This window comes from Martinezella sp. CNPSo 3732, assembly GCF_057784515.1.
Window position 1 is genome coordinate 55,067 of sequence record NZ_JBXSOO010000002.1, and the last position, 55,998, is coordinate 111,064.

The following is a 55,998-nucleotide window of genomic DNA, read 5'->3' on the forward strand; positions in this document are numbered from 1 at the left end:
GGAGAAGACGATGCCGGTGCCATCGAGCGCGAAGCAGGCGTGGTTGGCCGTGTGGCCGGGCGTCAGCAGCGCCGTCATCGTCCAACCGTCTCCGGAGACGCTTTGGCCATCGGCAAGAACGATATCCGGCTGAAACTCCATGTCGGAGCTTTCGGCAAAGGGATTGACCTCGCCCTGATGGAGTGGGCGCGCGGCCCGATGCGGCCCTTCGCCGACGGTCAGCGCCCCCGTCGCCTCCTTCAGCCGCTTCGCCAGCGGCGAGTGATCGCGATGGGTGTGGCTGACAAAAATATGGGTGACCTCGCGCCCCTTCAGCGCCGCCATAAGGGCGGCGAAATGTTCCTCGTTCTCCGGGCCGGGATCGATGACGGCGACGGAGGAGGTGCCGACGATGTAGCTATTGGTTCCGTGGAAGGTGAAGGCGCTCGGATTGTTGACCGTCATCCGCTCGATGCCGGGCGCGACGGGGACGGCGCGGCCATAGGCGGGTTCGAAGGCAAGGTCGAAGTCAGGCGTGCTCATGATTGCTTGTATTCGATTTCGATAAAGGACATCGGCTCGGTGCCGGCATTGACGACATTGTGTTCGACACCCGCTTCGCGCCGATAGGCGGCACCCTTGGCGATATCGACACGCCTGATGCCGCCGGGCTCCTCCAGCAGAAACTGGCAATCCGTCATCGGCACCACCACATAGCCAAGGCCGTGGACATGATGCCCGGTATCGGCGCCGGGCTCGAAATCCCAGCGCGTGATGCGGCAGACGGCATCATCGAGAAGCACGGTGGGCACGGCCGGCGGGCGGGCGCGAAACTGGCTCATCAAGCCTCCTCATTTCGAATGCAGTGCAGCAAGACCTATCATAGCCGCCCGAAAAGCACACAGAAATATGCGTCCGCGCATCACTTAGTCATTGTAGCGGCAAGCGACCTTTGCTAATCAGACGCCGATTTGGCTGGCATGACAGCCATTTTCTCTGTTGGGGCGTCGCCAAGCGGTAAGGCACCGGTTTTTGGTACCGGCATTCCCAGGTTCGAATCCTGGCGCCCCAGCCACACACCCTAATCCTAGAGTCCACCAACGCTCTGCTCCTTGGCGGCAACAATATCTTTGCTGCGTTGGAGATATTGCCCTGCGAAGTTCTCGGCTGGCAGCATCGTTATTTCATCCCTTAAATCTTGTTTGACCTTTCTCCTTCATTCTGACCGCCATCATCTCGATACAGGCGACCATGAACCACACTTCTCCCGAATTGCTGCTTTCCATCGTTGCCCCCTGCCACAATGAGGAGGAGGGGCTTGGCGAATTTTACCGGAGAGCGGTGGTGACGGCGCGGGGGATTGCCGGTGAGGCCTTCGAGATCATCCTGGTGGATGACGGGTCGACCGACGGTACCTGGGAGGTCATCACCGCGCTCGCGGCTGAGACGCCGCAGGTGCTTGGTGTACGCCTCATGCGCAATCACGGTCACCAGCTTGCGGCAACCGCCGGTCTTGCCGCCTCGCGCGGCGAGCGGGTGCTGCTGATCGATGCCGATCTTCAGGACCCGCCGGAATTGTTGCTCATGATGATGCCGATCATGGATCGCGGCGCGGATGTCGTCTATGGCCAGCGCATGCGCCGGCAGGGGGAAAGCTGGTTCAAGCTCGCCTCCGCCTCGCTCTTTTATCGGCTGCTGTCGAGGCTCGCCTCGGTGGCGATCCCGCGCGATGTCGGCGACTTCAGGCTGATGCGCCGCCGCGTTGTCGACATCCTGCTGGCGATGCCGGAGCGGGATCGCTTCATCCGCGGCATGGTGAGCTGGATCGGCGGCCGCCAAGTGGCGCTGCCCTATGAGCGCGATGCGCGCTTTGCCGGCACCACCAAATATCCGCTGCGCAAGATGATCAATTTCGCGCTCGACGCCATCACCAGCTTCTCCACCGTGCCGCTGCGCATCAGCACCTGGCTCGGCCTTGCCAGCGCCGGCTGCGCCGCCTTGCTGCTCGTCTACACGCTTATCCGCTGGTTTGCCGGCGAGACCATTGTCGGCTGGTCGAGCATCATGGCGGCGATCACCGCCTTCAGCGCTATCCAGCTCATTTGCATCGGCATTATCGGCGAATATGTCGGCCGCCTGGTGCAGGAGAACAAACGGCGCCCGATGTTCATGATCGAAAGCCTGCTACAGGGCGGCCGTTCGCTCGAGATTCCGAGCGACTTCTCCGATCTGGACGCGGCGGGCAAACGGCATGCGCTCAAACGCGCCTTGAGCGGCTCCGGCGAGACGGCTGATGGCGCGGAGCAGGTGAGGGCGATCCGCTGATGCCGCAGCCATCAGCAAGCGCGCCATCACCGGAAGATGCGGCTGTTTCCGCGACCGCGCGCGAAACAGCCGATACGGATGCCGCCATCGCCAAGCAGAAACCGGGTCTGGCGATTGCAGCCTTTCTGATCCTGGTCGCGATTTTCGTCGCCGTCTTCAAGTTTCCGCCGATCCTCGACTATCCCAACCATTATGCGCGCATGTGGCTGCTGGCCGGCGGCATCAACACGCCGCCCTTTCATGAGATCTATGCGATCGACTGGAACAGGACGTTCACCAATGTCGGCATCGATCTCGCCGCCTATTGGCTGGGGCCGCTGATCGGCGTTTCGCTGCTGGCGCGCAGCCTTCTTTTCCTGGCGATCGTGCTGCCACCGCTCGGAGCGATCGCCCTGCACAGGCGTTTGTATGGCGGCGGCTATTACTGGCAGATCGGCATATTGTATTTCGCCTGGTGCGCGACGCTGATTGGCGGCTTCGTCAATTTTCAGATTGGGCTCGGCATGGCGCTGTTCTTCGCGACCGCCGACCACGCTTTGCAGTCCCGCAATGCTGCCGCATTGTTCGGCTGGCGTCTGCTGGCGGGTCTGCTACTGACCGTCACGCATCTTTTCTCGCTTGGCTTCTATATGGCGCTCGTCTGCGGTCTCGAGTTCTCGTCGACGACGGCGGCATTGAAGTCGCCCCGCGATTTCCTGCGCCTGTGCGGCAGGCTCATTGCCGCAATGCTGGCTTGCACTCTGCCCGCGATCTGTCTTTTCCTTTACCAGCCTGTCTTACCCGGCGCCGGCAACAGTATCGATGCAGCCTGGAACGATACGCCGCTCCTGATCTTCGCCAATTTGGCGTCGGCGTTTTGGAGCTACATGCTATCGGCGGATATGCTGCTCCTGATCCCCTTCGTGCTTATCGCCATCAATGCCGTTTGCACCCGCCGGCTGCGTCTGCATGCGGGTCTGGCCGTCACCGTCATTGGCTTGCTGATCCTCTCCTGCCTTTCCCCGCGCCATGTTCTGGGAACGGGTTGGATCAGCTGGCGCTTCCCCATCATGGCAGCGCTTGCGGCCATGGTCATGGTGTGTCCTTTGCCAAGCCTGCCTCGGCGCCAAGCGGTTCTCCTGGCCGCGGTACTGGTAGCCGTCGCACTCGGCAGAACAATCTGGATCGGAGCCAACTGGTGGCATGGCGAGGCCGATGTCGTCGACATCCGTACCGTGCTTGCAAATGTTCCGGAGGGAGCGGCAATTTTGCCGATGGCTCATAAACCCGCGAATATGCCAACAGACATAAGCGCACGATATTATGCCTGGAACGAGGATACATTCCGGCACCTGCCGACCCTCGCGATCCCTTACGCCCATGCCTTCGTACCGACGGTTTTCACCGCTGCCGGCAAGCAGCCGCTGACCGTCATGCCGCCATGGCGGGATATCGCCGTGCCGGAGGGCAATCTCGTCTCCTCCGGCCTGCTGAATTGTCCCGCAGAGCTAAAGGCTTTCATCGAGGTAGCGCCGTATCTCGTCGATTGGCGGCGCCGCTTCGATTTCCTTTTGATTGTCAATGCCGATATGCCCGATCAATACAGCGACAAGCTTCCCGATGGCCTGAGGCTCGTTGCCGACACACGGTTTGCCAAACTCTATGCGATCGACAAAGCGTTTATGCCCGCAGCCGATGGTTCGTCATCGCAGGGCTGCTCGCCTCCGCCAAAGACCTGAAGCGCGCTGCGGCCTTTAAGATCCGCTTCGAGCGCTTCAGGTCCTTGATTGCGTAGCTTGTTCGCGGATTTCATAAACGCAACAGGCGGCCTTCGCAGACCGCCCGCTGGCATTATTTGGTGATGAAGCTTAGCTGTCAGCTCGCCTTTTCCGGCGGTGCGAGAAGCTCGGCGCAGTAGGACGGGCCATTGACGCCGGGCTGGTCGCCGAGGATTTTAACCGAGCGGATTTCGTAGCTCTGGTTGGTGACGATGTCGGCCTTGCAGCTCAGGGAGCGCTTGCCGCTCTTCTTGCCGTCCTTGGTGACGATGGTCACGTTCTTGTAGCCGCCGCGCCAAGTATAGACGCGATTACCGCTTTCGTCGCGGTCGGAGAGCGGCGGGCCGTAAGCCGCGAAGAAGCGGCCTGCAGACTGGCCCTGCCAGCGATCCTGAACGGGGTTCTTGGCAAGCAGCGGAAGGGCCGCTGTCGTTGTTGTCGTCGTGGTGCTGCAACCGGCCAGCGCCAGCAACAGTCCAGCCGCGGTGATCATGCGGATATTCATCGTGTCGTCCTTGAGCTTCTGTCACGCATAAGGTTGCGGAAAAGCCGCTGTCCCACGACGTTTCCACCTGTCCCGCATAGGGCTTTAGCGCCAAAGCCGGCAAAAGAAAATTCCCATCCGCGTGTACAAACGGGATTTTACTTGATCTGTTGCGCCTTTTGCACGCTGGCATTTTCGACAGTTGTTTCCTGCCGATTTTACAGGCAGTTGAGGCTGTAATTTTTTCGTCAAAAATCAAAAGGTTTTTTGAAATTGGTGCTTGTGCATCAAAAATGGCTGGTCTATAGAAGCGCCGCTGGTCACGGAGTGTAGCGCAGTCTGGTAGCGCACCACGTTCGGGACGTGGGGGTCGAGTGTTCGAATCACTCCACTCCGACCAGCTTAAAATATTGATCTTTTTCCCGAAAAGCCTCCCACTGAAAATGCCATTTGACGGATTTGCGCACGGCTCGGCCGTGTTTCGCCGATATGCGATAGCGGCGTTTCCGTCTCAATGTGTCAGTTGCTCAAGGCTGAGTATTTGTGGCTTGCAGAAGCCGTTCTGACACCGCTAAGCCATTCGCGATCCGCATCGACCAAGATCTAAACCCGCTTCAAACATGCTTTTATAAAACCGGCTCTTTTTGTCGCCCGAAGCACCATATACAAGGAAGAGGGACGTGCATCCGACTCAGGCGAGGGTTCGGCTGGCAGGTGCTGAAGCGGAGTAATGGAATGGATCTTGTTGACGGGGTGGCCAGATTGGCTGGGGAGACGATCATGGGGCGGCGGCAGCCTAGCGGCGCTTTGCGAGGTCATGCCGTAGGGAAGAGATCGGGGATCGCAGCCGGCTTTAGTGTCCTGGCGTTGAGCGCCGCATTTCTTCTAGGCTCCAGCAGCAATGCTCTGCGTGCTGCCGATTGTGGCAATGTCGCCGGACCCGGGCTCGACTGGAGCGGCTGCAGCAAGACCAATATCATGCTGCAGAGCAGCGATCTTCACGCTGCTAACCTTGCAGGCGCGCATTTCGACAGCACCGATTTGAGCGACACCAACCTGACCTCGGCCAATCTCGAAAAGGCTACCCTCGTGCGTGCCTGGCTGAAGAATGCCAAGGCCGATGGCGCCAACTTCGCCAAGATCGAGGCGTATCGTTCCGATTTCAGCAACGCCTCTGCCAATGGCGCTTCGTTTGCCAATGCCGAATTGCAGCGGGCCGAATTTGCCGGCGCACAGCTTAACAATGCCGATTTCCAGAAGGCGGAGCTCGGCCGCGCCGATTTCGACAAGGCCGTGCTGACAGGGGCGAATTTCGCCTTTGCCAATCTCTCGCGCGCGACTCTGAATGGCGCGGTGATGGATGGCTCGACCTCCTTTAGCGGCGCCTTCATGTATCTGACGCGCATCGAGGGTCTCGATCTGTCGAAGGCTAGCGGTCTGCAGCAGGCGCAGATCAATTTGGCTTGCGGGGACAATACGACCATATTGCCGTCCTGGTTGAAGGCGCCCTCCAGCTGGCCTTGCCCGCCGGATGAGAAGGACTGATAGCCTTTTCGCGCCAGAACTTCGAAAGAGCAAACCCATGTTCGTAGAAAAAGCGATCCAGCACGACAGCAAGCCCGAATTTTATCGCGAGCTGGCCGATCAGTTGAAAGCCTTGCTTGATGGCGAGCACGATCCGATCGCCAACGCGGCAAATACCTCCGCGCTGATCTTCCAGATGCTGCCGGACCTCAATTGGGCGGGTTTCTATTTCCTTCAGCGGGAAGACGAGCTCGTGCTGGGGCCATTCCGGGGCAAGCCGGCCTGTGTCCGCATTGCTGTGGGTCGCGGCGTCTGCGGGACGGCGGTCGAAAGGGCGCAGTCGATCCTCGTCGAGGATGTGCATGCCTTTCCCGGGCACATAGCCTGCGATGCCGCCTCGCGATCGGAGTTGGTCGTGCCGCTCTTTCGCGATGGAAAGGTCTTCGGCGTCATCGATCTCGACAGCCCGCTTCCCGGCCGTTTCGATGGTGACGATCAGGCTGGCATCGAGGCGCTCGCAGCGATTTATGCCGCCTCGGCCGAGGCGAATGGGTAGGGTACGGCGTCACGCAGTCGTGATCGATATGGCAAATCGATCACGCGATGCCTATATTGGCTCTGCAACCATTCCCTCAGCGCTGATCGAGCAACATTCGGCCCTTTCGAGCCCTCATCGAGGACGTCAGGCCAAGCTCGGAAGGTGCGCCAAGGGGCAAGGAGAACAACAATGGGCAAATACAGCAAGACGGCAGAGGCCATCGCCAAGCTTACCCCTGAGCAGTATCGCGTGACGCAGCAGAGCGGCACGGAACGTCCCGGCTCCGGTGAATATCTCTATAACAAGCAGCCCGGCATCTATGTCGATATCGTCTCCGGCGAGCCACTTTTTGCCTCCGCCGATAAGTTCGATTCCGGCTGCGGTTGGCCGAGCTTCACCAAACCGATCGAACCCGCCAATGTCAGCGAACTGACAGATGTGTCGCACGGCATGGTGCGCACTGAAGTGCGTTCCGCCAATGGCGACAGCCATCTCGGCCATGTCTTCCCGGACGGACCGATCGATCGCGGCGGACTACGCTATTGCATCAATTCCGCCTCGCTCCGCTTCGTGCCGCGTGACCGCATGGAGGCGGAGGGCTATGGTGCCTATATCGATCAAGTGGAGGATGTAAGATGACAACGGAACGTGCAGTTCTCGCCGGCGGTTGCTTCTGGGGCATGCAGGATCTCATCCGCCGTTACAACGGCGTCATCTCGACGCGCGTCGGCTATAGCGGCGGCGATGTTCGCAATGCCACTTACCGCAACCATGGCACCCATGCCGAGGCGATCGAGATCATCTTCGATCCGCAGAAGATCAGCTATCGCGATCTGCTGGAATTCTTCTTCCAGATCCACGATCCCTCTACGCGCAACCGCCAGGGCAACGATGTCGGTTTAAGCTATCGCTCGGCGATCTTCTATACCAGCGAAGAGCAGAAGCAGGTCGCCTTGGATACGATCGCCGATGTCGACGCTTCCGGCCTGTGGCCCGGCAAGGTCGTGACCGAGGTCGCCCCCGTCGGCGATTTCTGGCAGGCTGAACCGGAGCACCAGGATTATCTGGAGCGCTATCCGAACGGCTATACCTGTCACTTCGTCCGGCCCGGCTGGAAACTGCCCCGCCGGCAGGCCGACGCAGCGCAGCGCGCCGCCTCATGATGAAGGGATCGGCCGGCGCTGACCGGCTGAACCTCTATCTCGGCACATGGGAGGTGAAGCGGCGGATCCTCGATCGCTTCAACCACTCTCTCGTCACTTTCGAAGGGCAGGCGTTCGTCACGCCTGTCCAGTTCGAGGAACATGGCGATACGCGAAGCGATCACGCGACGCTCAGAAGCAGCCGCACCTATCGGCTCGATGATACGCGCGACGAGCTCGTCGTGCGTTTCCCCAATCTTTCGGAATTCATTCGCATCGGTGAAGGCGCCTCGCAGCGCATCACCCATCACTGCGGTCCCGATCTTTATCGGGGCCGTCTGTTCTTTCGCTCGCCGGATACTTGGGCGGAGATGTGGCGTGTGCGCGGGCCGAGAAAAAACTATCTGAGCCTCGCGCACTACCGACGTATTTAACCTGAACCCATTCTCCTGAATAAGAGACGGTGTTAGCGTGCCTGGCGCCGTGCCCAAACGGCCTTTGCCAGATCTTCCAGCGTACGGACCGATGTCGGCCAGTCGATGCAGCCATCGGTGATGCTCTGGCCATAGACCAGCGGCTTGCCCGGCACGAGATCCTGGCGGCCGGCCACCAGATTGCTCTCCATCATCATGCCCTTGATCCGCTGGTCGCCTGTCGAGACCTGCTCGGCGACTGATGTGACGACGAGCGGCTGGTTTTCCGGGTTCTTGCTGCTGTTGGCGTGGCTGGCGTCGATGATGATGCGCGGCTCAAGACCCACCTTGAGGGACTGTTCCGCCGTCGACTGCACGCTAGCGGCGTCATAATTGGGCTCTCTGCCGCCGCGCAGGATGATGTGGCAATCCTCGTTGCCGCGGGTCGAGGCGATAGCAGCAAGACCCTCCTTGGTCACGGCCGGGAAGTGATGCGGCTGCGACGCCGCGATAATCGCGTCGAGCGCGATCCGCACGTCGCCATTCGTGCCGTTCTTGAACCCGACAGGGCAGGAGAGGCCGGATGCCAGCTGCCTATGCACCTGGCTTTCCGTCGTCCTCGCTCCGATCGCGCCCCAGCTCACTAGGTCGGAAATATATTGCGGCGTGATCGTGTCGAGATACTCGCAGCCAGCCGGCAGGCCGATCTCGTTGACATCGAACAGGAGCTTGCGGGCAATGCGCAGACCTTCCTCGATGCGATAGCTGCCGTCGAGATGCGGATCGTTGATCAGGCCCTTCCAGCCGACGGTCGTGCGCGGTTTCTCGAAATAGACCCGCATGATGATTTCGAGATCGTCGGCGAAGCGGTCGCGCTGTTCCTTGAGGAGTGCTGCATATTCGTGGGCCGCAGCCGGATCATGGATGGAGCAGGGGCCGATCACGACGATCAGCCGGTCGTCCTCGCCGTGTAGGATGTTGTGAACGGCATTGCGGGCGCCGCTAACGGTCGCCGTCACGGCCTCGTCGCGGGGAATTTCATCTATGATCCGAGAGGGCGGCGTCAGCGCCGTGATCTCGACAATGCGCAGGTCGTCAGTGGAATTCAACACGGTATCGGTTCCTTTTGGGGTCATACCGTGGCGACAAAAAAGCCGCCAGGTAGAACCAGCGGCTGTTCGGGTCTTGCTGTCGTGTCTTTTCTAACTACGCACAGGCCCGCCTCCGCTGAGAGCAGCGGTACGAATAAAATCGTGCGGAATATGCGTGAGCGAAAGACATAGGCTGTCTCTACGATAAAAAATGCCTGGTGTCGATGAGGAAGATTGAGTTTCAGACGGCGCTGCGGAAACGCCATTAGGCAGCCAACTATCTATCTGCCGGGCTTCCGTTCCTGTTTCACCCAAGTTTCTCCCTGAGCCAGCCCTCAGAAAAATGACGAACCCCTGGCTCGGAAGGATCGGCCCGACTTCGCTGGAAGTAAGGCCGATCCCCATCCGATCAGGGGTCAAGTCAGATCAGATCTCGTAACCGCGATTAGAAGCTACGCTGGAAGCGGAGAACGCCAGCCCACTGGTCCTGATTGATGGAGTCCCAGTTGGTGTAGGAAACTTCCGGCGTGATCTGGAGGTTCTTGACCGGGTTCCAGCGGACGTTTGCGGTGGCTGCGAAGATCTTCGAGTCGGTGTAGGCAACCTGAGCGTTCGCCTGCAGCTTTGCGTTGATCGGAACAGTGACGCCGCCCCAGACAGCCCAGTCGCCCCAGCCGATACCCTTGGCAGAGCCGGCGCCGTTGGCGTTTGCGTACTTGTTCAGCTTGTCGCCATCGGTGTTCCAGCCGCCCATCAAGAAGGCCTTGAAGACGCCGAAGTCGGCATCGACGCGAGCCTTGATAGCGCCTTCTTCAACGATGGAGTCATAACCACCGACGATCTTGAAGCCGAAGTTGCCAGCCTTGTAGCCAGCACCGGCAACGACGTCAGGCAGGTAGTGGTTGGTGCTGTTTTCGCCGTTGGCGCCCGTGGCGCCCGAACCGGAGTTGCTGTCTTCAACCGAGATCACAGCCGTGAAGCCGTTGCCGGCGTCATAGTTGTAGGTCAACTGGTTGAGTTCGTATGGGCCGTCGTTGACCACGTCGTCGTTGATGACGTTGCCGGCGTAACCGATGTACGAGTTGTACTGGGAGTCAGCCTTACCGACCAGGAAGCCGCCGAGGCTGATGTTGGCGAACAGCAGCTTCGTGGTGGTCGCGCCGCCATCCTGCCAGTCCCAACGGATGACCGTGTTGGTCTTCAGCGGGCCGTATTCGGTGTCGGTCGCGGTGTCGAGGCTCAGATGAGCGCGGGTATGCCAGAGCGTGCCATTGTGGCTGTTCGGGTTGTAGGCATCGTACCACTTGCCTTCGGTACGGACATAACCGCCGATCTTGAGGCAGGTTTCGCTGCCCGGGATGAAGAAGTAGCCAGCGCCATATGCGTCGCAGATGCGGACGTATTCGAGCGGTTCCGGCTCGGCAGCAACGATAGCGTCGGCTGCCTGAGCGCCAGAAACTGCTGCCAGGGCAGCAGCGGAGCCGAGAAGAAGGCTCTTGATGTTCATAAAAACTCCAATCCAATATAGATTGGGCATAGGCAATCGCGCCGAAAATCGACGTGCCTTAACCCTATCCCTGTTTAAAAACCCCGACTCGGGAGAAACGGGCCCCACCCGCTTCTGGTCGCTATTAAAGACGAATTCCTGCAAAGTTATATGATATATTTTTCTCGGGATGACTTTTTCGTGAAATTTAAGTTCAAGTTGCAAGAAAGCAACAGGCGCTAACAAAATGCTAAGTGCTGCATAATATTGGCTACGTAATAGTCATTTTATGGTATAATTTTTTTCTCCATCTTATTCGAATATTATTTGATAATATTTGTTGCGCGTGCTCGGCCAAATGCAATTCCCCTTTGATGGCTTACACCACATCATCACCCTCCCGCGGCAGCCGAGGGGTGCCTGTTCAGGCCATCGCTAGCTCTTTCGGTCGATTAGTATGAGGCTGGCCGCTTCGAGGCTGAAACGATGAGCTTGCTCAAGATAGAGCCGATCATGATGCCCCAGAGCCCGCTGGTCATGCCGACGATGATATCAAGCGGCGATCCATAATTGCCGCTTGCCAACAGATGCGAAACGGAAAGTGCCAGCACGCTGCCGATCATCAGGAGGCAGGTGAAGGAGGGAGACTGCGGGTAGGCGAGACGGGCAAGCATGCCTGCTACGCAAAGCGCAACGGCGCGAAAGATGTCAAACGGATTGCCGAATGTGGCTTGCCAATTGAAATGCGCAAGCGTTACGCCGATAAGCGCCGCAATATAGGTCCAAGCAATAATCTTCAAAAACCGGTCTGATATCATGGGGATATGATATAGCAGCGGCGAATACAAACGCCAGCCTGACGCCGCTGCGAAGATCGTTGGCGCACGAATCCGGTGCGCACATTTTATGTGGTTTCGAAATATTCTGTTGCGGCGCGCTGGGGTTTTCGGCTGTGTTCGGCCTTCGATTCGCCTTCTTGCCGTGCCGCGGGCGGTGAGCGGACTGGCCGCGTTACTTTCCGCCAGTCATTAATGCCACTTAAGCTTTCGATACGCGAAGCGCCTCTTCATCCTCGTCCAATTGCTCCGCATCTTCTTCCGCGGCGGTAGTCGATGATGAGCGGCCCAGGAAGGAAAAGACGACAATGGCCGTTAGGACAGTGATGCCGGTCAGTAGCCAGAGCAGTGTGCTGAAGGCGCCGCCATAGCCCTGGATAAGAGTGCCGTGCCCTATTGCGGGCACATTCGATGCTGCGGCGGCCAGGTTGCCGGTCACGAGCTGCTGCGCGGCCATCGCGGCGTGCTCGCCAGCGGATACGCCGAGGTTCGAGTGAACGAAGGCGGAGAGAATGGCGCTGACGACGGCAAGCGCGACCCCTTCGCCGGCGACGCGAGTGGTGCTGAAGATGCCGGTCGCCATGCCGGCCCGCTCCCTGGGGACGACGCTGACAGCAAGCCCGTCCATCAGGCCCCAAGGCAAGCTGATGCCGACTCCGATCGTCAGCAGCGGACCGATGAGAGCGGCTGGGGCCGAGCCGACGGCAAAATGGCTGAGCCAGAAAAGGCCCGTCGCCGAGATGATGAGGCCGGTGCCGCAGATCGTTGCGGGGCTGAACCAGCGGGTGAGAAGCCCGGCGACGATCGGCAGGATGAGCAGCGGCGCCGAAAGCGCGACCATCATCCGCCCGGCGGCGATCTCGCTCATGCCTTCGATGCCGACGAAACGCACGGGCAGCAGGATCAACAAAACGACAAAGGCGTAAGCAGGTGCTGCCGCGAGCAGCTGCACGCCGACGAAACGCGGATAGCGAAACAAGCTGAGATCCAGCATGGGCCGCTTCACGACCCGCTCGATAATACCGAAGGTGAGAAAGAGCAGTGCGGCGCCGGCCAGCAGGGCGAGAACGAGCGAGTCGCTCCAGCCAGTTTCCGGCGCGCGCAGCACGCCATAGGTGAAGAGTGTCAAGGCTAGCGTGAAGCTCAGTGCGCCCGGCCAATCCAGCCCCGCCGCGTCGGGATCTTTGGATTCGCGCAGAAAGCAGGCGCCGAGGCCAAGTGCGAGCAACGCCAGGGCGACTACGAGGATGAAGATGGACGGCCAGCCGAAGGCATCGATCATCAGGCCGGATGCGATCGGCCCGAAGGCGAGACCGACGCCGAAGCTGGAGCCGACGATGCTGAAGGCCCGCATCCGCGCTGTGCCGTCGAACTCCTGAGCCAGCGATGCCATGCCGCCGGAAAAAGCGGCGGCTGCGCCAAGGCCCTGCAATGCCCGCAATATGTCGAACCAGACGATGTTGCCAGCCAGCGCCAAGCCAGCCGAGAACAGCGCGAAGCAGCCGACGCCGGTCAGGAAGATGCGCCGCCGGCCAAAGCTGTCTGCCAGCGCGCCTGATGCCATCAGGCAGCTGCCGAAGGTCAGCATGAAGGCGTTCGTGACCCAGTTGAGCGCGATCGGACTGCCGCCGAGCGTGCGGCTAATGGCTGGCAGAGCCACGGCGGGGCCGGTGAATGTGAGCGGCATCGCCGCTGCGGCGCAGCAGACGGCGACGAGGACGAAGAATTTCTCGGTCGCACTTGCGACCTTTGTCTGGGGAGAGGTCATGGGATTACCGTTGAGTTTGAGCAAAGGGGAAGCGGCGGGCAATCCTGGGAGTCGCGCTGGCCAAAGGCCGGCGCCCGCGCGCTTCAAATGACCCAAGCAGGATATATTTGCTGTAATCGGATGATAATCGCGCTAGTTATCCATATATACCGGAATAAAACTCTCGAATGGAATGTGCCTATGGATCGTTTGAGCGGCTTGACGGCTTTCGTTCGCACGGCGGATCTCGGCAGTTTTGCCGCCGCCGGACGCGTGCTCGGCCTTTCGGCATCCGCTGTCGGCAAGGCGGTCAGCAATCTGGAGCATCAGCTTGGCGTTCGGCTGCTGCAGCGTTCCACACGGAGCATCCGGTTGACCGAGGAGGGGCGTCTCTTTCATGAACGCTGCCGACGGGTGCTTGACGATCTCGAGGATGCGCAGGCCTCGCTTGCGCAGGCGGTTGCCGTGCCACGCGGGCGGTTGCGCGTCAGTGTGCCGATCGTCAGCTACCACTTCCTCTTGCCCGTCGTCCCGGAATTCGTGGCCCGTTATCCCGAGGTCGAGCTCGACATCGATTTCAACGACCGTATCGTTGACATGATCGAGGAGGGTGTCGATGTTGCGATCCGCAGCGGCGATCTGCCGGACTCTCGGCTGATATCGCGCACCTTGCGGCCGTTTCAGATGTTGCTCTGCGCTGCGCCCAGCTATCTCGAACGCTTCGGTATTCCCGGTTGCCCGCGTGATCTCAACGAGCATCTGGCCGTCAGGTTTCGCTTTCCCAACAGCGGCAAGCTGCAGGATTGGCCGCTGACCATGCCGGAAGGCGAGCCGGAGCTGCGCATGCGGACCGCCTTTTCCTGCAACAATATGGAGGCGGTTCGTGGCGCGACCGTTGCCGGCCTCGGCATCGGTTGCATGCCCGATTTCCTCGTGCGCAGCACGCTTGCGGAAGGAACGCTCAGAACCGTTCTCCACGATTTCATCGACGAGCCCGCCCATTTCCATCTGCTCTGGCCATCCAATCGTCATATGTCGCCCAAGGTTCGGGTTTTCGTGGATTTTCTGAGCGAAAGGCTTTTCGCGAAAAGCTGCGATGTTTTGCCGGCGACGACCGCTGCCTGAGACACAGACCATCGTATCGGCTCGAGTTCCGCTTGCCTGCCGAGCGAGATAATTTCAGAATTGCCCGGGAGGCAGTTGTCGCGGGAGCTCGAGTTTGCGACGGTGTTTGCTCATATGCAGACTTGCCCCACGACGGTCTGCAACCGCTAACTTTGGAAATCACGATGAGCCGCTTCTGGAGCCCTATTGTTCATTCCTTGATCCCCTATGTCGCCGGCGAGCAGCCGGCCACGGGCGGAATAATCAAGCTCAACACCAATGAGAGCCCTTACGGTCCTTCGCCGCTTGCCCTGGAGGCGATCTCGAAGGCTGCATCCGATACGCTGCGGCTCTATCCAGATCCGACAGCGCGAGACTTGCGTGTTACAATCGCCGAAAGTTTCGGGCTCGACAAGGATGAGGTCTTCGTCGGCAATGGATCGGACGAGGTTCTGGCCCACACGTTCCAGGCGCTGCTGAACCATGATGAGCCCTTGCTTTTCCCTGACATCAGCTACAGCTTCTATCCGACCTATTGCCGCCTCTACGGGATCGCCTTCCGGCAGGTTCCGGTCGATGAAGAGATGCGGGTCCGCCTTGACGATTATCGCCAGCCCTGCGGCGCGATCATTCTGCCCAATCCCAACGCACCGACAGGGATCGGCCTGCCTTTGGCTGATATAGAAAGCCTTGTTAAGGATCATCCCGATCAGGTCGTCGTCATCGACGAGGCCTATGTCGATTTCGGCGGCAAGAGCGCGGTTCCACTTGTCCGGACATATCCGAACCTCTTGGTAATCCAGACCCTGTCGAAGTCGCGCGGGCTTGCCGGTCTGCGTGTGGGTTTCGCTGTTGGTCAGAGAGCGCTGATCGAGGCACTGGAAAGGGTCAAGGACAGCTTCAATTCCTATCCTCTCGATCGGCTCGCGCAGGCAGGTGCGGTAGCGGCCTGGAAGGATCGGGACTGGTTCGAACGCCATCGCGCCATGATCATCGCCAGCCGGGAACGGCTGGCCGCCGAACTCGGAGAGCTGGGCTTTTATGTTCTTCCGTCATCCGCCAATTTTGTGTTCGCGCGGCATCCGAACCGGCCGGGTGTGGAACTCGCGGCCGAGCTTCGGAGCAGAAACATTCTGGTAAGACGGTTTTCCGCCGAGCGTATCGACGACTTCCTGCGCATCACGATTGGAACGGATGAGGAGTGCGACCGGCTAGTGGCGGCGCTCGCCGAAATATTGCACTGATCTTACGCTTGGAGCGATTGCTCCACGGCTGATTGGGGCGATTGGGTGAGTAGCCCTCGAAATGAAAAAGGCGGCGGAGCTGAGTCCGCCGCCTTCTGTCATCACATGCGATAGCGATCAGATGTCGCTTGCGGCATTCGCCCAGATTTCCGCGGCCTGCGCGGCGGTGACGCGGCGGACATCCGTTTCATCGCGGCGGCTGGCGAAGAGTTCGCTTGCCATGATCTGCTCGGCGAGATCGGCGGGCAAGGACAGCAGGATGCGCTGGCCATCCTTGTGGATGCCGCCGACATCGGAACGCTTGCCGGTGATCATGCCGCCGGCGACCGTGTTGTTGCTTTCAGGGTCGATCAGGATGAAGGAGCCGGTCGAGCGGTTCTGTTCGTAGGGATCGAAGATGGCGCTCTCGTCGAAGGTCAGGCGAACCTTGCCGATGGCGTTCATCCAGAGTGCCTGCGCCGGAGCCCATGCGCCGGTCTTCAGCTCGAGCTGGGCGATCGGCTGCACCTGCACACGCTGGCGGCGGCTGCCGCTCTTCAGCCAGTAGCGCTTGCCGGGTTCGATGCCTTCCGGCTGCAGCGCGACGATCTGCGCATCGAAGGAGAGGCCGGTCTGCGGCTGGCTATCGATGGCGACGATCATGTCGCCACGCGACACGTCCACCTGGCGGTCGAGAACGAGGGTGATGGCATCGCCTGCGACCGCGGCGTTGCGCACGAGATCGAAGGTGACGATCTTGGAGACATTGGCGACCATGCCCGACGGCAGGATCATGACACTGTCGCCCGGCTTCACCGAACCGCCGGCAACGGTGCCCTGATAGCCGCGGAAGCTCTCACCCGGGCGGGAGACGCGTTGCACCGAAAGGCGGAAGCCGACCGTCTGGGCCGAGCGAACGGTCGCGAGTTCCAGCGTTTCGACCAACGTCGGGCCGGTGTACCACGGCATAGCGGCCTGGCCGGAATAGACGACGTTTTCACCCTTCAATGCCGACATCGGAATGGCGGTGATCTGCTTGACGCCGAGCGACAGTGCGAATTCGCGGAAGTCGTTGGAGATCTTTTCGAAGCCTGCGCGGTCGTAGTTCGTCAGGTCGATCTTGTTGACGGCAAGCACGAACTGCTTGATGCCGAGCAGCGACGCGATCGTCGCATGGCGGCGGGTCTGCTCGAGGATGCCCATGCGCGCATCGACCAGCAATACAGCGAGGTCGGCGGTGGAGGCGCCGGTTGCCATGTTGCGGGTATACTGCTCGTGGCCGGGTGTGTCGGCAACGATGAAGGAGCGCTTGTCGGTCGAGAAGTAGCGATAGGCGACATCGATGGTGATGCCCTGTTCGCGCTCGGCCTGCAGACCGTCGAGCAGCAGCGCGAAGTCGGGCAGGCCGAGATCGTTCTGCTTGCCGGTGGAATCGCGCTGCAGCGTGGCAGCCTGGTCTTCCTTGACCGCCTTGGTATCCCAGAGGAGACGGCCGATCAGCGTGGACTTGCCGTCATCGACGCTGCCGCAGGTAATCAGGCGAAGCGGGCGTGAGTCGCGAAGGGCCTTGGCCGGTTCGGAGGCGGACCCAACAGCAGGCCCAGCAACGGGCATCGTGACGACGTTGGCGTTTGCGGTCATCTCAGAAATATCCTTCACGCTTCTTCTTTTCCATGGAGCCGGACTGGTCGCGGTCGATGGCGCGGCCCTGTCGCTCGGAAACCGTGGCGATTTCCAGCTCTGCAATAATGTCTTCAAGGGTCGTGGCGGTGGAACGGATGGCCCCGGTCAGCGGGAAGCAGCCGAGCGTGCGGAAGCGGATGAGCTCCTCGCGCTTGGCTTCGCCGGGCAAGAGTTCCAGCCTTGGATCTGCCGCCATGATCATCATGCCGTCGCGCTCGACAATGGGACGCTTCGCCGCGAAATAGAGCGGCACGATCGGAATATCCTCGGCCTGGATGTAGCGCCAGATATCCACTTCGGTCCAGTTGGAGAGCGGGAAGACGCGCACGCTTTCGCCCTTGCGGATCTGGCCGTTATAGACGTTCCAGAGTTCCGGGCGCTGGTTGCGCGGATCCCAGCGATGGTCCGGCGTGCGGAAGGAATAGATGCGCTCCTTGGCGCGTGAGGCTTCCTCGTCGCGGCGAGCGCCACCGAAAGCCGCGTCGAACTGGCCGGCATCGAGCGCATGACGCAGCGCTTCCGTCTTCATGATGTCGGTGTAGCGGGCCGAGCCATAGGTGAAAGGCGTGATATTCTCTGCCTTGCCACGCGGGTTGATATGCTCGATGAGGTCGAGATCATACTTCTTCACGATCTCGTCGCGGAAGGTGATCATCTCGGCGAATTTCCAGCCGGTGTTCACATGCAGGAGCGGGAAGGGGACGCGGCCGGGATAGAAGGCTTTGCGCGCCAGATGCAGCAGCACCGACGAATCCTTGCCGATCGAATAGAGCATGACGGGACGCTCGAACTCGGCCGCAACCTCACGGAAGATGTGGATCGCCTCGTTTTCCAGCGCCTTCAGATGCGGATCGAGCGGTGGCTTGGCGCTTTGCGGATGGGAGATTTCCGTATCCGGACGGCTATCAGGCATTTATCACTCCAGAACTTTCAAATGTCCCGACCGAAACTTGGCCGGAAAGAATGGATGCGTTGGTTCCCGGTTGAACAGCGGCGTAGGAAACGCGCTTCGGATCGGTGTCGGGAGCCGGCGGGCGTATTATTGTGCTGGTGCGGCAGCACCTTCTTCGTGGACATGCAGGCCGCATTCGCGTTTTTCATCGTTTTCCCACCACCAGCGGCCGGCCCGCTCGGGCTCGCCCGGCTTGATGGCACGGGTGCAGGGTTCACAGCCGATCGAGGGATAGCCGCGCGCATGCAGCGGGTTCACCGGAACGCTATTGTCGGCGACATACGCGCGGATAGCATCGATGTCCCAATCGGCAAGCGGGTTGATCTTGATCAGGTTGCGCTCGGGATCGAATTCCGCAAAGGGCGTATCGGCGCGATTGGCGGACTGGCCGCGGCGCAGACCGGTGATCCAGATGGTGGCGCCCGAGAGTGCACGCGCAAGCGGCTTCAGCTTGCGCACGCCACAACAGGCATGCCTGGCTTCGACGCTCTCATAGAAGCCGTTCAGACCGTATTTTTCGGCATAGGCATCGATATCGGCCTGTTCCGGCTCGTAGCGGACGATCTTGATATCGTATTGGCTTTCCGTCTCGTCGATCAGAGCGAGCGTTTCCGGGAAGAGGCGGCCGGTCTGCAGGGTCGCCACTTCGATCGGCAGGCGGTGATTGCCGATCTCTGCCGTGATCACCTGATCCTCGATGCCGAGCGACGTCGTGAACACGGCACGGCCACCGAGGCCGGCCACAAGAGACAGGCGGCCGGCAAGATCGAGCGATGCGAGCTGGCTGTTGAGCGTCGCGGCATCTTCAATAAGGGTAATGGCAGTCATGGGAATCCTGTCCTGATGTTGCCGGGAGTATCGCAGTTCGCAACGGCAGCGGACAGAAAAATAGATTTCGAAAGGGAACGCAGGAGAGTAAATATCTCCATGAAGCAGCGCCGATAAGAAAAAGCGACCGCCTCGGCTGTTAACCAAGGCGTTTTGCCGCCGGAAGCGGCCCTTCGGAAGCACCTGATATGGCTGACCATGTTTAAGTGCTTGCTTTAATGTCTATAGAAATAGTAGAGTTACACATAGCTTGTCAAACGGAAATCGGAAGTGATGCCCGAAATGATGCGCTGCGGCGGATTTTGCGCTAAACTATGGGCATAGCGACGAAGAATGATAACAAGTCTGGGTTGCTAACGTTTCCTGGCCGTGCGCCAAGGGTGTGAGTGCTTCGACATTGCCCCGGGGACGAGGGCTGAGAAGTTCTTTAGCGGACCGGCCGAATCGCTCGACCGGACGTATCGCATGTGTGTGTGAAGCGGTTCGAAATGATTACTCAGAAAGCAAAATATGCGCTGCGGGCGCTGTCTGCCTTGGCCCAATCCGAGGCGGGTGAGCCGATGATGATTTCCGACATCGCCGCCCAGCAGAAGATCCCGAAGAAATTCCTCGAACAGATCCTTCTCGACCTGAAGCATCAGGGTGTCGTCATCAGCCGTCGCGGCAAGCAGGGCGGTTATCTCCTGCGCAGACCGGCGGACGAGATCACCTTTGGCGAAATCCTGCGGGTCATCGATGGACCGCTGGCGCCGCTGCCCTGTCTCTCACTGACAGCCTATCGTCGATGCGACGATTGCGACGGTGAGCAGACCTGCGAAATCCGCCACGTCTTTGCCCGGGTGGCAGATGCGACCCGCAAGGTGTTGTTCTCGACGACCATCGCCGATGCCATCGCTCAGCCTGATGGTGCCGAGGTCGCCAGGCTGATGGCATAGGCAGGTCAAGGCGGGAGGCCATACGGGGTGCCTTCCTCCGGAAACCGCGGAGCTTCGGCATTCAGTGGGTGGCGTGTTCCTCGCTGCCTTCCTTTTCCATAGCGCGCCGGGCGCGGATCGCTGCCGCGATGAAGACGCGGGATAGGCCATGATATAAGGGCTCGCGCGACAGCAACCGCGAGGTCACATAGCCGATCATCGATACCGCCATGATCGGGATGACGGCTTGATGGTCGCCGGTCATTTCCAGGATGATGACGAAAGCGGTCATCGGCGCCTGCACCACGCCGGCGAAATAGCCGGCCATGCCGAGGATTGCCGCAAGCGCCACGCCGCCGCCGATCAGCGTGCCGACCGTGCTGCCGAAGCCGGCGCCAACGGCAAGTGAGGGGGCGAAGATGCCGCCGGGAATGCCCGAGATCATCGACAGAAAGCTTGCCAGTAGCTTCTCGACGAAGAAGAGCAGGGGCAGGGCATGTCCTTCCACCGCGCCGCGGGCTTGCTCGTAACCGGTGCCGAAGGTTTGGCCGCCGGAGAGCACGCCGACGGCGGCAACGACAAGACCGCAGAGGCCGGCAAGGATCAGCATGCGTTTCAACGGCTGCGGTTGTGCCCAGCGGCGGATGCGGATACCGGCATAGAGCGCCAATCCACTGAAGGTGGCGCCGAGCGCGCCGCCGCCGACACCGCAGATCAGCATGACGATCCAGTCCCGAAGCATCGTCGGCGCGGCTTCAGCCGTGCCGAAGTAATTGTAGCTGCCGGAAAGGCCGAGTGCGGCAAGGCCGGAAAGAATAACGGCAGTCAGAACCAGACCGTTGGCGCGGGATTCATACGTGCGGCTCATCTCCTCGATGGCAAAGACGATACCAGCAAGCGGCGTGTTGAAGGCGGCAGCGATGCCGGCCGCGGAGCCGGCAAGGATCAGCCCCTTGGCCTGCGCCATGCCGCCGAAGCGTGCAACGGCCAGCATGAAGGACGCACCGACCTGGACCGTCGGCCCCTCGCGGCCGATCGAGGCGCCGCTCAAGAGGCCCAATATGGTCAGCACGATCTTGCCGAAAGCCAGCCTGAGAGAGAGCAGCCTCGTGCGATCCCCTTCATGATGCAGATGTCGCGCGGCAATCGCCTGCGGAATGCCGCTCCCTTGCGAATTGGGAAAGAGCGTCGCTGCAAGATAGGCCGAGAGTACGAAGCCGAGCGGCGTCAGCACGAGCGGCAGCAGCCACATCCACTCGCCCGATTGCGTCACGCCGGTAAAAGCCCGCTGCGCCAGATCGGCGAGCTTGGCGAAGCCGACGCTGATGACGCCGATCGCCAGAGCGCCCGTCCAGAACACCAAACGCGGTCGCCAAAGATTGAAAGAGCCCCAGAAAACACGGGAACGGCGGAGGAGTTTGGATTTGCGGTAGATAGGGGGCATGGGACGTGTGACCGTTATGCTGGCCCGCATGCCTTTGGAGGCATTTTTCCGGGCCGCTCACCTCGTGGGGAGAATTGCGATATCGATCTTTCTTACAGAATTTCCTTTTGCGGCCAAGGCTTAATCCACGTGTTGACCGTTTCGAGCGATCGAATAGAATGTATTGCAATTGCAATGCAAAGGGGCGATGAATGAAATCCGCTTCCATACCTCCTTTGAGGGTTGATCCCGCCTTGCGCGCCGCTGCTGAAAGCGTGCTGAGAGAGGGTGAGACCTTGTCAGCATTTGTGGAAAGCTCGCTGCGTGCGCAGATTGAACACCGCCGAACGAGGGCTGAATTCATCGCTCGCGGCCTTGCTGCGCGGGAGGATGCGAGAAAAACTGGCGTGTATCATAGCGCTGACGACGTGCTGGGAATGCTGAAGGGCAAACTTGAAGCTGCAAAAGCGTCCGGACGAAAATGACCTTTGCGGTGCGTTACTCCCAAGGCGCATTCGATGATCTCGAACGACTCTATGACTATCTCCTGGTGAGAGACATCGAGCTTGCGGAAAAAGCCTATCAGGCGATTGCCAAGGCAACGGAATTTCTGGAGAATTTTCCATTCAGCTGTCGCAAAGCGTCGGCGGACAACGCATTTCTCCGCGAACTCGTCATTCCGTTCGGCTCGTCGGGTTATGTCGCTCTATTCGAGATCGAGGATAGTGAGACAGTGACGATCCTGGCGATCAGGCATCAGCGAGAGGAAGACTACCACTGATGCCTGCCCATCCTACCGATCGCTCGTCTCCCACCGCGGATTGATCCAAGGCTCCTGGTTCGAGCGCGCCAGCTTCGGCTTGCCGAGAATATGATCGGCCGCCTTTTCGCCGGTCATGATCGAAGGTCCGTTCAGATTGCCGTAGGTCACATGCGGGAAGATCGAGCTATCGGCGACGCGCAAGCCGTCGACGCCGATGACGCGGGTATCGGGATCGACCACCGCCATCGGATCGTCCTTCGAGCCCATCTTGCAGGTGCCGCAGGGGTGATAGGCGCTTTCCAGGTGCTCGCGCAGGAAGGCATCGATCTGGTCGTCGGTCTGAATATTCGCTCCTGGCTGGATTTCCGTGCCCCGGTACTCGTCGAAGGCCTTCTGCCCGAAGATCTCGCGGGTGAGGCGAACGCAATGGCGGAATTTCTCCCAGTCTTCCGGATGGCTCATATAGTTGAAGCGGATGACCGGATCGGCCTTCGGGTCGGAGGAGCGCAGCGTCACGTTCCCACGCGATTTCGACAGGTTATAGCCGACATGCACCTGGAAGCCGTGGCTCTTGGCCGCCGCCTTGCCGTCATAGCTGATGGCGACAGGCAGGAAGTGATATTGGATGTCGGGCTGTTTAACGCCGGGCGCCGAGCGCAGGAAAGCGCAGGCTTCGAACTGGTTGGACGTGCCGAGCCCCTTCTTGAAGAGCAGCCACTGTGCGCCGGCAATCCCTTGCATGTACCACGGCAGCCAGGAGTAGAGCGACACCGGCTTCAGGCTCGTCTGCTGGAAATAGAATTCCATATGGTCCTGTAGGTTGGCGCCGACGCCTGGCCTGTCGACCTTCACCTCGATCCCCATGTCGCGTAGATGCTGCCCCGGCCCGATGCCCGAAAGCATCAGCAGCTTCGGCGAATTGAACGAAGAGGCGGAGACGATCACCTCGCGGTTCGCACGGATCACCTCGATCTTGCCGTCACGCTCCACTTCGACGCCGGTCGCGCGGCCGTTTTCGATGACGATCTTGCGGGCGAAGCAGCGGATGAGCGTCACGTTCGGCCGCTTCAGGGCAGGCTTGAGATAGGCAGTCGCCGCGGACCAGCGCCGGCCCATCCAGGTCGTCTGCTCCATCAGGCCGAAGCCTTCCTGCTTGCTGCCGTTGTAATCGTCCGTCGCTTCGAAGCCCGCCTGCTTGCCGGCTTCGATGAAGGCGTGGAAGAGCGGATTGCGGGCATCGCCTCGGCGCACGTGCAGCGGGCCATGCGTGCCGCGCCATCCCTCTTCGCCGCCATGCGAATGTTCCATCCGCTTGAAATAGGGCAGAACGTCGGCATAGGCCCAGCCTTGGGCGCCGAGCTCTTCCCAGCGGTTGAAGTCTTCCGCATGGCCGCGCACATAGACCATGCCGTTGATCGAGGAGGACCCGCCGATCACCTTGCCGCGCGGGGCGGTGATGCGTCGGTTGTTGAGCTGCGGTTCCGGCTCGGAAAGATAGCCCCAATTGTAGCGATCCATGCTCATCGGCCATGCAAGGGCCGCCGGCATCTGGATGAAGGGCCCGAAATCGCTGCCGCCGAATTCCAGAACGATGACCGAATGCTTGCCGTCTTCCGACAGGCGGTAAGCCATGGCGGAGCCGGCTGAGCCTGAGCCGACGATGACGAAATCTGCCTGTTCCATATCCATCTCCTGTGGCCGTCTCGATCCTTCGAGGCGCGCCTTTGGCGAGCACCTCAGGATGAGGCGGATCATCGTCCGTGCTTGCGGTTAACAGCTCTCGCCCTCACCCTGAGGTGCCGCCACAGGCGGCCTCGAAGGGCGAGGTTGAGCCCCGAGGTTGCATCAATAAGGTGCCTGTACCGGCCCCATGCCGACGTAGACCGTCTTCAGTTCCGAATAGTGTTCCAGCGCCGCCAGCGAGTTCTCGCGGCCGAAGCCGGATTGCTTGGAGCCGCCGAAAGGAATTTCGACCGGGCAGAGATTGTAGGTGTTGATCCAGAGCGTGCCGGCCTCCAGCTGGTCGACGACGCGGTGGGCGCGGGTGAGATCAGCCGTGAAGACGCCGCCGGAAAGGCCGAATTCTGTGGTGTTGGCGCGGGCGATCACCTCGGCCTCGTCATCGAAGTCGAGCACGCACATGACCGGCCCGAAAATCTCCTCGCGCGCGATCGTCATATCGTCAGTGACATCGGCAAACACGGTCGGCTGAATGTAATAGCCTTCGCCCGAGACATTGTTCGGGATACCGCCGCCGGTTACGAGCGTTGCGCCTTCGGCCTTGCCCTTTTCGATATAGCCGAGCACCTTCTCGCGCTGCGCCCAGGAGACCATCGGGCCGATCTGCGTTGCCTCGTCCATCGGGTCGCCGATGAGCATGGCGTCTGTGCGGGCCTTCAGGCGCTTCAGGAATTCGGACTTGATCTTGCTGTTGACGAAGACGCGCGTGCCGTTCGAGCAGACCTGGCCGGTCGAATAGAAATTGCCGAGCATCGCGCCACCGATGGCGCTGTCGATATCGGCATCCTCGAAAACGATCAGCGGTGACTTGCCGCCGAGTTCCATGGTGACATGCTTGAGGCTGCCAGCGGCAGAGGCTGCCACCTTACGGCCCGTCGGCACCGAGCCGGTCAGCGATACCTTGGCCACGTCGGGGTGGTTGATGAGCAGCGGTCCGGTTTCGCGGTCGCCCTGGATGACATTGTAAAGACCTTTCGGCAAGCCGGCCTCGATGAGGATTTCGGCAATCTTCAGTGCGCCGAGCGGCGTGTTTTCCGAAGGTTTGAACACCATGGCGTTGCCGGCGACCAGCGCCGGCGCGCCCTTCCAGCAGGCGATCTGCTGCGGGTAGTTCCAGGCGCCGATGCCGACGCACACACCGAGCGGCACACGCTTGGTATAGGCGAAATCGCCGCCGAGCGGGATATAGGAGCCGTTGAGGCCAGCCGCCGCGATGCCGCCGAAAAATTCGAAGCTGTCCGCGCCTGACGTCGGGTCGGCGACAATGGTTTCCTGGATCGGCTTGCCCGTATCCAATGTCTCCAGTTCGGAAAGCTCACGGTTACGTTCGCGCATGATATCGGCCGCCCGCTTCAGGATGCGGCCGCGCGCCGTCGGGCTCATGGCTGCCCATCCCGGCTGCGCCCGCTTGGCACTGGCGATTGCCTTCTCGACGATGGCAGGCGTTGCCGCATGCAGGCGGGCGATCACCTCGCCGGTCGCCGGATAGATGCTTTCGATAAGAGTGCCGTCGGTGTCCTCGACATATTCTCCGTCGATGAAATGCGAGGCTTTCGGTTGTGCGCGCATTATAGAACCCTCAATTCTTCGTAGGACACCATGACATGCTCTTGAAAAGCAGGCCGCTCGGTGAGGTTTTCGTAGTAGCGCTGCAGCCGCGGATGGGCAGGGCGCTGGATGTCGATGTCGAAATAGCGATAGAGAACGTGCCCGAATTGTATGTCGGCCAGCGTCAGATTATCGCCGGCGAGGAAGCGATGCCGTCCGAACTGCGACTCGGCGATGTCTAGCTTCGCACTGAGCACGGCTACAGCCGCAACGATCGCCTTCTCATCGCGCAAGGCAGGGGCGGTCCGCACCGCGCGCCAGAATATCGGTCCGGTGAAATTCAAGGCGATATTGATCTTGGCCCATTCGGCCCATTTGTCGGCCTGGGCGCGATGGCGGGCATCCTTCGGCCAGAAGGCATCCTCGCCATATTGGGCGGCGAGATAGCGCAGGATGGCGCCGGTTTCCCATAGCGGTTCACCATCGCCGTCCCGCAGCACCGGAACCGTGCCGTTCGGGTTCATCGACAGGAATTCAGGCGTGTCGTTGACGCCATAGGTAAAGCCGGCATCGATGCGCTCATAGGTAAGACCCAGCTCGCCGATGCACCACATCAGCGCCTGCACATTGGATGACGATTTGCGGCCCCAGACGGTCAGCATGTTCTCAGCCTTTCAACGCATTGAGATGGGTCGTCAGATAGTCTTCCGTTAGCGCGATCGAGGCCTCGGTGCTGATCGGCGCGGATCTGAGACCCTGCCGTATATAGAGCCCGTCGATCATCGCAGCCGCGCCCTCGGCGATGCGCCCTGCGTCGCCGACTGGGCACAGAGCCTTGAGATTGGCGACGAGATTCGAATGCAGGCGGCGTGCGTAGATGACGAGAAAGCGCCGCGTCTCTTCCGAGCGCTGCGCTTCGGCATAGAAGGCGAGCCAGGCAGCGATCGTTTCCGGTGCGAACTGATCTGCCTGAAAGCTGACGCGGATGACGGCGGAGAGCTTTTCGCGCGGCGTTTTCGCCTCGCGGAGCGCCGTCACTACGCTGTCGCGCAGCCGCTGTAGATGCACGCGGACGGTCTCGATCAGCAGCTGTTCCTTGCTGCCGAAATAGTGATGCGCGAGCGCAGGTGAAACGCCCGCCTGCTTGGCGATTTCGGACATGGTGACGGTTAGCGAGCCGTGATCGCCGATCACGCGCATCGCAGCATCCACCAGCGCCTTGCGGCGCACCGGCTCCATTCCGACTTTCGGCATTGCGTCATCCCCAAGGCTGGAGCCGAATGTATTTTTGATTGACTGATCAATCAATAAAAAAATCACATGGCCAGCCTTGCCTGACGAAAAATCCGCAACCTCTTTCCGCAAAGCGTTTCTGTGCCATACTTCCTCATAGGAGGAGGTGCAGTCATGGTTGATATTCTTGATGAAGTTCCCCCATCCGCGATGCGCGACAAATGGGGTTGGTTTGTCGGACTTGGCATATTGCTGCTGATCTGCGGCGGCATCGCCCTTGGCAATCTATTCATCGCCACGGTGGCTTCGGTCTATTATGTCGGCATGCTGATGCTGATCGGCGGCATCGTGCATCTGGCCCATGCCTTTCAGGTGAGGAGCTGGGAGCATATCCTGTTCTGGGTGTTGAGCGGCCTGCTCTATACGGTTGCCGGTATCCTTGCCTTCGCCAATCCGCTGTTGGCTTCCGAGGCATTGACGCTGTTCCTTGCCATCGCGCTCCTCATCGCCGGCACATTCCGCGTGTGGGTCGGCCGCAAGCTGAAACCGGAGCGCGGCTGGATCTGGATCGTCATCAGCGGTCTTGCGACTGCCGTCGCCGGCATCGCCATCGCTGTCGGCTGGCCCGCCAACAGCCTTTGGATCCTCGGCCTTTTCCTGGCCTTCGATCTGATCTTCCAGGGCTGGACGGTGGTGGTCTTCGGCCTCGTGCTCAGGCGGTAGTGCATCTCCCAAAAGGGGTAACGCACTGCTACTTTTTGACAAGAAGCGTGAGCGGCGTTACTCTTTGCGCCTCTGCCGTATCAGGCAGAACGGCGTTGCGTTGATGTAACGGCAGTATCTTCGTCTGGAAGTCCGCATGTCTAGCGACATGCCGAAGGAACTGGTCGAAGCCGCGGAACATGGTTCCAGACAAATTTCCGCCAGATAACGTCAAGGGAGGAATATCATGCCGATGGTAACGGTTTCCATCTCTCCGCTTCAGGCTGCCGGCATCCGGGCAGCGGTCGACACCGGGACTTACGCCTCGAGCAGCGAAGTCGTGCGGGAAGCTCTTCGCATGTGGGATGCGGCGCGCAAGCGTGGTGACATTTGCGAGGTGCCGCGTGCCGCCAACGATGGCGGCGAGACGGCAAAGAACGGCCGCTGCGTCGCCGATATGTTTGCCGATTACGAGGCAGAGCGGCACTCGAGCAATCAGCACTGAATCCCACTCGTCACGGCAGCCCTCGGCTGCCGTGTGCCGGGTATGCGTCTCGGCGAATGGTTAATATTGCTTTACCATTCATGAAACTTTCACATAGGGGAAAGGTTTCGTTGACGCTTTATGGCGCAATCTTGGGTCGAAAACGCGGTAAATCCAAAGTTTTACTTAAATAAATTAGATTAGAATTCGCAAGTGGAGATGGGCATGTCCCTGCCTGCCGCAGTCGAGCCCGGCGTATTGCGCCGATATGCCAGCGACCAGATCGTCACTCTCGCCAAACTCGTCATCGAAAACGCGTTCCAGCCAATCGTGGAGGCCGGTACGGGCGCCGTTTTCGGCTATGAATCCCTGATGCGAGGCCAGGAACGCATCGGTTTCGACAGCCCGGTCGATATGCTCGACGAAGCCGAACGCAGCGGCCAGCTTCTCGGGCTGGAGCAGATAGTCACGAGCCGCGCGCTGGCGAAGTTTGCCACTCTGCCCAATATCGCTGCCACGACGCTTTTCCTCAATCTGGATGTCCGGCTGATTGCGCAAGGCACCACCCTGGTCGACAGCCTGCTACAGCATATGAGAAAGGCCGGTATCGCCCCTTCCTCCATCTGCTTCGAATTCTCCGAACGTTTCGACAATACCATTGTGCCGGAGTTTTCGGCGCTGGTTGCCAAGATGCGCAATGCCGGCTTCAAGCTCGCGATCGACGATTTCGGTGTTGGCCATGGCGAGATGAAGTTGCTGTCCGATTATCCGGTCGACTATCTCAAGATCGACCGGCATTTCATCGTCGATATCGACCGCAGCGCCCGCAAGCGCCATATCCTGAGGAACCTCGTCAATATCGCCCATGTCCTCGGGACTCGCGTCATCGCCGAGGGCATCGAGACTGAGGCGGAGTTCGTGACCTGCCGCGAATTCGGCGTCGACCTCGTCCAGGGCTGGTTCATCGCCCGTCCGACGGTCTTGGTCAACGAACTGAAGCAGAGCTTTCCGCATCTGCAGGATCTCGGTAAGGCCGCCCGCAACAGCCAGTCGCTCGATGAAATCCTCATCCGCAAGCAGATTGAGGTGCTACCGACCATCCGTGAAACCGACAGTATCGACAGCGTTTTCGAACTCTTCCGCCGCAATCCGCGCCGGGCTTATTTCCCGGTCGTCAATGCCAATGATGAGCCGCGTGGGATCATCCACGAATACCAGCTGAAGGAATATATCTATCAGCCCTTCGGCCGCGACCTTTTGAAGAACAAGGTCTACAAGCGTTCGATCTCGCATTTCGTCGAGATGGCGCCGATCGTCGGGCTCGATTCCGATGCCGACACGCTGATGACGATCTTCGCCAACATGGAAAGCAGCGATTGCCTGATCGTCACCGAAGGCACGCATTATGCCGGCATCGTCTCTGCCGCCTCGCTCATCAAGGTCATCAACGAAAAGCAGCTGAAGATCGCCCAGGACCAGAATCCGCTGACCGGCCTGCCGGGCAACAGGGCGATCCATGATTTCATGCAGAGCGCCGGCCGTGATGGCGATGACGTCAGGCATTTCTGCTATTGCGACTTCGACAATTTCAAGCCGTTCAACGATGCCTATGGCTTCCATCTCGGCGACCATGCCATTTCGCTGTTCGCCGCATTGATGCGGCGCTATTTCTTTGCCGAGCGCCATTTCCTCGGCCATGTCGGCGGCGATGACTTCTTCATCGGCGTCAGCGGCTGGAGCACACAGGAGCTGCGCGAGGTTCTGGACCGGCTGCTTGCCGATTTCCATGCGGATGTTCTCGAACTATATTCCGCGGAGGATCGTGCTGCAGGCCGCATTCGCGGCCACGACCGCAGTGGTGCCGAGGCGGAATTCCCGTTGATGCGATGCTCGATCGGCATCCTGCAACTGCCGGAGGGGCTGGTGATCGACAACATCAACCGGGTCAGCACCTCCATCGCGGGTATCAAGGCGAAGGCAAAGGACAGCGCCATGGGCGTGGCATTCCTCGGCTTGGCCGAGACGAATTGACGCCCTCCGGCACTCGGTCCTTTTCAAGCGCTTTGCGCTAAACTATCTCCACTGCTTTGCTGGGAGAGGAGATTGCGCCATGCCCTTGCCGTCTGAAATGCGTTTCGTGGATTTGCCGTCCTTTGGCGGGCCTGAAGTCATGACCATCGCCCGAAAGCCTCTTCCGGTGTTGAAGCCAGGCGAGATCCTGGTCCGCGTCGAGGCCGCCGGCGTCAACCGGCCGGATGTGGCGCAACGGCAGGGGACCTATCCGCCGCCGAAGGAAGCAAGCCCGATCCTCGGCCTCGAAATATCAGGCGAGGTCGTCGACGTCGCGCCCGGCGTGACGGAATTTGCCATCGGCAACAAGGTCTGCGGTCTCGCCAATGGCGGCGGCTACGCCGAATATTGCGTGCTTCCCGCCGGCCAGGCGCTGCGCTTCCCGAACGGTTATGACACCGTCCGCGCGGCCGCCGTCCCCGAGACCTTCTTCACCGTATGGGCCAATCTCTTCCAGATGGCCGGCCTCACCGAAGGCGAAAGCGTGCTGATCCACGGCGGCTCCAGCGGCATCGGCACGACGGCGATCCAGCTCGCCCACGCTTTCGGTGCGACCGTTTATGCCACGGCTGGGTCGAAGGAAAAGTGCGAGGCCTGCGAGAAGCTCGGCGCCAGGCGGGCGATCAATTATAAAGACGAGGATTTCGCCGAGGTCATCAAGGCCGAAACGGAACATGGCGTCGATATCATCCTCGACATGATCGGCGCCGCCTATCTGGAGAAGAACCTCGCCTCGCTTGCCCGCGACGGCTGCCTCTCCATCATTGCCTTCCTTGGCGGCGCGGTGGCGGAGAAGGCCAACCTTGCGCCGATCATGGTCAAACGGCTGACCGTGACCGGATCGACCATGCGTCCACGCACGGCTGAGGAAAAGCGAGCCATCCGCGACGATCTTCTCGCCCAGGTCTGGCCGTTGCTCGACCAGGGCACCGTCGCTCCGGTCATTTATCAGACCTTCTCTTTCGACGACGTGGTCGAGGCGCATCGCTTGATGGAAACGAGCGATCACATCGGCAAGATCATGCTGAAGCTGGCTTGATCGTGAAGGACAGGATGACCGCGATCAGGCCGGGTATCGCCATCAGCGCATAGAGCCATGTCGCTGCAGAGAGGCCGCCGCTGATACCGCCAGGATGGGTCAGGCCCGCGCCATTGACGATGACGCCTGCGAGCGCTGCACCGAATGCGCCGCCCAGCGACTGCGTCATCGAGATCGCCGCCGAAGCCTTGTCCTGTTCGGCTCTGCGGGCGATGCCGATGATCCTGGTCACAAGATGCGCCCATCCTAAGCCGACGCCGAAGCCCATCAGGAACATGGCGATCACAGCCGGCGCGAATTCCGCGAGGTCGGAGAAAGGCATCGTGGTCGCCAGAAACGGGATCAGCGATGCCGTGGCCGCCGTTTCCAGAATGCAGCCGACAATGATGGCGACGGCCGCTGGCCTGCCCGAGAAAGAATTGCTGAAGAAGGCCGCGATGGTCCAGCCGAGCGCTACCAGCGCCACGAGATAGCCCGAGACCAGCGGCGTCACGCCATGGAGCGTCTGCAGGAAGTAGGGGATATAGATGTCGCTCGTCAGCACCAGCATCATCGTGAAGATCGTCAGATAGAGCCGCGCGATGGGATTGCTGAGCATGACGGCGCCATAGGGTAGCAGCCGCACTTCGCTCTTGCGCTCGATCAGCACCATTGTTGCGACGAGCACGATCGAAGCTGCGATCAGCACCGTCTTGTAGGATCCATGTTCGATCGTACCAGCGATGCTGACGAACAGGACGGCAATCAACAGAAGCCCGATCTGGGCGAGCGGCGTCCTCGTATCGATCCGGTCATCCGCAACATCGGGCAGCAGCCGGCGCGAGGAAAGCGCCATGACGACGGTCAGCGGCACGAGAATGATGAATGCCTCGCGCCATGCGCCTCCGGCGGCAAAGAGGCCGCCGAGCGTCGGCCCGAGCACGGTCGCCACACCCCAGATGGCGGCGTAGAGGGTAGAGGCCTTGCGCCACAATATCTCCGGATAGACGAAACGGATGAAGGCATAGGCAAGGCCGGAGAGCATGCCGGCCCCATAGCCCTGGATCGCGCGGCCCGCAAGCAATACGGGCATCATCGGCGCGATAGCGCAGGCCAGGCTGCCGATGCCGAAAATAAGCGCCGCCCCGACATACACCGTGCGCAGGCCCATGCCCCTCGGCCGGGTCGCGACCGTGATCGAGCCGAGCACGCCGGCGGCGACGAAGAGCGTCGTCATCCATGAGAATAGTTCGAGGCCGCCGATATCCCGCACGATTGAGGGAGCGATCGTGGCGGTGATGTAGCATTCGACGGCATAAAGCGTAACGCCGCCGCCCAGCATCAGCGTCGCAGGCAGACGTTTTGGTGAGAATAATGTGAAGACGGAGGAGGACGGAATGGGGGCGGTGGTTTCGATGCTGGACATCGGACGATCCTCGGTATTTTCCCTAGCGGTTGATTATTTTCCAAGTTATAATTTGGAAAATTACATCCTTGCCGAATTAAAACAAGAGAAAACTTGGAAAAATGCGTCAGTCACCTGCCAATCGAATCCTGATCCTGTTGAAAACCGACGGGCCGCAGCTGGCTGCAGCCGTCGGCGATGCGCTCGGCATATCGTCGGAGGCGGCACGCCAGCAGTTGACGAAGATGGCTGAAGATGGGTTGGTCGAGCCGGTGGCGGAAACTGCCGCCGGCCGGGGCAGGCCGCGCCAGTTCTGGCATCTGACGGCGGCCGGCAACAGGCAATTTCCCGATGGCCATGCCGATCTGACCGCCATCCTCCTTGCGACCATGGCCAGTCAACTGGGGCAGGGTGCCGTCGATGCGGTCATCTCGGCGCGCGAAACGGAGACGCTTCGACGTTACCGGAGCGAGATCGACCTTTCGGCCGATCTGCCGTCGCGCGTCGCAAACCTCGCCGCAATCCGCACGCGGGAAGGCTATATGGCCGATCACTGGCAGGACAAGGATGGCTCGCTGGTGCTGGTGGAGAACCATTGCCCCATCTGTGCTGCGGCATCTGCCTGTGCTGGCTTCTGCCGATCGGAGCTGGAGACTTTCCGCATGGTGCTCGGCGCTGCCGTCGAACGGGAGGAGCATATCCTGCTCGGTGCCCGACGTTGCGCTTACAGGATCCGCGACGCAGCCTGAGAGATCGCATTTTGATGCTGGCCGCCGGCATAGGCGATTGGCAATCCACTGGGCAGCGGCTATCACTGGCCGTCTAGCAAATCAAAGGCCGCGTCTCCTCATGTCCAATCCCGTCTGCGTCGAAGTCACCCGTGGCAATCTGGTCGAGAGCCGCCATCGCGGTTCCGTCGTTGTGGTCGATGGCGATGGCAAGCTGGTCTTTTCGGTCGGTGATATAGAAAGCGGCGTCTTTCCGCGCTCTGCCTGCAAGGCGATGCAGGCGCTGCCATTGGTCGAAAGCGGTGCGGCAGACACCTATGGCTTCGGCAACAAGGAATTGGCGTTCGCCTGCTCCTCGCACAATGGCGAGGATGAGCATGTGGCGCTCGCCGCCTCCATGCTGGCGCGCGCCGGCCGCGATGTCGGCACGCTCGAGTGCGGCGCGCATTGGTCTTTCGATCAGAAGACATTGATTCATCAGGCCCGCACGCTCGACAAGCCGACGGCGCTGCACAACAACTGTTCGGGCAAGCATGCCGGCTTCATCTGCGCCTGCTGCCATCAGGACATCGATCCCCAGGGCTATGTCGGATATGACCATCCGCTGCAGCAGCGGATCCGCGACACGATGCAGAGCCTGACCGGCGCTATTCTGGCGCACGACAATTGCGGCACGGACGGCTGCTCGATCCCGACCTATGCCGTGCCGCTGAAGGGACTGGCGCATGGCTTTGCCAAAATGGCGACGGGCGTTGGGCTGGAGCCGCTGCGCGCCAAGGCATCACGCCGGTTGTTCGAGGCCTGCATGGCCGAGCCCTTTTACGTTGCCGGCACCGATCGCGCCTGTACCAAGCTGATGCAGATCGCTCCCGGCCGCATCTTCGCTAAGACCGGCGCCGAGGGCGTGTTCTGCGCTGCAATCCCCGAGCAGGGTATCGCCATCGCGCTCAAATGCGATGACGGCACCACTCGCGCAGCGGAGGTCATGGTGGCCGCAACATTGGCCCGCTTCTTCGAGAAGGACGGCGCTGTTCATGCCGGACTGATGGCAATGGCCGACCGATCCTTCAAGAATTGGAACGGCATCCATGTCGGCGACATCAGGCCGGCAGCGGCGTTGAGGGCTTAGAGGATGCGCTCCGTTCAGCTGCTCGGTTGCCGGGCGGCCACATGCTGCCGCACAACCTTATATTCCTGCCAGATGAGAACCATGACCACGAGGTCGAAGATAGTGAGGATGATGAGCCCGATGCCATGCGTGTCGGTAAAACGGTAAAGCTGGTAGACGATGAAAAGCCCCAACGCGACCAGCGATGCCGGATAGGCCCACATCTTGCCCCGGAGCAGGCCGATGACCAGCAGCACCTTCACCAGCCCATGGCTCAAGAGGTAATAGGCATAGAAATTCTTCGTACCGACCGAGAAATCCTGCGCCCAAGTGAGCAGGTGCGTCGCGATGAAATCATTGGGGTCGTTGAGCAGCTCGGGCTGCGTGATCCGGTTCGCCAGCCGAAGGATCGAGTCGGTGCTGACGAGCGCCAGCACTATGCCACCAAGACATTCGATCAAGGCATGCGCGCCCTTCAATAGCACGCTGATTTCGAAGAGCTGATGAATGCGTCGTTCGTTCATGGGCGATCGTAACCTCTGGGGCTTATTCAGGTAGGCTTGATCGGGGATGACAACAAGGCTTACCGATCTCCGGCCGTCGGTCATGCCAGGAAGATCGGCACGTCCATATCAAGATAGGGTGCCAGACTTTCCTCCAAAACATCGGAGGGCACAATCACGCCGGAGACGCCCGTTATTGGCAGGATCTGGCATGGCGAGGCGGCGTCGAGCTTCTCGACCGTCGCCAGCACATAGGTTTCTGCCGAGCATTGCGCGATATGCCGCTTGATGGCCGCTTCCTCGAAATCGCCGGTCGAAAAGCCGCGGGCGGGATGGATGGCGGTGACGCCAAGAAAGAAGATGTCGGCTCTTATCGATGCGATGGCAGCCATGGCGACGGCACCCGTTGCCACCATCGAATGCTTGTAAAGCTTGCCGCCGATCAGGATCACCTCGGCCAGCGGATGATGCTCCAGCTCGCCTGCGATCGTCGGGCTGTGGGTGACGATAGTGACGGGAAGATCCTTCGGGAGCTGGCGGGCGATCTCGGCATTGGTGGTGCCGCCATCGAGAAACACGGTCTGGCCCGGCTTGATCATGTTGGCCGCATGCGCACCGAGCCGCCGCTTCGCATCGGATGAAACCGTCTGCCGCGCGGTAAAATCGGGCAGCTCCGGTGACAGCGGCAGTGCGCCACCATGCACCCGCTTCAGCAATTTTTCCGTCGCCATTTCCCGCAGATCCCTGCGGATCGTATCTTCGGATAGCCCGAGATCATCGGCCAACGCCTTGGCGATTACCTGGCCGTCCCGGCGCAATCTGTCGAGGATGAGGGTTTTCCGTTGGCTGGTCAGCATGCGATCTCTGCACGATATGTCACGAATAATCGTGAACTTATCAGAATCGATTCGACATTCAAGAAAATATGCGCATATTCGTGCAAATTCCTGCAGCAAGCGGGAGCTAAAAACGGAGACAAGACATGTTGATCCTGATCGCGGGGCCTTATCGCTCCGGCACTGGTGATGATCTGAAGAAGATGGCCGAGAACCTCAAGCGTCTGGAGGAGCCGTCCTATGCCCTGTTCAAGGCGGGCCATCTGCCTATGATCGGCGAATGGGTCGCGCTGCCGGTCTGGCATGCTGCTGGCGGCAAGAGCATCGGCGACGATCTCTATGAGGAGATTTTCCACCCGACGGCCGGCCGCCTGCTGCAGCTTTGCGAGGGGGTTTTGAGGTTGCCGGGTGATTCCAAGGGCGCGGACAATGATGTCCGCATTGCCCGCGAGCGCGGCATTCCCGTCTGGTACAGGCTGGAAGACGTGCCCGGCTGCGCCTGAGATCGACCGCCCATCCCCATTGAGCTAGCCAATGGGGATGGCACTTCGGCTTAATCGATCAAAACCTTTTGTAGCGCCCATTAGCATCAGCCACTTCCGTATCTGCCGGGTTCGCTTTAGCTTCCTCCCAGAATTCAATCGAGGAACGGAACATGCTGACATTTTATTATGCGCCCGGAAGCTGCGCGCTCGCCAGTCTCATCGCCCTGGAAGAATCCGGTCTCGCCTATGAGCACCGTCGCCTCAACCTCGCCAATGGCGATCAGCGCCAGCCTGATTATCTGGCCATTAATCCCAAGGGCCGCGTTCCGGCACTGGTGACCGATCGCGGCGTCATTACCGAAAATATCGCGATCATGGCCTACATCGCCCAGATCGTGCCGGCCGCGAAGCTGGCACCGCTCGACGACCCCTTCGAATTCGCGCAGATGCAATCCTTCAACAGCTACATCGTCTCCACCGTTCATGTGAACCATTCGCACAAGGGGCGCGGCTACCGCTGGACCGATGATGCGGCAGCCATCGAGACGATGAAGGCCAAGGTGCCGCAGACCATGACCGAAAGCTTCGCCTTGATCGAAGACAAGATGCTAAAGGGTCCCTGGGTAATGGGCGAGCAATATACCGTCGCAGACGGCTATCTCTTCACCATGGAGAAGTGGCTGCCGGGAGATAATGTCGATATCAAACAGTTCCCCAAGGTCAGCGCGCATTATCAGCGCATGCTTGAGCGCCCGGCCGTTCAGAAGGCGCTTGCCATCGAACAGGCCTGATCAATCAGCCGAATGTTGCCAGAAGTTTTTTCGGGGCGCGGTGCCGCCACGCCTCGATAAAGCGCCGCTCCAGTTCCTCGTCGCCGATCGCGTTGATGCGCAGCGGCACGGAGGGCCAGCCGATATAGTGATCCGTCTGAAAATAGATCTCGGGCGCCATTTCCATCAGCTGCTCCTTGCGGTCGATCGGCAGCGACAGCACGATAGTTTCATTGTTCTTCACCGTGACAAAGGCTTTGCCTCCGACCTTGAAGGCGGGCAGGCCGTAATACAGGCCAGGTTCAACCGCCGGCAGCCTGGCTTGCGCGATAAGCCGCTGCAATCGTTCGGCGATAACGTCCATATCGATGGCCGATGTCATGTTTGCACGTATAGAGTGGGTCTCTCTCAGGCGCATTCTTCCGGCTGAATGCACCGCTTGTCCAGCGGACGCCCGAGATTTTCCGGCATCAGCGGCAAGTCGGCCAGTTCTTCCAGTGACATGCTCGCGAGCATCGGGTGTTGCAGCGGATCGCCTTCCCGTTCGCAATCCTCCTCCAACAGATGATTGAAGAAAAGCTTCAAGATCGACATGTGATTGTCTCCTTGGATCTCCGCATCGATGCAACCATAGGGGCATCGTCCGGCGAAGCGGCGGCACTTTTCAATTTCATGATGCAATATCGCGCATTTTCCCACTCTACGCAATTGAGAATAATGGGATGCTGATATAGATATTCTATAATGAGAAACCTAAACAATGTTCATCTGAATGGCTTGCGCGCCGTTGAAGCCGTTGGCCGGCTGGGCTCGCTGCAGGCGGCCGCCGACGAACTCGGTGTAACGGTCGGCGCGGTCAGTCAGCAGGTCATCAAGGCGGAGGCGCAGCTCGGACGACCACTGTTCGAGCGAACTCCAAAAGGCATGATGGCCATGGCATCGGGGCTGGCGATATTGACGAGGCTCAACGAGGGCTTCCAAGCGCTTACGGCCGCAGTCGCGCTTGCGCAGCACGAGGATGAGAATATCCTTACGATTTCGGTCGCGCCGGTCTTTGCAGCCCGCTGGCTGGTCTATCGGCTGGACCGCTTCGCCAGCCGCCACCCGGATATCCGTCTACGCATCGATGCCACCACGCGCCTGATCAATCCGGCGACATCCGATGTCGATATCGGCATCCGGGTCGGCAGCGGGCAATGGCCCGGCGTCAAGTCCGAGCTGCTGCTGGCGCAGGAAGTGTTCCCGGTCGTCACACCACAGATTGCCGCCACGCTTCGGGAGCCTGCCGATATACTGAAAGTCCCCGCCGTCATCGACGGACATGCGATGTTCGGCTGGGAGGTGTGGCTACGCGAGGCCGGGCTCTCGGGCCATTGCATGGAAGAGCGGCACATCTTCAACGACGCGTCGCTCTGTCTGGATGCGGCCATAGCGGGGCAAGGGGTGATGCTCGCCTGGCAGACGCTAGCTGGCTATGCCCTTCAGCAGAAATGCCTCGTCGATCCCTTCGGCATCCGCGCCAAAACCGGTTTCGGCCATTATTTCGTCACTGCACCCGGCGTGCGGGAACCGAAGAAGGTTACCGCCTTCAAGGCCTGGATCCGTGAGGAAATGCAAGAGAGCATGCGTCTCTTCCAATAATGTCAGACCGGTTCCTTGCCGCGGATCGCCTGCATTGCCTTGTAGGCGACGCGTGACTGGCAGCGCTCGATCCAGGCCTTCATCTTCGGGCGAGCGTCGAACAATTCCTGTTCGGTCTGGGCATAGCGCATCACTTCCGCGAGGTTCAAGTCAGCGGCTGTGAAGCGATTGCCGACGAGATAGTCCTGGGTTTGCAGGTGCTTTTCGAGTACGTCGAGTGGCTTCTTCAGCGAGCGGCAGGCGACTGCGATCCCGGCCTTGCCCGCGTCGCTGTTTTCCTGGGCATTGTCATAGATGCGAACCAGCGCGACGCTATAAGGTTCGACTTCCGTCGCCGCCCACATCGTCCACATGGACATTAGCCCTTCTTCCTCTACCGTCTTGCCGGCAAGCGGGCCGCCATATTTGCGGGCGAGATAGAGGTTGATGGCGAGCGATTCATGCAGGATGAGATCGCCATCCCTCATGCAGGGGATCATGCCCATCGGATTGACGGCCAGAAACTCCGGCGACATCGTATTGATTGGGGCGTCGGCGGCGAGCGGATTGGCAAGCCGGCTGGCCTGGATAACGGGCACGGATTTGAACTCGATGCCGAGCTCCTCGGCCATCCAGTAATTGCGCGAGGCGCGCGAGCGATAGACACCGTAGATCGTCAGCATGTGGGTCTCCCAGATTCGAGTCGGCGCGACCTTATTGGGCAGGTTGGGCGAGTAAAAGACCCTGCCGTTGATATCTGCAATGAAAGCTCGTGATGGATGGCGGATGGCCGGCGCCGCGCAAGCACGAAAATATCCGCCAACCCACCGAAATCTTTGCAAATCATGCTGCCGAAGGCTAGCCTTCGTTCAGAAATTAGCGTCGCTGCATGTTACCGTTCGATCACGGCTTTCGTCGGATGCGGTAGGAGGCATCCGGTGAAATGCACATGGGCAATCGGTAACTGCGATCTCGGGAGGAGAGCAGATGCTTGCGACCAGCGTTTCGCTAGACGACAAATATATCGCTGAGGATGGCCGCGTTTTCATGACCGGCCTGCAGGCGCTGGTGCGGCTGCCCATGACACAGATGCGGCGTGACCGCGCCGCCGGGCTCAATACGGCAACGTTCATCTCAGGCTATCGCGGCTCGCCGCTCGGCGGCTATGATCAGCAGCTTCTGAAAGCCAAGACTTACCTCGACGCGCATGACGTCACCTTCCAGCCCGGAATCAATGAAGACCTTGCAGCCACGGCCGTCTGGGGCTCCCAGCAGGTCGGCCTTTCTCCCGGTGCCCGCAAGGATGGCGTACTCGGCATCTGGTACGGCAAAGGTCCCGGGGTTGACCGTTCCGGTGACGTGCTGAAGCACGGCAATGCCGCCGGCACCTCCAGGCATGGCGGCGTTCTCTGTTTTGCCGGCGACGATCATTCCGCCAAATCCTCGACCATTCCGCACCAGACCGACCATGAATTCATCTCGGCGGTCATGCCGGTCATCTATCCCTCGTCGATCCACGAATTCCTCGAATATGGCCTGCTCGGCATTGCCATGTCGCGTTACTCCGGCTGCTGGGTGGGGATGAAGTTCATCGCCGATACGGTTGAGACGACGGCGACCGTCGATCTCTCGGGGGAAAAGCGGCAATTCCTGTTGCCGACGGATTTCGAACTCCCTTCCGGCGGCCTCAACCTGCGCTGGCCCGACCCACCCTTGATGCAGGACGACCGCCTGCAGAATTACAAGGCCTATGCGGCCATCGCCTTTGCCCGCGCCAATCGCGTCGATGAAATCACCCATGAGGTACCCAATGCCCGCTTCGGCATCATCTCCTCCGGCAAGGCCTATGAAGATGTGCTGGAGGCGCTCCGCGAGCTGGAGATCGGTCCGAAGGAGATGGCAGCGATCGGCTTGCGTATCTTGAAGGTGCGTATGCCTTGGCCGTTGGAGCCGGAGGCCGTGCGCCATTTCTCGGAAGGGCTGGACGAAGTTCTTGTCGTCGAGGAGCGGCGCGAGATCATCGAAAACCAGATCAAGCAGCAGCTGTTCAACTGGCGCGCCGATGTCCGCCCGCGCATCGTCGGCAAGTTCGACGAGCATGACAAGCCCTATCTCAGCCTGTCTTCGGCGCTGACAGTCGGCGCCGTCGCGAGAGCCATCGCCGGGCGTATCGTCAAGCTCGATCTCGATCGGGGCCTGCATGACCGCATTGCAGCCAAGCTTTCCTATCTTGCCGAGCGTGGCCAGATCAGTCGCAGCCATGTCGCGCCGTTGAACCGTACGCCCTTCTTCTGTTCCGGCTGTCCGCACAATACATCCACCCGCGTTCCCGAAGGCAGCCGCGCCATCGCCGGCATCGGCTGCCATTACATGGCCACCTGGATGGACCGCAGCACCGAGACCTTTACGCAAATGGGCGGCGAAGGCGTGCCGTGGACCGCGATCGCCCGCTACACCGACGAAAAGCACATGTTCGTCAATCTCGGTGACGGCACCTATTTCCACTCCGGCATTCTCGCCATCCGCCAGTCCGTCGCCGCCAAGGTCAACGTCACCTACAAGCTGCTCTACAACGATGCCGTTGCCATGACCGGCGGCCAGCAGATCGACGGCCACCTGACGCCACAATTGGTAACGAAGCAGCTGCATGACGAGGGCGTCAAGCCGATCTACCTGCTCTCGGACAATCCGGATGCCTATCGCGCCTCCGAGCTGGCGCCCGGCGTCAAGGTGCTGCATCGCGACCATATCGATCAGGTGATGCTGACGCTACGCGAGACGGAAGGTTGTTCGGCGATCGTCTATGTCCAGACCTGCGCGGCGGAGAAGCGCCGTCGCCGCAGTCGCGGCCTGATGGAGGATCCGGCCAAGCGCATCTTCATCAACAAGGCCGTCTGCGAGGGGTGTGGCGATTGCTCGGTGCAATCCAACTGCATCTCCATCGAGCCGCTGGAGACGGAATTCGGCCGCAAGCGCCAGATCAACCAATCGAGCTGCAACAAGGACTTTTCCTGCGTCAAAGGCTTCTGCCCGTCCTTCGTGACCGTTCACGGCGGCAAGCGCCGCAAGCGAAAGCCGCTTGATCACGCCGATATCGACGTGCCGATGCCGGAAATTCCTCTCATCGCCGATCGCCCCTGGAACATCGCGATCGCCGGCGTCGGCGGCACCGGCATCCTGACCATCGGCGCCATCCTCGGCATGGCCGCGCATCTGGATGGCAAGGTGCCGATGATCCTCGACATGGCCGGCCTCGCCCAGAAGGGCGGCGCCGTCATGAGCCATCTGCGCATCGGTCTCAACCAGGCAGACGTCACGTCCTCGCGCATCGTCAATGGCGGCGCGGATCTTCTCTTTGCCGCAGATGAGGTGGTCGGGGCCTCCAAGGATGCGGTCACACTCTGCTCAACGACGCGCACGACCGCCATCGTCAATACCGGGCTCATACCGGTCGCCGATTTCGTCCGCAACCGTGATTTCGACTTCAGGACCGACTCGATCCAGCACGCGATCGCCAAGACCGTCAGCGACAAGTCCGTCTTCCTCGATTTCGGTCATGTCGCGACCGAGGTCACCGGCGATGCGATCTCGACCAATATCCTGCTGACCGGCTTTGCCTGGCAGTGCGGCCTGCTGCCGCTGTCCCTGGAGGCGATCGAAAAGGCGATCGAGCTCAACGGCGTCGCGGTCGAGGCGAGCCTCTCCGCGTTTCATTGGGGTCGGCTTCTCGCGCATGATCCGCAGGCCGTGCATGCCCTGATGGTCGCGCCCGATGCCGGCAAGACGCTGGCTGACATGAGTCTCGATGATCTCATCAGGCATCGCAAGGCGCATCTGACCGCCTATCAGGATGTGGCCCTTGCCGAGCGCTATGGTGCTTTCGTCGCCCACGCCAATGCTCTGGCGACGAAAGAGCGGCTTTCGGACAAGGTGCCCTTTGCCGTCGCCGTCACTTATGCGCGGGTCCTGGCCTACAAGGATGAATATGAGGTCGCCCGGCTGCTCACCGATCCTGCTTTCGAAGCGCAATTGCGTGAGGAGATGGAGGGAGATTTCAAGCTGGCCCTCAATCTTGCGCCGCCCATCCTCGGCGGCAGGGATCCGAACGGCCGGCCAAGGAAGCGCGAATTCGGCGCGTGGATACTGCCGCTGCTGCGGGTGCTTGCACCAATGAAGCGGCTGCGTGGCACCGCTTTCGATCCCTTCCGCTACATGGCGGAGCGGCAAATGGAACGCCGCCTGATTGCCGAATACGAAGAGATCGCCGGGCGTGTGCTTTCCGGTCTGCGCCACGACAACGAGGCGGAAGCCCTTGCCATTCTCTCGCTGTTTGATGAGATAAGAGGCTTCGGCCCGGTCAAGGAGGAGGCTCGCCGGAAGATCATGGTGAGGATCGCGGACAGACTGAAAGCCTATGAGATGCCGCGGGAGGCGCAGCATGTACCCGCAGATGCGGCATGACGCCCGCGGTGGAAACTTGAAGCAGGCATAACGAGACATACGTTCAAAGAGATTGGACGTTCGGGAAGGTCGGGAGGAGAAGCCGGATGTTTTCTGGGGGATTGAACTTCGCGCTGGGCGAGGACATCGATGCGCTGCGCGAGCAGGTGCGCCGCTTTGCCAACAACCGCATCGCACCCTTTGCCGACGAGATCGACCGCAACAACAGTTTCCCGATGCATCTGTGGCGGGAGATGGGCGGTCTCGGCGTACTCGGGATCACGGTTGACGAAGCCTATGGCGGCGCCGGCCTCGGCTATCTCGCTCACACGGTGGCGATGGAGGAAATCAGCCGTGCTTCGGCTTCCGTCGGCCTGAGCTACGGCGCTCATTCCAACCTCTGCGTCAACCAGATCTACCGCAACGGCACCACGGCGCAGAAGGAGCGCTACCTGCCGAAGCTGATATCGGGCGAGCATGTGGGGGCTCTCGCCATGTCGGAACCGGGCGCGGGCTCCGATGTCGTCTCCATGAAGCTGCAAGCGGAGAAACGCGGCCATCACTATGTGCTGAACGGCAGCAAGATGTGGATCACCAACGGTCCGGATGCCGATGTTCTCGTCGTGTATGCCAAGACGTCTCCTGATGCGGGCCCGCGGGGGATCACCGCCTTCCTCGTCGAGAAAGGCTTCCCCGGCTTCTCCGTCGGCCAGAAGCTCGACAAGCTCGGCATGCGGGGTTCCAACACCTCGGAGCTGATCTTCCTCGATTGCGAGGTGCCGGAGGAGAATGTTCTCGGTCAGGTGGATGGTGGTGTCCGCGTGCTGATGTCGGGTCTCGATTACGAGCGCGTCGTCCTCTCCGGTGGCCCCGTCGGCATCATGGCCGCCTGCATGGATGTGGTGCTGCCCTACATGCATGAGCGCAAGCAGTTCGGCCAGTCCATCGGCGAGTTTCAGCTGATGCAAGGGAAGCTCGCCGACATGTATGTCACCATGAATGCCGCGCGTGCCTATGTCTATGCGGTGGCCGCCGCCTGCGACCGAGGCGAGACGACGCGCAAGGATGCGGCCGGCTGCATCCTCTATTCCGCCGAGAAGGCAACGGCGCTGGCGCTCGAATGCATCCAGGCGCTCGGCGGCAACGGCTATACCAATGATTATCCTGCCGGCCGGCTGCTCCGCGACGCCAAGCTCTATGAAATCGGTGCCGGCACCTCCGAAATCCGGCGCATGCTGATCGGTCGCGAGCTGTTCGGCGAAACGGCCTGACTGCGAAATTCCATTCCCATCAACCGGTGAAGCGCATGACCGTCCTGAAATCAGAGATATCGACGCATTCGGACCGCTTTCGCGATAATCGCGCCGCGTTGCTGGAGGCGATCGGCGTCGCCGAGGCTGCGGCGTCGCAGGCGGTGGAAGGCGGTGGCGCGCAGGCGCGTGAGCGCCATGTCAGCCGCGGCAAGATGCTGCCGCGCGATCGTGTCGCCGGGCTGATCGATCCCGCCACGCCGTTTCTGGAAATCGGCACGACCGCCGCGCACGGTCTCTACAACGGCGACGCGCCGGGAGCCGGCCTGATCGCCGGCATCGGACGCGTTTCCGGCCGCGACTGCATGATCGTTTGCAACGACGCCACGGTCAAAGGCGGCACCTACTATCCGATCACGGTGAAGAAGCATCTGCGTGCGCAGGAAATTGCCGCGGAAAACAATCTCCCCTGCATCTACCTCGTCGATTCCGGCGGCGCCAATCTGCCGAACCAGGACGAGGTGTTTCCCGACCGCGATCATTTCGGCCGCATCTTCTACAATCAGGCCAATATGTCGGCGGCCGGCATCCCGCAGATCGCCGTCGTCATGGGCTCCTGCACGGCGGGCGGCGCCTATGTGCCTGCCATGTCGGACGAGACCATCATTGTCGAGAAGCAGGGGACGATCTTTCTCGCCGGTCCGCCGCTCGTCAAGGCTGCGACGGGGGAGGTGGTGTCGGCCGAAGACCTCGGCGGCGGCGATGTTCACACGCGCCTTTCCGGCGTTGCCGATCATCTGGCGCGCGACGATGCCCATGCGCTCGCACTCGCCCGGCAGGCGGTCGCCAATCTCAATCGCCGCAAGCCCGAAAGTGTCGAACTGCGCGCACCCGAGGCACCGCTCTACGATCCCGAGGATATTCTCGGCATCGTTCCCTCCGACCTACGCACGCCCTATGACGTGCGCGAGGTCATCGCTCGCATGGTGGACGGCTCCCGGCTTGACGAATTCAAGGCGCGCTATGGCACGACGCTAGTCTGCGGCTTTGCCCATATCCACGGCATCCCGGTCGGCATCATCGCCAACAACGGTGTTCTCTTCTCGGAGTCGGCGCTGAAGGGCGCCCATTTCGTCGAGCTTTGCTCGCAGCGCAAGATCCCGTTGGTCTTCCTGCAGAACATCACCGGCTTCATGGTCGGCCGCAAATACGAGACGGAAGGCATCGCTAAGAATGGCGCCAAGCTGGTGACGGCTGTCGCCACGACTAAGGTCCCGAAGATCACTATGCTGATCGGCGGCTCCTTCGGCGCCGGTAATTACGGCATGGCCGGCCGGGCCTATTCGCCGCGTTTCCTCTGGACCTGGCCCAACAGCCGCATATCGGTCATGGGCGGAGAGCAGGCGGCGGGCGTGCTCGCCACCGTGCGCGGCGAGGCGCTGGCGCGGGGCGGCAAGCCTTGGACGCCGGAAGAAGAGGCCGCCTTCAAGGCGCCGACGCTCAAGATGTTCGAAACCCAGAGCCACCCGCTCTATGCCTCGGCCCGCCTTTGGGACGACGGCATCATCGATCCGCGCAAGAGCCGCGACGTGCTGGCTCTCTCGCTTTCAGCAGCACTCAACGCACCGATCGAAGACACACGCTTCGGTCTGTTCAGGATGTGAGGAGACGGAGATGAAACGCGATACCATCAATGCCAAGAATGCGCCGCAGCCGCGCGGCGGCTATGCCCAGGCCGTGAAGCTCGAGAATTTCGAGCGACTACTTTTTATCAGCGGACAGATACCGACCGATGTCGATGATGCCTTGCCGGAGGGATTTAAGGCACAGGCTCGCCAAGTCTGGCACAACATCGATGCGCAGCTGAAGGCGGCCGGCATGACGAAGGACGATATCGTCAAGGTCACCACCTTTCTCGCCGATCGACATCATACGATCGAGAACCGCGAGATCCGCAGCGAATATCTAGGCTCGCTCACCCCTGCCATGACAGTCGTGATTGCCGGTATTTTCGATACGGCCTGGCTGCTCGAAGTCGAAGTCATTGCCGCGCAATAGGGTCCGCCGATGTTTTCGAAGATACTGATCGCCAATCGCGGCGAGATCGCCTGCCGCGTTATCCGCACGGCGAGGCGCCTGGGCATCCGCACGGTCGCCATCTATTCCGACGCCGATCGGGATGCCCTGCACGTGGCGCTGGCCGACGAGGCCGTGCATATCGGCCCGGCGGCTGCGAGCGAGAGCTATCTGTCGAAGGAGAAGATCATCGGGGCCGCGAAGCGAACCGGCGCGGAGGCCATCCATCCGGGCTACGGCTTTCTCTCGGAAAATGCAGGTTTTGCCGAGGCCGTCGAAGCTGCCGGCCTGGTCTTCATCGGCCCGTCGCCGGCCTCCATCCGAGCGATGGGGCTCAAGGATGCGGCCAAGGCGCTGATGGAGCGGGCAGGGGTGCCGGTCGTGCCAGGCTATCATGGCGATAGGCAAGAGCCCGGCTTTCTTGCCGCACAGGCCGATGGCATCGGCTTTCCCGTTCTCATCAAGGCGCGGGCGGGCGGCGGCGGCAAGGGCATGCGCCGCGTCGACCGTCCGGAGGATTTCGGCGCTTCTCTGGAGGCGGCAAAGCGCGAGGCGAAATCCGCCTTCGGTGACGATGCGGTGCTCATCGAAAAATATCTGATCAAGCCGCGTCACATCGAGATCCAGGTCTTCGGAGACAGCTACGGCAATACCGTGCATCTCTTCGAGCGCGATTGCTCGCTGCAGCGCCGGCACCAGAAGGTGATCGAGGAGGCGCCGGCGCCTGGTATGACGGAAGAGATGCGCAACGCCATGGGCGAAGCGGCTGTTCGCGCCGCCCGCGCCATCGATTATCGCGGCGCCGGCACGGTCGAATTCATAGCCGACGTCTCCGAGGGCCTGTCGCCGGATCGCTTCTTCTTCATGGAAATGAATACACGCCTACAGGTCGAGCACCCCGTGACCGAAGCGATCACCGGCGTTGATCTGGTGGAATGGCAATTGCGCGTTGCGAGCGGCGAGCAGCTTCCGATGAGGCAAGATGAGCTCACCGTAAACGGCTGGGCCTTCGAAGCGCGCATCTACGCCGAAGATCCCTCGCGCGGCTTCCTGCCGGCAACCGGCACGCTTTCCCACCTTCTCTTTCCCGAAGGCGATGTGCGCATCGATTCAGGCGTGCGCAAGGGCGATACCATCACCCCGCATTATGATCCGCTGATTGCCAAGCTGACCGTGCACGCGCCGGATCGGGCGGCCGCCCTGGCGAAGCTTACGCGTGGTCTTGAGCAGACGCAGGTCGCCGGAACCACGACAAATCTCGATTTCCTCATTCGCCTCAGCCGCCAGCCGGATTTCGCCGCCGGCCAACCGGATACTGGATTGATCGATCGCGATATGGAGGCGCTGACCTCCGCGCGGCAACCCGACGATGCGGCTCTTGCCATTGCTGCCATTGTCGAGGCGGGTGGGTTCGCGCAAGCCGCTGACAATGATCCTTGGCTGTCGCTCGGTGCTTGGCAGCTCTGGGGCGAAGCAAGTCGTCCCGTCACGCTGCATTTTGCTGGCGGCCATCAGAATTGCCGCGTGGCGGCAAAGAGGCGGTCGCTGTTCAGCGTCGCCTTTGACGATCGCATCATTCTCGTTCGCTTGCTCGCAGGTGAGGGCCTTGCCCGCCACGTCGAGATCGACGGCCGGCAATCTCAACTGGATGTCTTCGAGACATCGTCAGGTGTGACTTTGTTCCTCGATGGGCAGACGCATCATTTCTATCGCCTCGATCTTCTCGATGGAGGAGAGGAGGTGGCCAGCGGCGGCGACCGCGTCATCGCGCCGATGCCGGGCCTCGTCAAGATCGTGCGCGTGCGCGAGGGTGACACGGTGGCGAAGGGTCAGGCGCTGATCGTCATGGAAGCCATGAAGATGGAACTGACGCTGACGGCAACTCGCGACGGCATCGTCGAAAGCCTGCATGTCGGCGAAGGTGACCAGACCAGCGAAAGCGCCGTGCTTCTGTCGCTTCGACCCGAGGATGCGGCATGACCGACAAGCCTTCCAACCACGTTACCATCGTCGAGATGGCGCCGCGCGACGGCCTGCAGAATGAGAAGCAGCAGGTCGATACCGAACGCAAGATCGAGCTGGTCGACCTGCTCTCCGATTGCGGTTTCGAGCGCATTGAGGTGACGAGTTTCGTTAGTCCAAAATGGGTGCCGCAGCTCGCCGATGCTGCCGATGTCATGGCGGGCATAAGACGACATCCCGGTGTTCGTTACGCAGCGCTGGCACCCAACATGCAGGGCTTCGAGGCAGCCCTTGCCGCCGACGCCGATGAAGTCGCGATCTTCGCGTCCGCCTCGGAAACCTTTTCCATGCGCAATATCAACTGCTCGATCGCCGAGAGCATCGAGCGCTTCCGGCCGGTGGCCGCTGCCAGCCGGGATCGCGGTGTCCCGTTGCGCGGCTATGTCAGCTGCGTCGTCGAATGCCCCTATGAAGGCGCAGTGCCGCCACAAAATGTCGTCAGCGTCGCCTGGCAATTGCGGGCACTTGGCTGCTACGAGATTAGCCTCGGCGACACGATCGGCAAAGGCACGCCGGAGGCCGTCGACCGGATGCTTGCCGCAGTGCTCGGCGAACTCCCCGCAGCGGTCCTTGCCGGCCATTTTCATGACACGTCCGGCCGCGCGCTCGATAATATCGGCGTCGCGTTGGAGCGCGGCCTGCGGGTATTCGATGCGTCAGCCGGTGGCCTCGGCGGTTGCCCCTTCGCTCCCGGCGCCAAGGGCAATGTCGATACCGTTTCGGTTCATGATTATCTATCGGCGAGGGGTTTCGAGACGGGTCTCGACCAGGACAAGCTTGCCCGCGCCGCCGCCTTTGCCCGCAGCCTCAGGAGCGCCTCATGATATCGCAAACGATCCGCATCGCTACCGACGAGCGCGGTGTTGCCCATATGACGCTGGCACGCCCGGAAAAACACAATGCCCTGTCGGCGGAGATGATCGACGATTTGACGGCGGCTACAGAAGACCTTGCTCACGATAGGGCAGTCCGGGTCGTCGTGTTGACCGGCGAGGGCGCCAGTTTCTGTGCCGGCGGCGATCTCGGCTGGATGCGTGCCCAGTTCGATGCCGCGCGGGACGGGCGCATGGCCGAGGCGCGACGACTTGCCATGCTGTTCAAGACGCTGAACGAATTGCCGAAGCCGCTGATCGCACGCGTTCATGGCAATGCCTTTGGCGGCGGCATCGGCATCCTTAGCGTCTGCGATATGGTGATCGCGGCATCGACGGCCCGCTTCGGCCTCACGGAAGTACGCCTAGGCATCATCCCGGCCACGATCAGCCCCTATGTCGTCGCACGCATCGGCGAGACGAATGCCCGTCCGTTGTTTCTGTCTGGCAAAATCATCGATGCCTGGCAGGCACATGCTGCCGGCCTGCTGTCGCGGGTCGTGGCGGAGGAGGCGTTGGATGAAGCCGTGGAGGCGGAGGTTCGCCATTTTCTTGCGGCGTCACCACAGGCTGCCGCTCGTGCCAAGGCCCTGGCGCGTTCCGTAGGCAGGCCGATCACCGATGGCATGATCGATCACGTCGTCGAGCAATTGGCCGATGCCTGGGAAACCGACGAGGCGAAGGAAGGCATTACTGCCTTCTTCGAAAAACGGCAGCCGAACTGGCGATCGGGCTAATGCATGTCGCGCAAAAGTGTTCCGCGGTTTTGCGACAACGACATGCGCAAAATCAAAGACCTAAAGCGCAAGAAGCGAAGCTGAAAGATCGCGATGCACTTTAAGCGAGCCTGTTGTTTTCAATAGTCAACTGCGGGAACTGCGTGCTTCCCTTAATGAGATCGCCGGATGCCGGCTTGTCCCAGCGAAAGCCCATGATCGCGGCTTGCCGCATCTCCTGAAAGAGATTGCCGGCAATCACCGCCGAGCCGGCGCCATCCGCGACCGAGACCACGCAACCGATGCCGGCGTGCCTGACGATATTGCTTGTCGCGACGACGTTGCGGAGATATTGCCCCCAGCCGAGCCTCAGCCCCCAGAGCGGCGCATTCTCGATGACATTGTCGGCAACAAGCGTATCGGCTTCCGCCGAGATACCGATGCCGAAGCCGCCATCCTGTGCGTAGGGTGCTGTCAGCGACAGGTTGCGGATGACGTTGCCCGTCACCGAGGCGAGCCTTCCGCCCTTGTCGAAATTGGTGACTGAAATGCCGTTGGCGGCGCCATCGACAAGGTTGTTGCTGATCGTGGCGCCGACGAATTCGAATTCGCAGTAGATGGCCGTTTCGCCGGAGCGCAGGCACTGATTGTTCGAGATCTGCACATTCGACGCCGAGTTGGCTCGGATGGCGGTGAAGGCGCAGTCGGTGATCTGATTGCCCGAAACCGTGACGCCATCGGCGCGGAAGACGTTGATGCCATTGCCGTTCTGGCCGGTGCCGCCGCCGTTGGCGCGGATGCGCGCAATGCGGTTGTTGGTGACGCTGCTGCCATCCTCGGCCTTGTCCCAGCGATGGATGAGGATACCGCCATTGCCGCAATCCACGACGCGATTGCCTGTCGCCGTCAATCCGGTTGACTGGACGGAATAGATGCCGGCTTCCGCCGCGCCGGAGATGCGGCTGCGCTCGATCCGGCCGCCGCAGCGCTCAAGCTGCAGAGCATGCTTGCGGCTGCCGGTAACTTCGCAATTGTCGATCAGCACCTCGTCGACACCGGTAAATTGCAGGAGGCCGCCGGCATAATCGGCGAGCCAGCGATTGCCGCCATCGAGCACAAGGCCGGAAAGCTCGATACGCCTGGCCTTGTCGGCATTCATCAGATGGCCGTCGCCGCTATAGATCAGCCGCGACGCACCGGGGACGCCCGTGATGCGGGTATTATCCGGCAGCGTCAGGTTGGAAATATTGTAGGTGCCCGGCGGCAGGAAGAGCGGCATGTTGGTGCGCGCCGCATTGTTGATCATCGCTTGCAGCTTGCCGCTCTTGAAATCGCTCGCTCTCGGCGTCGTCTTCAGCGCAACGGCGTCGATTGGTCCGCGTAGCTCGGCACCGGTCATCCTGGCCAGCGGCGCGGCGAAAACGCGCGGCGTAAGCAGGCCGGCCGCCGCCGAGGCGGCGAGGGAAGCGACGAAGGTGCGGCGTTGGATCATTGCGAGCTCCTGGAACGTCGCTCCCGAAGCAGAAATCGTGCCAGGCCTATCTGTGCCATTTTGATACGGCGGCCGCTCGTCAAACGCTTTCGATTGGCCAAGGGCCTTGACCTCTTTCTATTTCATTTACCAGTCCCGTACAGGCGATGACCCGCACCTAATCCATTTGCGCTAGGGGCGACTCGCCGCGCATGTTATCCCTGCCGCATGCGGATCGCGGCCTTTCAACGTCTGGCACTTTTCGACGCCGTCGAGCAGGCAGCCGAGGTTTTGGCACGCGATCTCGCTTGGGCGGAAGCTGAAGGCATCGATCTCGCACTCTTTCCGGAATGCTATCTGCAGGGGCACAGCTATAACGAAGCCATCGCCAGACGCCGCGCGCTCTCCCTTGACGATCCCGGGTTGAATGCGCTTGTCGCTCGTTTCGCCTCGGGCAAGACGACAGCGATCATTGGCTTCTTCGAGAAGAGGGGCGATGCGCTCCACAACAGCGCCATGGTCGTCAAATCCGGCCGGATAACCGGGGTCTATGCCAAGGCTCATCCGCTCGAAAGCGGCTGCACGCCCGGAAGGGATTTTCCGGTCTGGCAGGAGGGCAATTGGCGTTTCGGCATCAATATCTGCGCCGATCTCCGATATCCCTACACGTCGGCCCGTCTGGCTAAACAGGGAGCGGGCCTCATCTGCAATCCCATCAATCTGATGCTGCGACCCCACAAGGCCGAGAAATGGCACAGGCCGGGCATTTCCGGCTTACAGATATGCGCCAAGCATACGGGATGCTGGGTCATGGCGTCCGATGTGGTCGGAAGCAACGAGGATGGCTGGGTGAGCTATGGTACGAGTGCAATCGTCGATTCGAACGGCGTCGTCGTGGCAAAGGCCAAGCCGCATAGCGAGGATGTCCTCGTCTTCGATCTGCCGGATCGGCAACCCGAACGACGATTCGCTCAAAAAGCTGCTGTCGTCGCTACCTAATCGTGCAAATCGCGCTATCCTCATAAGTCATGAGACCCGATCAACTGCTTTATCCGGCGCCGGAGGGCCTGTTCTGCCCGATCGGCGGCTTCTATATCGATCCCGTACAGCCGGTCGAGCGAGCGCTCATTACGCATGGTCATTCGGACCACGCCCGCTCCGGCCATGCCCATGTGCTCGCCACCCGTCAGACCCTCGATATCATGCGTATTCGTTACGGCGATGATTTTGCCGGCTCGGAGCAAGCAGTCACTTTCGGCGAGGAGGTGACGATCAATGGCGTAAAGGTGCGGTTCCATCCTGCCGGTCACGTCCTTGGCTCCGCTCAGATCGCAGTGGAGAAGGATGGGCTGCGCATCGTCGTCTCAGGCGATTACAAGCGCCGGCCGGACCCGACCTGTGAAGCCTATGTGCCGGTCCTCTGTGATGTCTTCATCACCGAGGCGACCTTCGGTCTGCCGGTCTTCCATCATCCCGATCCGATGGCCGAGACACGCAAACTCCTGGGTTCGCTTCGCCAGTTTCCGGAGCGGACGCATCTGGTCGGCGCCTATGCGCTCGGCAAGGCGCAGCGCGTCATCCGCCTGCTGCGCGATGCCGGCTATGACAAGCCGATCTATATCCATGGCGCATTGGAAACTCTCTGCGATTACTATGTCAGCCAGGGCATCGCGCTTGGCGAACTCAAGCCAGCCACCCTCGAAAGCCGCGATCAGTCGATCTTCCATGGCGCCGTGGTCGTCGGCCCGCCCTCCGCTTTCCAGGATCGCTGGGCGCGGCGCTTTCACGATCCTCTGCCGGCCTTCGCCTCGGGGTGGATGATGGTGCGCCAGCGAGCCAAGCAGCTCGGTGTCGAGCTGCCGCTGGTCATATCGGACCATTGCGACTGGCCGGAGCTGACGGAGACGATCTCCGATCTGAAGCCGAGCGAGGTCTGGGTCACCCACGGCCGCGAAGAGGCGCTGGTGCGCTGGTGCGAGCTGCAGGGCATCGCCGCCAAGCCGCTGCATCTCATCGGCTATGAAGACGAGGGCGATTGATGAAAGCCTTTGCCGACCTTCTCGACCGCCTGGTGCTGACGCCGAGCCGCAACGGCAAGCTGAAGCTGCTGACCGATTATTTTCGCGATACGCCCGATCCCGACCGTGGCTATGGTCTGGCCGCCATTGCCGGCACGCTCGAGGTGCGCAACGTCAAGCCCGCCATGCTGCGCGAGCTTGTTCTCGAACGTATGGACGAGGTGCTGTTCCGCTACTCCTACGATTATGTCGGTGATCTCGCCGAAACGATCTCGCTGGTGTGGGACAAGGAGAGCGACATCGAGCGCCCTGCAGGCGAGCAGCCGAAACTCGGCGAGGTCGTCCGCAGCATGAACGCGCTAGGGCGGACCGAAGTGCGCAGTTTCGTGCGCGATCTGCTCGACCGATTGGATACTTCGGGCCGCTTTGCCTTCCTGAAGCTTGCGACCGGCGCCATGCGCATCGGTGTTTCCGCCCGGCTTGCCAAACAGGCGCTGGCCGAACTCAGCGGCAAGGATGTGACCGAAATCGAAACGCTATGGCATGGCCTGCGGCCGCCTTATGAAAGCCTGTTCGGCTGGTTGGAGGGCGGGGCGGAGAAACCGGTACTGGCAACACCGGCGATCTTCCATTCCGTCATGCTCGCAAATCCGGTTGAATCAGGCGATCTCGATGGGCTCGACCCCCACGATTTCGCCGCCGAATGGAAATGGGATGGCATTCGCGTCCAGCTTTCGCGCTCGGGCGCCACGAGCAAGCTCTATTCTCGCTCCGGCGATGATATATCCGGAGCCTTTCCCGACATTGTGGACGCCATGAACTTCGAGGGTGTTATGGATGGCGAGCTGCTGGTCGGCGGCACCGTGCGATCCAACAGCCCGACACGCAGCTTTTCAGATTTGCAGCAGCGTCTGAACCGTAAGACTGTGACTTCGAAGATGCTGGGCGAGTTTCCCGCCTTCATCCGCGCCTACGATCTTCTCTTTGATGGCGCGGAGGACGTGCGCGCCCGCGGCTTCCTCGATCGGCGCGAGCGGCTGACGGAGATCATCGATGCCGCCCCGCATGATCGTTTCGATCTATCGCCGCTCGTCGATTTCACCTCGTGGGAGGAGCTTGACCGGCTGCGCTCTTCGCCGCCCGATCCTGTCATCGAAGGCGTGATGATCAAGCGCAGGGACAGCGCCTATCTCGCCGGCCGGGCCAAAGGCCCCTGGTTCAAGTGGAAGCGCGATCCCTATAATGTCGATGCCGTGCTGATGTATGCGCAGCGCGGCCACGGCAAGCGCTCCAGCTACTATTCCGATTTCACCTTCGGCGTTTGGTCGATGACGCCTGAGGGCGAGCAGCTGGTTCCGGTCGGCAAGGCCTATTTCGGCTTTACTGACGCCGAACTGGAGGTGCTGGACAAGTTCGTGCGCAACAATACGGTCGATCGTTTCGGCCCCGTGCGCGCCGTACGCGCCGATCGAGATTTTGGTTTCGTGCTCGAGGTTGCTTTCGAAGGGATCAATCGGTCCAGCCGCCACAAATCCGGCGTTGCCATGCGCTTTCCCCGCATTGCAAGGCTACGGCCAGACAAGCCGCCCTACGAGGCCGACAGGTTGGAAACTTTGATCGCGATGATTGACGCCAAGGCTCCGGTTGTCGATGAATAGGCGAGGGCGACTCCTCACCACAAAGTGAGTTGGCCTTGCCTTTCAACCCGTGCAGATTGCCCTGCGCCGGGACATTTAGACAGAGCTCATGACCATGTCTGACGACAACGCATTTCGTCCCAATCGCCGCGGCGTTCTTACCGGCATCGCCATCACGCTTTTTGCGCCCTCCATCGTCCGGGCGGCTGATGACAGCACTACGGGCGGCAAGCCCTCTGAGACAAAGGCGATCGCCCGGAGTGATGAAAAGGCCGAGGATGCGCCGCCACAGCTTTCTGGTGACTATGCCAAGGAGCGCCATCTCTTTCGCACCGACCTTGTGAGCAAGGGGCCGGCTCCCGATATCTACGAACCGCTGGCGACGCCATCGACCGCCGAACGGCTTTTCTATCGCAGCGGTGTCGGCGAAGAGCTGGAGCTCGTCGCCTGGGTTTCCCGCTACACACGCTCAGAGAAGCCGAAGCCGGCCGTGCTTTTCCTGCACGGCGGTAACGCCATCGGCCAGGGGCATTGGCAGCTGATGAAGCCCTATGTCGAGGCCGGCTATGTCGTCATGATCCCCTCCGTGCGTGGGGAAAACGGCCAGAAGGGCAATTTTTCGGGTTTTTACGATGAAGTTGCCGATGTGCTGGCCGCGTCTAACCGGCTGCGGCATCTGCCTGGGGTTGATCCGCACCGCATGTTCCTGGCCGGACACAGCATCGGCGGTACGCTGGCCATGCTGGCAGCCATGTCGACCCATCGCTTCCGGGCGGTCGCGCCGATATCAGGCAATCCGGATGCCTATGCCTTCTTTGGTCGCTATCCGCAGGACATCCGATTCAACACCAGGAACCCGCGCGAATACCAGATGCGCTCCCCTCTCTGCTATGCGCACAGCTTCAAGAGCCCTGTAAAGCTGTTCCACGGGACCGAAGAGGCGCATTTCGATTCGCGCTTGGCATTGCTTTCGAAGCGAGCGACAGCAGCAGGCGTGAAAATGGAAATGGCGACCGTGCCGGGCAGCCACAATT

At 60.8% G+C, this 55,998-nt stretch carries 54 protein-coding genes and 2 tRNA genes (2 of these 56 only partly in view); 34 read left to right on the plus strand and 22 right to left on the minus strand.

The genetic code is table 11. The features are described from left to right. Positions 1-522: the 5' portion of an MBL fold metallo-hydrolase gene (locus AC13RM_RS05100; RefSeq protein WP_374815721.1), read on the minus strand. Its footprint begins 387 nt before the window's first position; only the first 522 of its 909 coding nucleotides appear in the window; the start codon lies at positions 520-522; its stop codon lies beyond the left edge, outside the window. Next, positions 519-821, minus strand: a complete 303-nt coding sequence (locus AC13RM_RS05105) for a cupin domain-containing protein (protein WP_488554680.1) — start codon at positions 819-821, stop codon at positions 519-521. Before AC13RM_RS05105 ends, AC13RM_RS05100 begins: the two co-directional genes overlap by 4 nt. Positions 822-979: 158 nt before the next feature. Between AC13RM_RS05105 and AC13RM_RS05110 the strand changes: the two genes are divergently transcribed. The 3 genes from AC13RM_RS05110 (at position 980) to AC13RM_RS05120 (ending at position 4,022) form a co-directional block, all read left to right on the plus strand. Then, positions 980-1,054, plus strand: a tRNA-Gln gene (locus AC13RM_RS05110). Positions 1,055-1,230: 176 nt separating this feature from the next. After that, positions 1,231-2,304, plus strand: coding sequence for a glycosyltransferase (locus AC13RM_RS05115; protein ID WP_285176410.1), 1,074 nt, complete (start codon positions 1,231-1,233; stop codon positions 2,302-2,304). Then, positions 2,304-4,022: a hypothetical protein gene (locus AC13RM_RS05120; RefSeq protein WP_440477592.1), complete on the plus strand. Its 1,719-nt coding sequence runs from the start codon at positions 2,304-2,306 to the stop codon at positions 4,020-4,022. Before AC13RM_RS05115 ends, AC13RM_RS05120 begins: the two co-directional genes overlap by 1 nt. A gap of 136 nt (positions 4,023-4,158) precedes the next feature. On the opposite strand, the gene AC13RM_RS05125 is transcribed toward AC13RM_RS05120, so the two are convergent. Further along, on the minus strand, positions 4,159-4,566 hold the full coding sequence (locus AC13RM_RS05125) for a hypothetical protein (protein WP_113232305.1): 408 nt from the start codon (positions 4,564-4,566) through the stop codon (positions 4,159-4,161). Between the two features lie 302 nt (positions 4,567-4,868). On the opposite strand from AC13RM_RS05125, the gene AC13RM_RS05130 reads away from it, so the two are divergent. The 6 genes from AC13RM_RS05130 (at position 4,869) to AC13RM_RS05155 (ending at position 8,183) form a co-directional block, all read left to right on the plus strand. Beyond that, positions 4,869-4,945 (plus strand) — tRNA-Pro (locus tag AC13RM_RS05130). A 440-nt stretch (positions 4,946-5,385) separates the two neighbouring features. Further along, a complete protein-coding gene (locus tag AC13RM_RS05135) occupies positions 5,386-6,090 on the plus strand; it encodes a pentapeptide repeat-containing protein (protein WP_113232378.1) in 705 nt (234 codons plus the stop codon). A gap of 37 nt (positions 6,091-6,127) precedes the next feature. Continuing rightward, positions 6,128-6,625, plus strand: coding sequence for a GAF domain-containing protein (locus AC13RM_RS05140; RefSeq protein WP_488554681.1), 498 nt, complete (start codon positions 6,128-6,130; stop codon positions 6,623-6,625). Positions 6,626-6,796: 171 nt separating this feature from the next. Beyond that, positions 6,797-7,246, plus strand: coding sequence for a peptide-methionine (R)-S-oxide reductase MsrB (msrB, locus tag AC13RM_RS05145; RefSeq protein ID WP_113232307.1), 450 nt, complete (start codon positions 6,797-6,799; stop codon positions 7,244-7,246). Then, positions 7,243-7,770 (plus strand): peptide-methionine (S)-S-oxide reductase MsrA, encoded by a 528-nt coding sequence (gene msrA, locus AC13RM_RS05150; protein ID WP_112335537.1) that lies wholly within the window; start codon positions 7,243-7,245, stop codon positions 7,768-7,770. The genes msrB and msrA overlap by 4 nt, the downstream gene beginning before the upstream one ends. Then, positions 7,767-8,183: a DUF6314 family protein gene (locus AC13RM_RS05155; RefSeq protein ID WP_488554682.1), complete on the plus strand. Its 417-nt coding sequence runs from the start codon at positions 7,767-7,769 to the stop codon at positions 8,181-8,183. The genes msrA and AC13RM_RS05155 overlap by 4 nt, the downstream gene beginning before the upstream one ends. 32 nt (positions 8,184-8,215) lie before the next feature. Here AC13RM_RS05155 and AC13RM_RS05160 read toward each other — a convergent pair whose 3' ends face one another. From AC13RM_RS05160 to AC13RM_RS05175, 4 genes are all read right to left on the minus strand, one after another. Then, the gene (locus AC13RM_RS05160; RefSeq protein WP_285176419.1) at positions 8,216-9,274 is read right to left on the minus strand and encodes a 3-deoxy-7-phosphoheptulonate synthase; all 1,059 of its coding nucleotides are present in this window, start codon (positions 9,272-9,274) and stop codon (positions 8,216-8,218) included. A gap of 424 nt (positions 9,275-9,698) precedes the next feature. Beyond that, positions 9,699-10,760 (minus strand): porin, encoded by a 1,062-nt coding sequence (locus AC13RM_RS05165; RefSeq protein ID WP_113232310.1) that lies wholly within the window; start codon positions 10,758-10,760, stop codon positions 9,699-9,701. A 431-nt stretch (positions 10,761-11,191) separates the two neighbouring features. After that, positions 11,192-11,539: a hypothetical protein gene (locus tag AC13RM_RS05170; protein WP_488554683.1), complete on the minus strand. Its 348-nt coding sequence runs from the start codon at positions 11,537-11,539 to the stop codon at positions 11,192-11,194. A gap of 238 nt (positions 11,540-11,777) precedes the next feature. Further along, a complete protein-coding gene (locus AC13RM_RS05175; protein ID WP_488554684.1) occupies positions 11,778-13,343 on the minus strand; it encodes an MFS transporter in 1,566 nt (521 codons plus the stop codon). 180 nt (positions 13,344-13,523) lie between these two features. On the opposite strand from AC13RM_RS05175, the gene AC13RM_RS05180 reads away from it, so the two are divergent. Together AC13RM_RS05180 and hisC are read left to right on the plus strand one after the other, a co-directional pair. Beyond that, positions 13,524-14,447, plus strand: coding sequence for a LysR family transcriptional regulator (locus tag AC13RM_RS05180; RefSeq protein WP_113232313.1), 924 nt, complete (start codon positions 13,524-13,526; stop codon positions 14,445-14,447). 164 nt (positions 14,448-14,611) lie between these two features. Continuing rightward, positions 14,612-15,670, plus strand: coding sequence for a histidinol-phosphate transaminase (hisC, locus tag AC13RM_RS05185; protein ID WP_374815736.1), 1,059 nt, complete (start codon positions 14,612-14,614; stop codon positions 15,668-15,670). Between the two features lie 117 nt (positions 15,671-15,787). Here the strand turns inward: hisC and cysN are convergent, their stop codons facing one another. The 3 genes from cysN to AC13RM_RS05200 form a co-directional block, all read right to left on the minus strand. Beyond that, positions 15,788-17,290 carry a sulfate adenylyltransferase subunit CysN gene (gene cysN / locus AC13RM_RS05190; protein ID WP_374815738.1) on the minus strand — a complete coding sequence of 501 codons (1,503 nt, stop codon included), beginning with the start codon at positions 17,288-17,290 and terminating at the stop codon, positions 15,788-15,790. 1 nt (position 17,291) lies between these two features. Next, positions 17,292-18,245 (minus strand): sulfate adenylyltransferase subunit CysD, encoded by a 954-nt coding sequence (cysD, locus tag AC13RM_RS05195; RefSeq protein WP_285176427.1) that lies wholly within the window; start codon positions 18,243-18,245, stop codon positions 17,292-17,294. A 126-nt stretch (positions 18,246-18,371) separates the two neighbouring features. Then, a complete protein-coding gene (locus AC13RM_RS05200) occupies positions 18,372-19,112 on the minus strand; it encodes a phosphoadenylyl-sulfate reductase (protein ID WP_374815740.1) in 741 nt (246 codons plus the stop codon). 488 nt (positions 19,113-19,600) lie between these two features. Here AC13RM_RS05200 and AC13RM_RS05205 point away from each other — a divergent pair, with 488 nt between their 5' ends. After that, a complete protein-coding gene (locus AC13RM_RS05205; protein WP_285176430.1) occupies positions 19,601-20,047 on the plus strand; it encodes an RrF2 family transcriptional regulator in 447 nt (148 codons plus the stop codon). Between the two features lie 61 nt (positions 20,048-20,108). Here AC13RM_RS05205 and AC13RM_RS05210 read toward each other — a convergent pair whose 3' ends face one another. After that, positions 20,109-21,470 (minus strand): chloride channel protein, encoded by a 1,362-nt coding sequence (locus AC13RM_RS05210; protein WP_374815742.1) that lies wholly within the window; start codon positions 21,468-21,470, stop codon positions 20,109-20,111. 191 nt (positions 21,471-21,661) lie between these two features. Here AC13RM_RS05210 and AC13RM_RS05215 point away from each other — a divergent pair, with 191 nt between their 5' ends. Continuing rightward, positions 21,662-21,934 (plus strand): YlcI/YnfO family protein, encoded by a 273-nt coding sequence (locus tag AC13RM_RS05215; RefSeq protein ID WP_374815744.1) that lies wholly within the window; start codon positions 21,662-21,664, stop codon positions 21,932-21,934. Beyond that, on the plus strand, positions 21,931-22,230 hold the full coding sequence (locus AC13RM_RS05220; protein ID WP_374815746.1) for a type II toxin-antitoxin system RelE/ParE family toxin: 300 nt from the start codon (positions 21,931-21,933) through the stop codon (positions 22,228-22,230). The genes AC13RM_RS05215 and AC13RM_RS05220 overlap by 4 nt, the downstream gene beginning before the upstream one ends. Positions 22,231-22,242: 12 nt before the next feature. Here the strand turns inward: AC13RM_RS05220 and betA are convergent, their stop codons facing one another. The 4 genes from betA to betI all read right to left on the minus strand — a co-directional run bounded on the left by betA (position 22,243) and on the right by betI (position 26,754). Continuing rightward, positions 22,243-23,895, minus strand: coding sequence for a choline dehydrogenase (betA, locus tag AC13RM_RS05225; protein WP_440477587.1), 1,653 nt, complete (start codon positions 23,893-23,895; stop codon positions 22,243-22,245). Positions 23,896-24,057: 162 nt separating this feature from the next. Further along, positions 24,058-25,521: a betaine-aldehyde dehydrogenase gene (gene betB, locus AC13RM_RS05230; RefSeq protein ID WP_374815748.1), complete on the minus strand. Its 1,464-nt coding sequence runs from the start codon at positions 25,519-25,521 to the stop codon at positions 24,058-24,060. Then, on the minus strand, positions 25,521-26,162 hold the full coding sequence (locus AC13RM_RS05235; protein WP_374815750.1) for a glutathione S-transferase family protein: 642 nt from the start codon (positions 26,160-26,162) through the stop codon (positions 25,521-25,523). Before AC13RM_RS05235 ends, betB begins: the two co-directional genes overlap by 1 nt. A gap of 4 nt (positions 26,163-26,166) precedes the next feature. Continuing rightward, a complete protein-coding gene (gene betI, locus AC13RM_RS05240) occupies positions 26,167-26,754 on the minus strand; it encodes a transcriptional regulator BetI (protein ID WP_285176438.1) in 588 nt (195 codons plus the stop codon). A 153-nt stretch (positions 26,755-26,907) separates the two neighbouring features. On the opposite strand from betI, the gene AC13RM_RS05245 reads away from it, so the two are divergent. The 4 genes from AC13RM_RS05245 to AC13RM_RS05260 all read left to right on the plus strand — a co-directional run bounded on the left by AC13RM_RS05245 (position 26,908) and on the right by AC13RM_RS05260 (position 31,028). Further along, positions 26,908-27,456 carry an HdeD family acid-resistance protein gene (locus tag AC13RM_RS05245; protein ID WP_374815752.1) on the plus strand — a complete coding sequence of 183 codons (549 nt, stop codon included), beginning with the start codon at positions 26,908-26,910 and terminating at the stop codon, positions 27,454-27,456. A 226-nt stretch (positions 27,457-27,682) separates the two neighbouring features. After that, positions 27,683-27,940: a ribbon-helix-helix domain-containing protein gene (locus AC13RM_RS05250; RefSeq protein WP_113232325.1), complete on the plus strand. Its 258-nt coding sequence runs from the start codon at positions 27,683-27,685 to the stop codon at positions 27,938-27,940. A 204-nt stretch (positions 27,941-28,144) separates the two neighbouring features. Further along, entirely contained in the window at positions 28,145-29,950 is a 1,806-nt protein-coding gene (locus AC13RM_RS05255) for a GGDEF domain-containing protein (protein WP_440478362.1), read from the plus strand. Between the two features lie 79 nt (positions 29,951-30,029). Further along, positions 30,030-31,028 (plus strand): NAD(P)H-quinone oxidoreductase, encoded by a 999-nt coding sequence (locus AC13RM_RS05260; RefSeq protein WP_488554685.1) that lies wholly within the window; start codon positions 30,030-30,032, stop codon positions 31,026-31,028. Here the strand turns inward: AC13RM_RS05260 and AC13RM_RS05265 are convergent. Continuing rightward, on the minus strand, positions 31,009-32,433 hold the full coding sequence (locus AC13RM_RS05265; protein ID WP_374815755.1) for an MFS transporter: 1,425 nt from the start codon (positions 32,431-32,433) through the stop codon (positions 31,009-31,011). The genes AC13RM_RS05260 and AC13RM_RS05265 overlap by 20 nt on opposite strands. A gap of 101 nt (positions 32,434-32,534) precedes the next feature. Between AC13RM_RS05265 and AC13RM_RS05270 the strand changes: the two genes are divergently transcribed. Beyond that, on the plus strand, positions 32,535-33,161 hold the full coding sequence (locus AC13RM_RS05270) for a helix-turn-helix transcriptional regulator (protein WP_374815757.1): 627 nt from the start codon (positions 32,535-32,537) through the stop codon (positions 33,159-33,161). Between the two features lie 100 nt (positions 33,162-33,261). Further along, positions 33,262-34,269 carry an asparaginase gene (locus AC13RM_RS05275; RefSeq protein WP_440479133.1) on the plus strand — a complete coding sequence of 336 codons (1,008 nt, stop codon included), beginning with the start codon at positions 33,262-33,264 and terminating at the stop codon, positions 34,267-34,269. A 14-nt stretch (positions 34,270-34,283) separates the two neighbouring features. On the opposite strand, the gene AC13RM_RS05280 is transcribed toward AC13RM_RS05275, so the two are convergent. Both AC13RM_RS05280 and AC13RM_RS05285 read right to left on the minus strand, forming a co-directional pair. Then, the gene (locus AC13RM_RS05280; RefSeq protein ID WP_374815761.1) at positions 34,284-34,772 is read right to left on the minus strand and encodes a DUF2127 domain-containing protein; all 489 of its coding nucleotides are present in this window, start codon (positions 34,770-34,772) and stop codon (positions 34,284-34,286) included. Positions 34,773-34,852: 80 nt separating this feature from the next. Further along, a complete protein-coding gene (locus tag AC13RM_RS05285) occupies positions 34,853-35,608 on the minus strand; it encodes a DeoR/GlpR family DNA-binding transcription regulator (protein ID WP_374815763.1) in 756 nt (251 codons plus the stop codon). Positions 35,609-35,733: 125 nt separating this feature from the next. On the opposite strand from AC13RM_RS05285, the gene AC13RM_RS05290 reads away from it, so the two are divergent. Beyond that, complete coding sequence (locus tag AC13RM_RS05290) at positions 35,734-36,090, plus strand: DUF4406 domain-containing protein (protein ID WP_374815764.1); 357 nt, start codon at positions 35,734-35,736, stop codon at positions 36,088-36,090. 152 nt (positions 36,091-36,242) lie between these two features. Beyond that, entirely contained in the window at positions 36,243-36,863 is a 621-nt protein-coding gene (locus tag AC13RM_RS05295; RefSeq protein WP_374815766.1) for a glutathione S-transferase family protein, read from the plus strand. A 4-nt stretch (positions 36,864-36,867) separates the two neighbouring features. On the opposite strand, the gene AC13RM_RS05300 is transcribed toward AC13RM_RS05295, so the two are convergent. Then, positions 36,868-37,224 (minus strand): MmcQ/YjbR family DNA-binding protein, encoded by a 357-nt coding sequence (locus AC13RM_RS05300; protein ID WP_374815768.1) that lies wholly within the window; start codon positions 37,222-37,224, stop codon positions 36,868-36,870. A 26-nt stretch (positions 37,225-37,250) separates the two neighbouring features. After that, positions 37,251-37,436: a hypothetical protein gene (locus AC13RM_RS05305; protein ID WP_374815770.1), complete on the minus strand. Its 186-nt coding sequence runs from the start codon at positions 37,434-37,436 to the stop codon at positions 37,251-37,253. A 150-nt stretch (positions 37,437-37,586) separates the two neighbouring features. Between AC13RM_RS05305 and AC13RM_RS05310 the strand changes: the two genes are divergently transcribed. Next, complete coding sequence (locus tag AC13RM_RS05310; RefSeq protein WP_374815772.1) at positions 37,587-38,483, plus strand: LysR substrate-binding domain-containing protein; 897 nt, start codon at positions 37,587-37,589, stop codon at positions 38,481-38,483. 2 nt (positions 38,484-38,485) lie between these two features. Here AC13RM_RS05310 and AC13RM_RS05315 read toward each other — a convergent pair whose 3' ends face one another. Further along, on the minus strand, positions 38,486-39,145 hold the full coding sequence (locus AC13RM_RS05315) for a glutathione S-transferase family protein (RefSeq protein ID WP_374815774.1): 660 nt from the start codon (positions 39,143-39,145) through the stop codon (positions 38,486-38,488). Positions 39,146-39,449: 304 nt separating this feature from the next. Between AC13RM_RS05315 and AC13RM_RS05320 the strand changes: the two genes are divergently transcribed. The 7 genes from AC13RM_RS05320 (at position 39,450) to AC13RM_RS05350 (ending at position 49,859) form a co-directional block, all read left to right on the plus strand. Next, positions 39,450-42,923, plus strand: coding sequence for an indolepyruvate ferredoxin oxidoreductase family protein (locus AC13RM_RS05320; protein WP_374815776.1), 3,474 nt, complete (start codon positions 39,450-39,452; stop codon positions 42,921-42,923). An 86-nt stretch (positions 42,924-43,009) separates the two neighbouring features. After that, a complete protein-coding gene (locus AC13RM_RS05325) occupies positions 43,010-44,173 on the plus strand; it encodes an isovaleryl-CoA dehydrogenase (protein WP_374815778.1) in 1,164 nt (387 codons plus the stop codon). 35 nt (positions 44,174-44,208) lie between these two features. After that, a complete protein-coding gene (locus tag AC13RM_RS05330) occupies positions 44,209-45,816 on the plus strand; it encodes a carboxyl transferase domain-containing protein (protein WP_374815779.1) in 1,608 nt (535 codons plus the stop codon). A 10-nt stretch (positions 45,817-45,826) separates the two neighbouring features. Further along, positions 45,827-46,210 (plus strand): RidA family protein, encoded by a 384-nt coding sequence (locus tag AC13RM_RS05335; RefSeq protein ID WP_113232340.1) that lies wholly within the window; start codon positions 45,827-45,829, stop codon positions 46,208-46,210. 9 nt (positions 46,211-46,219) lie between these two features. After that, positions 46,220-48,208, plus strand: coding sequence for an acetyl/propionyl/methylcrotonyl-CoA carboxylase subunit alpha (locus AC13RM_RS05340; RefSeq protein ID WP_488554686.1), 1,989 nt, complete (start codon positions 46,220-46,222; stop codon positions 48,206-48,208). Further along, positions 48,205-49,074, plus strand: a complete 870-nt coding sequence (locus AC13RM_RS05345) for a hydroxymethylglutaryl-CoA lyase (RefSeq protein WP_374815783.1) — start codon at positions 48,205-48,207, stop codon at positions 49,072-49,074. Before AC13RM_RS05340 ends, AC13RM_RS05345 begins: the two co-directional genes overlap by 4 nt. Continuing rightward, the gene (locus tag AC13RM_RS05350; RefSeq protein ID WP_374815785.1) at positions 49,071-49,859 is read left to right on the plus strand and encodes a crotonase/enoyl-CoA hydratase family protein; all 789 of its coding nucleotides are present in this window, start codon (positions 49,071-49,073) and stop codon (positions 49,857-49,859) included. Before AC13RM_RS05345 ends, AC13RM_RS05350 begins: the two co-directional genes overlap by 4 nt. Before the next feature lie 100 nt (positions 49,860-49,959). Here AC13RM_RS05350 and AC13RM_RS05355 read toward each other — a convergent pair whose 3' ends face one another. Further along, positions 49,960-51,330: a TIGR03808 family TAT-translocated repetitive protein gene (locus AC13RM_RS05355; protein WP_374815787.1), complete on the minus strand. Its 1,371-nt coding sequence runs from the start codon at positions 51,328-51,330 to the stop codon at positions 49,960-49,962. A gap of 207 nt (positions 51,331-51,537) precedes the next feature. Here AC13RM_RS05355 and AC13RM_RS05360 point away from each other — a divergent pair, with 207 nt between their 5' ends. The 4 genes from AC13RM_RS05360 to AC13RM_RS05375 form a co-directional block, all read left to right on the plus strand. Continuing rightward, the gene (locus AC13RM_RS05360) at positions 51,538-52,308 is read left to right on the plus strand and encodes a carbon-nitrogen hydrolase family protein (RefSeq protein ID WP_374815788.1); all 771 of its coding nucleotides are present in this window, start codon (positions 51,538-51,540) and stop codon (positions 52,306-52,308) included. A 29-nt stretch (positions 52,309-52,337) separates the two neighbouring features. Next, complete coding sequence (locus AC13RM_RS05365; RefSeq protein ID WP_374815790.1) at positions 52,338-53,348, plus strand: ligase-associated DNA damage response exonuclease; 1,011 nt, start codon at positions 52,338-52,340, stop codon at positions 53,346-53,348. Then, entirely contained in the window at positions 53,348-54,985 is a 1,638-nt protein-coding gene (locus tag AC13RM_RS05370) for a cisplatin damage response ATP-dependent DNA ligase (protein WP_374815792.1), read from the plus strand. Before AC13RM_RS05365 ends, AC13RM_RS05370 begins: the two co-directional genes overlap by 1 nt. 88 nt (positions 54,986-55,073) lie before the next feature. Then, on the plus strand, positions 55,074-55,998 hold the 5' portion of the coding sequence (locus AC13RM_RS05375) for an alpha/beta hydrolase family protein (RefSeq protein WP_488554687.1). It continues 59 nt past the right edge of the window; the window shows 925 of its 984 coding nt (coding positions 1-925); its start codon is at positions 55,074-55,076; its stop codon lies off the right edge, out of view.

Bases quoted from the DNA above. Each gene is read 5' to 3' on its own strand.
- AC13RM_RS05155 (WP_488554682.1), top strand. From the start codon at position 7,767: ATGATGAAGGGATCGGCCGGCGCTGACCGGCTGAACCTCTATCTCGGC.
- AC13RM_RS05275 (WP_440479133.1), top strand. From the start codon at position 33,262: ATGTCCAATCCCGTCTGCGTCGAAGTCACCCGTGGCAATCTGGTCGAG.
- AC13RM_RS05350 (WP_374815785.1), top strand. From the start codon at position 49,071: ATGATATCGCAAACGATCCGCATCGCTACCGACGAGCGCGGTGTTGCC.
- AC13RM_RS05125 (WP_113232305.1), bottom strand. From the start codon at position 4,566: ATGAATATCCGCATGATCACCGCGGCTGGACTGTTGCTGGCGCTGGCC.
- AC13RM_RS05165 (WP_113232310.1), bottom strand. From the start codon at position 10,760: ATGAACATCAAGAGCCTTCTTCTCGGCTCCGCTGCTGCCCTGGCAGCA.
- AC13RM_RS05295 (WP_374815766.1), top strand. From the start codon at position 36,243: ATGCTGACATTTTATTATGCGCCCGGAAGCTGCGCGCTCGCCAGTCTC.
- betI (WP_285176438.1), bottom strand. From the start codon at position 26,754: ATGCCGAAAGTCGGAATGGAGCCGGTGCGCCGCAAGGCGCTGGTGGAT.
- cysD (WP_285176427.1), bottom strand. From the start codon at position 18,245: ATGCCTGATAGCCGTCCGGATACGGAAATCTCCCATCCGCAAAGCGCC.
- AC13RM_RS05315 (WP_374815774.1), bottom strand. From the start codon at position 39,145: ATGCTGACGATCTACGGTGTCTATCGCTCGCGCGCCTCGCGCAATTAC.
- AC13RM_RS05370 (WP_374815792.1), top strand. From the start codon at position 53,348: ATGAAAGCCTTTGCCGACCTTCTCGACCGCCTGGTGCTGACGCCGAGC.
- AC13RM_RS05245 (WP_374815752.1), top strand. From the start codon at position 26,908: ATGGTTGATATTCTTGATGAAGTTCCCCCATCCGCGATGCGCGACAAA.
- msrB (WP_113232307.1), top strand. From the start codon at position 6,797: ATGGGCAAATACAGCAAGACGGCAGAGGCCATCGCCAAGCTTACCCCT.
- AC13RM_RS05215 (WP_374815744.1), top strand. From the start codon at position 21,662: ATGAAATCCGCTTCCATACCTCCTTTGAGGGTTGATCCCGCCTTGCGC.
- betA (WP_440477587.1), bottom strand. From the start codon at position 23,895: ATGGAACAGGCAGATTTCGTCATCGTCGGCTCAGGCTCAGCCGGCTCC.
- AC13RM_RS05270 (WP_374815757.1), top strand. From the start codon at position 32,535: ATGCGTCAGTCACCTGCCAATCGAATCCTGATCCTGTTGAAAACCGAC.
- AC13RM_RS05340 (WP_488554686.1), top strand. From the start codon at position 46,220: ATGTTTTCGAAGATACTGATCGCCAATCGCGGCGAGATCGCCTGCCGC.
- AC13RM_RS05140 (WP_488554681.1), top strand. From the start codon at position 6,128: ATGTTCGTAGAAAAAGCGATCCAGCACGACAGCAAGCCCGAATTTTAT.
- AC13RM_RS05325 (WP_374815778.1), top strand. From the start codon at position 43,010: ATGTTTTCTGGGGGATTGAACTTCGCGCTGGGCGAGGACATCGATGCG.
- AC13RM_RS05260 (WP_488554685.1), top strand. From the start codon at position 30,030: ATGCCCTTGCCGTCTGAAATGCGTTTCGTGGATTTGCCGTCCTTTGGC.
- AC13RM_RS05255 (WP_440478362.1), top strand. From the start codon at position 28,145: ATGTCCCTGCCTGCCGCAGTCGAGCCCGGCGTATTGCGCCGATATGCC.
- AC13RM_RS05220 (WP_374815746.1), top strand. From the start codon at position 21,931: ATGACCTTTGCGGTGCGTTACTCCCAAGGCGCATTCGATGATCTCGAA.
- AC13RM_RS05355 (WP_374815787.1), bottom strand. From the start codon at position 51,330: ATGATCCAACGCCGCACCTTCGTCGCTTCCCTCGCCGCCTCGGCGGCG.
- AC13RM_RS05205 (WP_285176430.1), top strand. From the start codon at position 19,601: ATGATTACTCAGAAAGCAAAATATGCGCTGCGGGCGCTGTCTGCCTTG.
- AC13RM_RS05310 (WP_374815772.1), top strand. From the start codon at position 37,587: ATGAGAAACCTAAACAATGTTCATCTGAATGGCTTGCGCGCCGTTGAA.
- AC13RM_RS05105 (WP_488554680.1), bottom strand. From the start codon at position 821: ATGAGCCAGTTTCGCGCCCGCCCGCCGGCCGTGCCCACCGTGCTTCTC.
- cysN (WP_374815738.1), bottom strand. From the start codon at position 17,290: ATGACCGCAAACGCCAACGTCGTCACGATGCCCGTTGCTGGGCCTGCT.
- AC13RM_RS05250 (WP_113232325.1), top strand. From the start codon at position 27,683: ATGCCGATGGTAACGGTTTCCATCTCTCCGCTTCAGGCTGCCGGCATC.
- AC13RM_RS05345 (WP_374815783.1), top strand. From the start codon at position 48,205: ATGACCGACAAGCCTTCCAACCACGTTACCATCGTCGAGATGGCGCCG.
- AC13RM_RS05265 (WP_374815755.1), bottom strand. From the start codon at position 32,433: ATGTCCAGCATCGAAACCACCGCCCCCATTCCGTCCTCCTCCGTCTTC.
- AC13RM_RS05210 (WP_374815742.1), bottom strand. From the start codon at position 21,470: ATGCCCCCTATCTACCGCAAATCCAAACTCCTCCGCCGTTCCCGTGTT.
- AC13RM_RS05335 (WP_113232340.1), top strand. From the start codon at position 45,827: ATGAAACGCGATACCATCAATGCCAAGAATGCGCCGCAGCCGCGCGGC.
- AC13RM_RS05200 (WP_374815740.1), bottom strand. From the start codon at position 19,112: ATGACTGCCATTACCCTTATTGAAGATGCCGCGACGCTCAACAGCCAG.
- AC13RM_RS05180 (WP_113232313.1), top strand. From the start codon at position 13,524: ATGGATCGTTTGAGCGGCTTGACGGCTTTCGTTCGCACGGCGGATCTC.
- AC13RM_RS05285 (WP_374815763.1), bottom strand. From the start codon at position 35,608: ATGCTGACCAGCCAACGGAAAACCCTCATCCTCGACAGATTGCGCCGG.
- betB (WP_374815748.1), bottom strand. From the start codon at position 25,521: ATGCGCGCACAACCGAAAGCCTCGCATTTCATCGACGGAGAATATGTC.
- hisC (WP_374815736.1), top strand. From the start codon at position 14,612: ATGAGCCGCTTCTGGAGCCCTATTGTTCATTCCTTGATCCCCTATGTC.
- AC13RM_RS05280 (WP_374815761.1), bottom strand. From the start codon at position 34,772: ATGAACGAACGACGCATTCATCAGCTCTTCGAAATCAGCGTGCTATTG.
- AC13RM_RS05300 (WP_374815768.1), bottom strand. From the start codon at position 37,224: ATGACATCGGCCATCGATATGGACGTTATCGCCGAACGATTGCAGCGG.
- AC13RM_RS05120 (WP_440477592.1), top strand. From the start codon at position 2,304: ATGCCGCAGCCATCAGCAAGCGCGCCATCACCGGAAGATGCGGCTGTT.
- msrA (WP_112335537.1), top strand. From the start codon at position 7,243: ATGACAACGGAACGTGCAGTTCTCGCCGGCGGTTGCTTCTGGGGCATG.
- AC13RM_RS05290 (WP_374815764.1), top strand. From the start codon at position 35,734: ATGTTGATCCTGATCGCGGGGCCTTATCGCTCCGGCACTGGTGATGAT.
- AC13RM_RS05115 (WP_285176410.1), top strand. From the start codon at position 1,231: ATGAACCACACTTCTCCCGAATTGCTGCTTTCCATCGTTGCCCCCTGC.
- AC13RM_RS05320 (WP_374815776.1), top strand. From the start codon at position 39,450: ATGCTTGCGACCAGCGTTTCGCTAGACGACAAATATATCGCTGAGGAT.
- AC13RM_RS05360 (WP_374815788.1), top strand. From the start codon at position 51,538: ATGCGGATCGCGGCCTTTCAACGTCTGGCACTTTTCGACGCCGTCGAG.
- AC13RM_RS05330 (WP_374815779.1), top strand. From the start codon at position 44,209: ATGACCGTCCTGAAATCAGAGATATCGACGCATTCGGACCGCTTTCGC.
- AC13RM_RS05365 (WP_374815790.1), top strand. From the start codon at position 52,338: ATGAGACCCGATCAACTGCTTTATCCGGCGCCGGAGGGCCTGTTCTGC.
- AC13RM_RS05175 (WP_488554684.1), bottom strand. From the start codon at position 13,343: ATGACCTCTCCCCAGACAAAGGTCGCAAGTGCGACCGAGAAATTCTTC.
- AC13RM_RS05305 (WP_374815770.1), bottom strand. From the start codon at position 37,436: ATGTCGATCTTGAAGCTTTTCTTCAATCATCTGTTGGAGGAGGATTGC.
- AC13RM_RS05235 (WP_374815750.1), bottom strand. From the start codon at position 26,162: ATGCTGACCGTCTGGGGCCGCAAATCGTCATCCAATGTGCAGGCGCTG.